This window comes from Streptomyces sp. NPDC048560, assembly GCF_040650955.1.
Taxonomy (GTDB): Bacteria; Actinomycetota; Actinomycetes; order Streptomycetales; family Streptomycetaceae; genus Streptomyces.
On the sequence record NZ_JBEZIJ010000008.1, the window covers coordinates 1 to 57,061 of the forward strand.

44 protein-coding genes, 9 tRNA genes, 2 pseudogenes and 1 riboswitch (1 of these 56 cut by a window edge) are annotated in these 57,061 nt (G+C 70.8%); of the genes and pseudogenes, 26 read left to right on the forward strand and 29 right to left on the reverse strand.

The features are described 5' to 3' along the window. Positions 1-421 precede the first annotated feature (421 nt). A complete protein-coding gene (locus tag AB0C82_RS21230; RefSeq protein ID WP_362844259.1) occupies positions 422-976 on the reverse strand; it encodes a MarR family transcriptional regulator in 555 nt (184 codons plus the stop codon). Positions 977-1,128: 152 nt separating this feature from the next. Between AB0C82_RS21230 and AB0C82_RS21235 the strand changes: the two genes are divergently transcribed. Next, on the forward strand, positions 1,129-2,436 hold the full coding sequence (locus AB0C82_RS21235; protein ID WP_362845163.1) for an MFS transporter: 1,308 nt from the start codon (positions 1,129-1,131) through the stop codon (positions 2,434-2,436). On the opposite strand, the gene AB0C82_RS21240 is transcribed toward AB0C82_RS21235, so the two are convergent. Continuing rightward, positions 2,430-4,094 carry a SpoIIE family protein phosphatase gene (locus tag AB0C82_RS21240; RefSeq protein ID WP_362844262.1) on the reverse strand — a complete coding sequence of 555 codons (1,665 nt, stop codon included), beginning with the start codon at positions 4,092-4,094 and terminating at the stop codon, positions 2,430-2,432. The genes AB0C82_RS21235 and AB0C82_RS21240 overlap by 7 nt on opposite strands. A gap of 398 nt (positions 4,095-4,492) precedes the next feature. Then, positions 4,493-5,941, reverse strand: coding sequence for an NAD(P)/FAD-dependent oxidoreductase (locus tag AB0C82_RS21245; protein WP_362844265.1), 1,449 nt, complete (start codon positions 5,939-5,941; stop codon positions 4,493-4,495). A 338-nt stretch (positions 5,942-6,279) separates the two neighbouring features. Between AB0C82_RS21245 and AB0C82_RS21250 the strand changes: the two genes are divergently transcribed. Continuing rightward, positions 6,280-7,113: a helix-turn-helix domain-containing protein gene (locus AB0C82_RS21250; RefSeq protein WP_362844268.1), complete on the forward strand. Its 834-nt coding sequence runs from the start codon at positions 6,280-6,282 to the stop codon at positions 7,111-7,113. A 233-nt stretch (positions 7,114-7,346) separates the two neighbouring features. Beyond that, positions 7,347-9,293 carry a sigma-70 family RNA polymerase sigma factor gene (locus AB0C82_RS21255; RefSeq protein WP_362844271.1) on the forward strand — a complete coding sequence of 649 codons (1,947 nt, stop codon included), beginning with the start codon at positions 7,347-7,349 and terminating at the stop codon, positions 9,291-9,293. A gap of 233 nt (positions 9,294-9,526) precedes the next feature. Here AB0C82_RS21255 and AB0C82_RS21260 read toward each other — a convergent pair whose 3' ends face one another. Continuing rightward, the gene (locus AB0C82_RS21260; protein WP_362844273.1) at positions 9,527-11,638 is read right to left on the reverse strand and encodes an asparagine synthase-related protein; all 2,112 of its coding nucleotides are present in this window, start codon (positions 11,636-11,638) and stop codon (positions 9,527-9,529) included. A gap of 960 nt (positions 11,639-12,598) precedes the next feature. On the opposite strand from AB0C82_RS21260, the gene AB0C82_RS21265 reads away from it, so the two are divergent. The 4 genes from AB0C82_RS21265 to AB0C82_RS21280 all read left to right on the forward strand — a co-directional run bounded on the left by AB0C82_RS21265 (position 12,599) and on the right by AB0C82_RS21280 (position 18,117). After that, positions 12,599-14,113 (forward strand): sporulation protein, encoded by a 1,515-nt coding sequence (locus tag AB0C82_RS21265; protein WP_362844275.1) that lies wholly within the window; start codon positions 12,599-12,601, stop codon positions 14,111-14,113. 154 nt (positions 14,114-14,267) lie between these two features. Next, on the forward strand, positions 14,268-15,524 hold the full coding sequence (lhgO, locus tag AB0C82_RS21270; protein WP_362844278.1) for an L-2-hydroxyglutarate oxidase: 1,257 nt from the start codon (positions 14,268-14,270) through the stop codon (positions 15,522-15,524). Next, positions 15,517-16,338 carry a tRNA (guanosine(46)-N7)-methyltransferase TrmB gene (trmB, locus tag AB0C82_RS21275; protein WP_362844281.1) on the forward strand — a complete coding sequence of 274 codons (822 nt, stop codon included), beginning with the start codon at positions 15,517-15,519 and terminating at the stop codon, positions 16,336-16,338. The genes lhgO and trmB overlap by 8 nt, the downstream gene beginning before the upstream one ends. A gap of 198 nt (positions 16,339-16,536) precedes the next feature. Then, positions 16,537-18,117, forward strand: coding sequence for a PrsW family glutamic-type intramembrane protease (locus tag AB0C82_RS21280; protein WP_362844284.1), 1,581 nt, complete (start codon positions 16,537-16,539; stop codon positions 18,115-18,117). A 5-nt stretch (positions 18,118-18,122) separates the two neighbouring features. On the opposite strand, the gene AB0C82_RS21285 is transcribed toward AB0C82_RS21280, so the two are convergent. The 5 genes from AB0C82_RS21285 to AB0C82_RS21305 form a co-directional block, all read right to left on the reverse strand. Next, complete coding sequence (locus AB0C82_RS21285; RefSeq protein WP_362844287.1) at positions 18,123-19,067, reverse strand: aldo/keto reductase; 945 nt, start codon at positions 19,065-19,067, stop codon at positions 18,123-18,125. A 164-nt stretch (positions 19,068-19,231) separates the two neighbouring features. After that, entirely contained in the window at positions 19,232-20,284 is a 1,053-nt protein-coding gene (locus tag AB0C82_RS21290) for a M23 family metallopeptidase (protein ID WP_362844290.1), read from the reverse strand. An 11-nt stretch (positions 20,285-20,295) separates the two neighbouring features. Beyond that, positions 20,296-20,449, reverse strand: a riboswitch (cyclic di-AMP (ydaO/yuaA leader). A gap of 268 nt (positions 20,450-20,717) precedes the next feature. Further along, positions 20,718-21,899, reverse strand: a complete 1,182-nt coding sequence (locus AB0C82_RS21295) for a PP2C family protein-serine/threonine phosphatase (protein WP_362844292.1) — start codon at positions 21,897-21,899, stop codon at positions 20,718-20,720. Between the two features lie 279 nt (positions 21,900-22,178). Beyond that, positions 22,179-22,252, reverse strand: a tRNA-Met gene (locus AB0C82_RS21300). 62 nt (positions 22,253-22,314) lie between these two features. Then, positions 22,315-23,454, reverse strand: coding sequence for a sulfite oxidase (locus tag AB0C82_RS21305; RefSeq protein ID WP_362844294.1), 1,140 nt, complete (start codon positions 23,452-23,454; stop codon positions 22,315-22,317). A 133-nt stretch (positions 23,455-23,587) separates the two neighbouring features. Here AB0C82_RS21305 and AB0C82_RS21310 point away from each other — a divergent pair, with 133 nt between their 5' ends. Further along, a complete protein-coding gene (locus tag AB0C82_RS21310) occupies positions 23,588-24,967 on the forward strand; it encodes an FAD-binding oxidoreductase (RefSeq protein ID WP_362844296.1) in 1,380 nt (459 codons plus the stop codon). 125 nt (positions 24,968-25,092) lie between these two features. Beyond that, on the forward strand, positions 25,093-25,317 hold the full coding sequence (locus tag AB0C82_RS21315; RefSeq protein ID WP_362844298.1) for a hypothetical protein: 225 nt from the start codon (positions 25,093-25,095) through the stop codon (positions 25,315-25,317). Between the two features lie 110 nt (positions 25,318-25,427). Here AB0C82_RS21315 and AB0C82_RS21320 read toward each other — a convergent pair whose 3' ends face one another. From AB0C82_RS21320 to AB0C82_RS21335, 4 genes and pseudogenes are all read right to left on the reverse strand, one after another. Further along, entirely contained in the window at positions 25,428-25,598 is a 171-nt protein-coding gene (locus AB0C82_RS21320) for a tectonin domain-containing protein (RefSeq protein WP_362844300.1), read from the reverse strand. A gap of 23 nt (positions 25,599-25,621) precedes the next feature. Further along, positions 25,622-25,951, reverse strand: a pseudogene (locus AB0C82_RS21325) (tectonin domain-containing protein); the annotation flags it as partial. Positions 25,952-26,387: 436 nt separating this feature from the next. Then, a tRNA-Lys gene (locus tag AB0C82_RS21330) sits at positions 26,388-26,461 on the reverse strand. Between the two features lie 432 nt (positions 26,462-26,893). Continuing rightward, entirely contained in the window at positions 26,894-29,374 is a 2,481-nt protein-coding gene (locus AB0C82_RS21335) for a DEAD/DEAH box helicase (RefSeq protein WP_362844303.1), read from the reverse strand. A 482-nt stretch (positions 29,375-29,856) separates the two neighbouring features. On the opposite strand from AB0C82_RS21335, the gene AB0C82_RS21340 reads away from it, so the two are divergent. Then, complete coding sequence (locus AB0C82_RS21340) at positions 29,857-30,213, forward strand: hypothetical protein (RefSeq protein WP_362844306.1); 357 nt, start codon at positions 29,857-29,859, stop codon at positions 30,211-30,213. Positions 30,214-30,283: 70 nt separating this feature from the next. Here AB0C82_RS21340 and AB0C82_RS21345 read toward each other — a convergent pair whose 3' ends face one another. The 3 genes from AB0C82_RS21345 to AB0C82_RS21355 form a co-directional block, all read right to left on the reverse strand. Further along, a complete protein-coding gene (locus AB0C82_RS21345; RefSeq protein ID WP_362844309.1) occupies positions 30,284-30,661 on the reverse strand; it encodes a CrcB family protein in 378 nt (125 codons plus the stop codon). Next, positions 30,658-31,107, reverse strand: coding sequence for a CrcB family protein (locus AB0C82_RS21350; RefSeq protein ID WP_362845165.1), 450 nt, complete (start codon positions 31,105-31,107; stop codon positions 30,658-30,660). Before AB0C82_RS21350 ends, AB0C82_RS21345 begins: the two co-directional genes overlap by 4 nt. 77 nt (positions 31,108-31,184) lie before the next feature. Continuing rightward, on the reverse strand, positions 31,185-31,535 hold the full coding sequence (locus tag AB0C82_RS21355; protein WP_362844312.1) for a metallopeptidase family protein: 351 nt from the start codon (positions 31,533-31,535) through the stop codon (positions 31,185-31,187). Between the two features lie 102 nt (positions 31,536-31,637). Between AB0C82_RS21355 and AB0C82_RS21360 the strand changes: the two genes are divergently transcribed. The 4 genes from AB0C82_RS21360 to AB0C82_RS21375 all read left to right on the forward strand — a co-directional run bounded on the left by AB0C82_RS21360 (position 31,638) and on the right by AB0C82_RS21375 (position 33,617). Continuing rightward, positions 31,638-33,164 (forward strand): metallophosphoesterase, encoded by a 1,527-nt coding sequence (locus tag AB0C82_RS21360; protein ID WP_362844314.1) that lies wholly within the window; start codon positions 31,638-31,640, stop codon positions 33,162-33,164. Between the two features lie 168 nt (positions 33,165-33,332). Further along, positions 33,333-33,405 (forward strand) — tRNA-Glu (locus AB0C82_RS21365). A gap of 38 nt (positions 33,406-33,443) precedes the next feature. Next, a tRNA-Asp gene (locus AB0C82_RS21370) sits at positions 33,444-33,518 on the forward strand. A 22-nt stretch (positions 33,519-33,540) separates the two neighbouring features. Continuing rightward, positions 33,541-33,617 (forward strand) — tRNA-Phe (locus tag AB0C82_RS21375). 38 nt (positions 33,618-33,655) lie between these two features. Here the strand turns inward: AB0C82_RS21375 and AB0C82_RS21380 are convergent. The 3 genes from AB0C82_RS21380 to AB0C82_RS21390 form a co-directional block, all read right to left on the reverse strand. Further along, complete coding sequence (locus AB0C82_RS21380) at positions 33,656-34,507, reverse strand: cytochrome c biogenesis CcdA family protein (RefSeq protein ID WP_362844317.1); 852 nt, start codon at positions 34,505-34,507, stop codon at positions 33,656-33,658. Next, positions 34,504-35,310, reverse strand: a complete 807-nt coding sequence (locus AB0C82_RS21385; protein WP_362844319.1) for a DsbA family protein — start codon at positions 35,308-35,310, stop codon at positions 34,504-34,506. Before AB0C82_RS21385 ends, AB0C82_RS21380 begins: the two co-directional genes overlap by 4 nt. 93 nt (positions 35,311-35,403) lie before the next feature. Further along, positions 35,404-35,757, reverse strand: coding sequence for a hypothetical protein (locus AB0C82_RS21390; protein ID WP_362844321.1), 354 nt, complete (start codon positions 35,755-35,757; stop codon positions 35,404-35,406). Between the two features lie 156 nt (positions 35,758-35,913). Here AB0C82_RS21390 and hrpA point away from each other — a divergent pair, with 156 nt between their 5' ends. The 3 genes from hrpA to AB0C82_RS21405 all read left to right on the forward strand — a co-directional run bounded on the left by hrpA (position 35,914) and on the right by AB0C82_RS21405 (position 40,475). Further along, positions 35,914-39,861 carry an ATP-dependent RNA helicase HrpA gene (hrpA, locus tag AB0C82_RS21395; RefSeq protein WP_362844323.1) on the forward strand — a complete coding sequence of 1,316 codons (3,948 nt, stop codon included), beginning with the start codon at positions 35,914-35,916 and terminating at the stop codon, positions 39,859-39,861. Positions 39,862-39,953: 92 nt separating this feature from the next. After that, positions 39,954-40,028 (forward strand) — tRNA-Asp (locus AB0C82_RS21400). A gap of 141 nt (positions 40,029-40,169) precedes the next feature. Beyond that, positions 40,170-40,475 carry a DUF6274 family protein gene (locus AB0C82_RS21405; RefSeq protein ID WP_362844326.1) on the forward strand — a complete coding sequence of 102 codons (306 nt, stop codon included), beginning with the start codon at positions 40,170-40,172 and terminating at the stop codon, positions 40,473-40,475. 467 nt (positions 40,476-40,942) lie between these two features. Here AB0C82_RS21405 and bldC read toward each other — a convergent pair whose 3' ends face one another. Together bldC and AB0C82_RS21415 are read right to left on the reverse strand one after the other, a co-directional pair. Further along, positions 40,943-41,149, reverse strand: a complete 207-nt coding sequence (gene bldC, locus AB0C82_RS21410) for a developmental transcriptional regulator BldC (protein WP_003949541.1) — start codon at positions 41,147-41,149, stop codon at positions 40,943-40,945. Between the two features lie 633 nt (positions 41,150-41,782). After that, positions 41,783-42,628 (reverse strand): hypothetical protein, encoded by an 846-nt coding sequence (locus AB0C82_RS21415; protein ID WP_362844328.1) that lies wholly within the window; start codon positions 42,626-42,628, stop codon positions 41,783-41,785. Positions 42,629-42,805: 177 nt separating this feature from the next. Between AB0C82_RS21415 and AB0C82_RS21420 the strand changes: the two genes are divergently transcribed. Continuing rightward, complete coding sequence (locus AB0C82_RS21420) at positions 42,806-43,888, forward strand: Glu/Leu/Phe/Val dehydrogenase dimerization domain-containing protein (RefSeq protein WP_362844331.1); 1,083 nt, start codon at positions 42,806-42,808, stop codon at positions 43,886-43,888. A gap of 303 nt (positions 43,889-44,191) precedes the next feature. After that, a complete protein-coding gene (locus tag AB0C82_RS21425; protein WP_136330166.1) occupies positions 44,192-44,449 on the forward strand; it encodes a DUF3073 domain-containing protein in 258 nt (85 codons plus the stop codon). A gap of 141 nt (positions 44,450-44,590) precedes the next feature. Here AB0C82_RS21425 and purM read toward each other — a convergent pair whose 3' ends face one another. Together purM and purF are read right to left on the reverse strand one after the other, a co-directional pair. Further along, positions 44,591-45,664 carry a phosphoribosylformylglycinamidine cyclo-ligase gene (gene purM / locus AB0C82_RS21430; protein WP_362844334.1) on the reverse strand — a complete coding sequence of 358 codons (1,074 nt, stop codon included), beginning with the start codon at positions 45,662-45,664 and terminating at the stop codon, positions 44,591-44,593. A 60-nt stretch (positions 45,665-45,724) separates the two neighbouring features. Further along, the gene (gene purF / locus AB0C82_RS21435) at positions 45,725-47,251 is read right to left on the reverse strand and encodes an amidophosphoribosyltransferase (RefSeq protein ID WP_362844336.1); all 1,527 of its coding nucleotides are present in this window, start codon (positions 47,249-47,251) and stop codon (positions 45,725-45,727) included. Positions 47,252-47,749: 498 nt separating this feature from the next. Here purF and AB0C82_RS21440 point away from each other — a divergent pair, with 498 nt between their 5' ends. Together AB0C82_RS21440 and AB0C82_RS21445 are read left to right on the forward strand one after the other, a co-directional pair. Beyond that, complete coding sequence (locus tag AB0C82_RS21440; protein ID WP_351527697.1) at positions 47,750-47,842, forward strand: putative leader peptide; 93 nt, start codon at positions 47,750-47,752, stop codon at positions 47,840-47,842. Positions 47,843-48,024: 182 nt separating this feature from the next. Continuing rightward, positions 48,025-49,482: a sulfatase-like hydrolase/transferase gene (locus AB0C82_RS21445; RefSeq protein ID WP_362844339.1), complete on the forward strand. Its 1,458-nt coding sequence runs from the start codon at positions 48,025-48,027 to the stop codon at positions 49,480-49,482. Between the two features lie 3 nt (positions 49,483-49,485). Here the strand turns inward: AB0C82_RS21445 and AB0C82_RS21450 are convergent, their stop codons facing one another. The 5 genes from AB0C82_RS21450 to purS all read right to left on the reverse strand — a co-directional run bounded on the left by AB0C82_RS21450 (position 49,486) and on the right by purS (position 54,550). After that, entirely contained in the window at positions 49,486-50,325 is an 840-nt protein-coding gene (locus AB0C82_RS21450; protein ID WP_362844341.1) for an META domain-containing protein, read from the reverse strand. A gap of 38 nt (positions 50,326-50,363) precedes the next feature. Beyond that, on the reverse strand, positions 50,364-51,164 hold the full coding sequence (locus AB0C82_RS21455) for a sterol carrier family protein (protein WP_362844343.1): 801 nt from the start codon (positions 51,162-51,164) through the stop codon (positions 50,364-50,366). Between the two features lie 211 nt (positions 51,165-51,375). After that, entirely contained in the window at positions 51,376-53,625 is a 2,250-nt protein-coding gene (purL, locus tag AB0C82_RS21460; protein WP_362844345.1) for a phosphoribosylformylglycinamidine synthase subunit PurL, read from the reverse strand. Continuing rightward, complete coding sequence (gene purQ / locus AB0C82_RS21465; protein WP_362844348.1) at positions 53,622-54,302, reverse strand: phosphoribosylformylglycinamidine synthase subunit PurQ; 681 nt, start codon at positions 54,300-54,302, stop codon at positions 53,622-53,624. The genes purL and purQ overlap by 4 nt, the downstream gene beginning before the upstream one ends. Further along, positions 54,299-54,550 carry a phosphoribosylformylglycinamidine synthase subunit PurS gene (gene purS, locus AB0C82_RS21470; RefSeq protein ID WP_003968034.1) on the reverse strand — a complete coding sequence of 84 codons (252 nt, stop codon included), beginning with the start codon at positions 54,548-54,550 and terminating at the stop codon, positions 54,299-54,301. The genes purQ and purS overlap by 4 nt, the downstream gene beginning before the upstream one ends. 374 nt (positions 54,551-54,924) lie before the next feature. Here purS and AB0C82_RS21475 point away from each other — a divergent pair, with 374 nt between their 5' ends. The 5 genes and pseudogenes from AB0C82_RS21475 (at position 54,925) to AB0C82_RS21495 (ending at position 56,460) form a co-directional block, all read left to right on the forward strand. Continuing rightward, positions 54,925-55,260, forward strand: a complete 336-nt coding sequence (locus tag AB0C82_RS21475; protein WP_362844352.1) for an Lsr2 family protein — start codon at positions 54,925-54,927, stop codon at positions 55,258-55,260. A 153-nt stretch (positions 55,261-55,413) separates the two neighbouring features. Further along, positions 55,414-55,485, forward strand: a tRNA-Gly gene (locus AB0C82_RS21480). A gap of 79 nt (positions 55,486-55,564) precedes the next feature. Then, a tRNA-Gly gene (locus AB0C82_RS21485) sits at positions 55,565-55,637 on the forward strand. A gap of 262 nt (positions 55,638-55,899) precedes the next feature. Then, a pseudogene (locus AB0C82_RS21490) lies at positions 55,900-56,361 on the forward strand (response regulator transcription factor); the annotation flags it as partial. A 23-nt stretch (positions 56,362-56,384) separates the two neighbouring features. Further along, positions 56,385-56,460: transfer RNA gene (locus tag AB0C82_RS21495), tRNA-Gly, on the forward strand. A gap of 49 nt (positions 56,461-56,509) precedes the next feature. Here the strand turns inward: AB0C82_RS21495 and AB0C82_RS21500 are convergent. Next, positions 56,510-57,061, reverse strand: the 3' portion of a protein-coding gene (locus AB0C82_RS21500) for a phosphoribosylaminoimidazolesuccinocarboxamide synthase (protein WP_362844354.1). It continues 363 nt past the right edge of the window; 552 of the gene's 915 nt are visible here — the last part of the coding sequence; the start codon falls outside the window, past its right edge — the gene reads right to left on this strand; the stop codon is at positions 56,510-56,512.

A 57,061-nucleotide genomic window follows, 5' to 3' on the forward strand; every position in this document is an offset into this window, starting at 1 on the left:
CCCTTCGTTCTTGCGTTTCCGACTCTATCAGACTCTTTCGTGTCCGATTCCCGGTCGAAGCGGGTTTCGCTTTCCAGTTCTTCGCTTTCGCGTTTCCCTTTCCGGCGAGTCCGACTCTATCAGATCCTTTCGGGCCTGATTCCCAGTCAGTGGGTTTTGTCTTCCCGGCCGTTGGGCCGTTCCGACGTCTCAAACTCTAGCGGATTCTCCCGGCGACTCATAATCGAGTCTTTCGAAATGAATTCCGGCATACCGAAATTCTCCCGGGTGGGAGATCGTGCTGGAGTTTGGTTGCCGCATGTGCGGCGGGATCGCTGTCGCAGAACCGTTCCGGCCCCGTGACAACTCGAAGAACCTTACGGATCAGGGAGGGGCGTGTCAACCCCTCCCCTGGGCGCCCCGAACTGCCGTCCCAGCTGCCTCAGTCGAGGTCGGTGAGGCGGCCGCCGGCGTCCGGCTGGGCGTGCTCCACGCGGCGCAGCAGGCGGATGAGCATGTCGCCCAGGCCTCCGCGTTCGTCGTCGGAGAGGTCCTGGAGCAGGTCTTCCTCGAAGGCGGTCGCCATGCGCATCGCCTCCAGCCACTTCGTGCGGCCCTCATCGGTCAGTTCGACGATGACGCGGACCCGGTTGTTCTCGTCCCTGTCGCGGGTGACCAGGCCCTCGCCCGCCATGCGGTCGATGCGGTGGGTCATCGCGGCCGGGGTGAGGCCGAGGCGCTTGGCCAGCTCGCCGGGGCCCAGCCGGTACGGAGCGCCGGCCAGGACCAGGTTCTTGAGGACCTCCCATTCGGCGTTGCTGATGCCGAGGGCACCGAGCTGCCTCCCGTACGCGACGTTCATACGGCGGTTCAGCCGGCCGAGGGCCGAGACGACCTGCTCGACCTGCGGGTCGAGATCGCGGAATTCGCGCTGATAGGCGGCGATCTGCTCGTCGAGGCTCGGCTCCTGCGGGCCGGGCTCGGTGGTGTCGGACATGGCGGGCAGTATGGCACGCCCTCCATCGCCGTCGAAGTCCTTCAACGTCAATTGTTAACTGTCTAACTTTAGTGCTAAAGTCTTCGAGTCTTGGTAGTTCGATGTTGTCTGATGTCTTCGAGATCTTGAGGTAGGTGAGCGTGACCAGGGAGATGGGCGCAGCGCTGCGGCGGATCCAGGTGGGGAGCGCGCTGAGCGCGTTCGGACTGGGATTCACCGTTCCGTATCTGTACGTCTACGTGGCGCAGGTGCGGGATCTTGGTGCCGGCACGGCGGGTGTCGTGCTGGCTGTCTTCGCCATGGCAGCTCTGGCCGTACTGCCGTTCACCGGTCGTGCCATCGACCGGCGCGGTCCGATGCCCGTGGTGATCCTCGCCGCGGCCGTGGCCGCCGTGGGCGCTGCCGCGCTCGGGGTGTCGAGCAATGTGACGACCGCCGTTCTGTCGGCCGCGGTGCTCGGCGCGGGCACCGCGGTGATGCAGCCGGCGCTCGCCACGATGCTCGTGTGGTGTTCCAGCCCCTCCACCCGTACCCGTGCCTTCGCCATGCAGTTCTTCCTGCAGAACCTGGGCCTCGGGATCGGCGGCCTCTTCGGTGGGCTGATCGTCGACACCGGCGACCCCGCGAGCTTCACCCTGCTGTTCCTGATCGAGGCGGCGATGTTCGTCGTGCTCGGCGTCGTGGCGGGGACGGTGCGCATGCCGCGTACCCCCTCCATCACCGACGCCCGGCCCACCGACGGCACGGCTCCCAAGGCAGGGCTGCGGGTGCTCATGTCGCACCGGGCGATGGTGCAGCTGTGCGTGCTGGGCTTCGTGCTGTTCTTCGCCTGCTACGGGCAGTTCGAGTCCGGCCTCGCGGCGTACGGCACCGAGGCCGCCGGGATCGAGCCCTCGACGCTCGGTATCGCGCTGGCCGCCAACACCGCCGTCATCGTCGTCGCCCAGTTCGTCGTACTGCGGCTGGTGGAGCGGCGCCGGCGCTCACGGGTCATCGCGTGGGTCGGCGTGATCTGGGCATTCGCCTGGATCGTGGCGGGGTACGCGGGTCTCGGGCACGGCAGCCAGACCATGGCGACGGCAGCGATGATCTCGACGTACGCGCTGTTCGGACTCGGTGAGTCGATGCTGTCGCCGACCGTTGCCCCGCTGGTGGCCGATCTCGCGCCGGAGTCGATGGTCGGGCAGTACAACTCGGCCTTCGCGCTCTGCAAGCAGCTGGCGCTGGCGGTCGGACCGGCCGTCGGCGGGCCCATGGGCGCGACGCTGCACGGGCCGTACATCGTGACGTTCGTACTGTTCTCGCTGGGCATCACGGTGCTGGCACTGCGGCTGGGCCGCCGGCTCACTCCCGTGCAGGACCAGCCTTCGCTCGCGGCCGTGCCGTCACGGGTGGTGGCCGTGTCACTGCCGACCGGCGAAACGGCCGCGGGCGCCGCGGCACCCGCAGCCGCTCACTGAGGCAGCGCGAACTCGCACCACACCGCCTTGCCGCCACCCGGGGTGCGACGGCTGCCCCAGGACGAGGCGATCGTCGCGACGATCGAGATGCCGCGTCCCGCCTCGTCCGCCGGTTCGGCGCGGCGGCGGCGCGGCAGGTGGTCGTCGCCGTCCGTCACCTCGATGATCAGCCGGCGGTCCGTGCGGCGCAGGGCGAGCCGCATCGGCGGGGTGCCGTGCTGGAGGGAGTTGGCGACGAGCTCGCTCGCCGCGAGGACACCCAGGTCGCACAGCTCCACGGGGAAGCGCCAGGACGTGAGCACCCCCGTGGCGAAGGCGCGGGCGCGCGGGGCGGCCTCGATGCCGCCGAGGAGTTCGAGCGAGGCGTTGTGGAACAGTTCCGCGTTCGCTCCCGTACGCGCGGGGTGCTGGACGACCAGGACGGCGACGTCGTCATCGTGTTCCGCGGTCACGCCGAGGGAGCGGATGAGACGGTCGCAGACCACCTGCGGTGATCCCTTGGCACCCTGGAGCGCTCGCTCCAGGGCCGCCACTCCTTCGTCGATGTCCTCGCTGCGGCGCTCGACCAGGCCGTCCGTATAGAGGACGGCCGTGGATCCCGGGGGCAGGGCGATCGTGCCCGAGGTGTGAATCCAGCCGCCCGTGCCGAGCGGAGGGCCGGTCGGCTCCTCGGCCCGGTGGATGACCCCGTCCTCGTCGCACACGAGGATCGGGAGGTGACCTGCCGACGAGTAGACCAGCCGGCCCTCGTTCGGATCGTGGACCGCGTAGACGCAGGTGGCGATCTGGCTGGCGTCGATCTCGGCGGCGAGACCGTCGAGGAGCTGGAGAACCTCGTGGGGCGGCAGATCGAGACGGGCGTACGCGCGGACCGCGGTGCGCAGCTGGCCCATGACCGCCGCGGCCCGCACACCGCGCCCCATCACGTCCCCGATGACGAGGGCCGTGCGGCCCGCGCCCAGGGTGATGACGTCGTACCAGTCGCCGCCGACCGCGGCGTCCGTGCCGCCCGGCTGGTACGTCGCGGCGATGCGCAGGTCGTCGGGCTGCTCCAGCTCCTGCGGGAGCAGGGAGCGCTGGAGGGTGACGGCCGTTTCGCGGTGGCGGCGCTCGCTGGTGCGGAGCCGCTCGGCGGCGTCGGCGTGGTCGGTGACGTCGGTGGCGTACACGAGGACACCCGCCTCGCTCTCCTCCTGTCCGGAGGCTGCCACGGGCGTGCAGGTGACCGTGTACGAGCCGCCGCCGAGGACCTTGCGGGACTTGACCGTGCGGGGTGTGCCGCTGCGCAGTACCTGGTCCAGGAGCGGCAGCAGGCTCAGCTCGACGAGCTCGGGCATGACGTCGGCAGCGGGGACGCCGGTGGGGCGGGGGCCGAACGCCGTCTCGTACGCCTCGTTCACGTACGTGACGCGGTGGTCGGGCCCGTGGAGCAGGGCGACCGGGGCGGGGAGCTGGCCGAGGATCTCGCGGGCGGAGAGTGCTTCCAGGCCGGGACCCGGTCCGGGCGCGGCGGCTTCCGCGTCGCCGTCCGGCAGGACGGTCACGGTCTCCGGCCTGGAGCACTCGGCGCGGGCGGCGGGGACGGAACTGCGGTCGTCCCGCGCGGCGGCTCGTCGCTGCGTTCCGGGAAGGCGGGCGCTCCAACGCGTGAAGTTCACGGAATTTCTGGCCTCGTGTGTCGGTCTGGTCCGCTCGGGCGGGCTGCTTCTTCTGCCGGTTCTGCTGCCGGTTCTTCTGCCGGGTCCACGCCCGGTTCCACGCACTGTCCGCGCCCGGTTCTGCTTGCCGGGGCCGGGCGCCGGGGGCAAGACCGGGAAGGCGCGGCCGGGCCTCGTCGTGCTGGTGGGGCGCCTTCGGCGGTCACTGTAGGTCACTGCCGACGGCGTCACTCTGTGCACGTGTGGGCCCACCTATGGTCACACGTCCAGTGTGATGGTAGGTACTGACAGTGGTCGTTCAGCAGTCGGTCGGCCGGGGGCCGGCCATGGGTCCGGAGGCTGAACGGATGAGGTCGGAACGGCGCCGGGGCCCCGGCTCGGGCCCCGGCGCCGCGGGCTCAGCCGGCCGTCTTCGGGGGGTCGCTGTCCTTCGGGGGACCGCTGTCCTTCGGCGTCGCCGCCGGCCTTCCGCCGCTTCCGGGGCCGCCGGCCGCGAGGGCGAATTCCGCGCGCGGGTGTTCCAGTGAACCGAGCGAGACGATTTCTCGCTTGAAGAGTCCGGCCAGGGTCCATTCGGCAAGGACGCGCGCCTTCCGGTTGAACGTGGGCACCCGGCTGAGGTGGTACATACGGTGCATCAGCCAGGCCGGGTAGCCCTTGAGCTTGCGACCGTAGACGTGCGCGACGCCTTTGTGGAGGCCGAGGGAGGCGACGGAGCCCACGTAGGCGTGCCGGTACTCCTTGAGCGGTCGGCCGTCGAGCGTCGCCAGGATGTTCTCCGCGAGGACCGTAGCCTGGCGCACCGCGTGCTGGGCGTTGGGGGCGGTCTCCTTGCCCGGTTCGGCGGCGGTCAGATCGGGAACGGCAGCGGCGTCGCCCGCGGCCCAGGCGTGCGGTGCGCCGACGACGGCGAGTGTGGCCGCGCAGCGGAGCCGTCCGCGATCGTTGAGGGGCAGGTCGGTCTCGGCCAGGAGCGGCGCGGGTTTGACGCCCGCTGTCCACACGAGCGTGCGTGTCGGGAAGCGGGAGCCGTCGCTGAGCACGGCGACCCGGTCCTCGCAGGAATCCAGGCGGGTGTCGAGGCGTACGTCGATGTTGCGGCCGCGCAGCTCGCGGATGGCGTACTTCCCCATCGCGTCACCGACCTCGGGGAGGATGCGCCCGGACGCCTCGACGAGGATCCACTTCAGGTCCGTGGCCTTGATGTTGTGGTAGTACCGCGCGGTGTACCGGGCCATGTCCTCGAGTTCGGCGAGTGCCTCGACGCCCGCGTAGCCGCCGCCCACGAAGACGAAGGTGAGCGCGGCGTCGCGGATCGCGGGATCGCGGGTGGCGGAGGCGATGTCCATCTGCTCGATGACGTGGTTGCGCAGGCCGATGGCCTCCTCGACGGTCTTGAAGCCGATGCCGACGTCGGCGAGGCCGGGGATCGGGAGGGTGCGCGAGACGGAGCCCGGTGCCATGACGATCTCGTCGTACTCGATCTCCACCGCGCCGGTGCCGTCCTCGCCCGAGGCGAGGGTGGTGACGGTGGCGGTGCGCTTGGCGTGGTCGACGCGCTCGGCCTCACCGATGACGATCGTGCAGTGCTTGAGGACCCGGCGGAGCGGCACGACCACATGGCGGGGTGAGATCGAACCCGCGGCCGCTTCCGGGAGGAACGGCTGGTACGTCATATAGGGCTCGGGAGTGACCACCACGATCTCGGCATCGCCGCTCTTGAGTCTCTGCTTCAGCTTCCGCTGGAGACGCAGCGCTGTGTACATCCCGACGTAGCCGCCACCGACTACGAGAATGCGTACATCCGGCCGGGTGCCGGGGGTCTTCCCCGGGAAATCTGAAGCCATCACCACCCCATGACGCAACGGAGTCCGTTGTTTGTCCACAGGCCCGGCAGATTGTGTGACCGGAGGTCAAGGACAGGCCGCCGGCACACGTGCGCCGGGGGAGGCGGCACCTGCGCAGGTCAGACGTTGCGGGAGGGGCCGCGGCAGGGGGTGGAATCAGTGACCAACCGGTCCTTGCTCCGATCGGGGGGCGCTCCGTGCGGAACTACCCCCTTCTGAATTGACGCGGGCTCAACTATGTTCGTATCCCGTCGGGGTGTCGGGTACGGACAATGATCCGTTCCTCGACGGATACGACGGGGAAGTCTCCGGGGGGAGACGTCATAACCGGGGGAAACATGCACATTCAGGATTCGCATTGGCAGGCCGCTGTCTCGTCCTCTTCCGAGGGCCACGGACGGCTGAGCGCAGTGGTGGCCGTCGGTAGTGCGGGGGTGGCTGCCGCAGCCGCCCGCCAGGCACCGCTCCGCGTGGACGCACAGCGCAATCTGGAACACGTACTGCGGGCCGCGCGCGAGGTGTTCGGCGAGCTGGGTTACGGGGCCCCGATGGAAGACGTGGCGCGTCGCGCCAGGGTCGGCGTCGGCACGGTCTACCGGCGGTTCCCGAGCAAGGACGTGCTGGTCAGGCGGATAGCCGAGGAGGAGACCTCCCGGCTGACCGAGCAGGCGCGTGCCGCGCTCGGGCAGGAGGAGGAGCCGTGGTCGGCGCTCTCGCGTTTCCTGCGGACGTCCGTGGCATCGGGTGCGGGCCGGCTGCTGCCGCCGCAGGTGCTGCGCGTGGGCGTCGAGGCCGACGAGACGAGCGCGCCGGCACGGGAGCAGGGCGCGGATTCCGCGGCCGGTGCGGCGCCGGGCGAGAGCCACGAGGCGACGCGCGTTCCGCACCAGCGGCAGGGCGCGGGACAGCCCGACCTCCGCGTGGTCTCCCAGCGCTCCGCCGAGGAGGTTCTCGACGAGGACACGGGTGCGGGTGAGCTGCTGGAGGTCGTGGGCAGGCTCGTCGACCGTGCGAGGGAGTCGGGCGAGCTCCGCGGCGATGTGACGGTGGCCGACGTGCTGCTGGTCATCGCGACGGCCGCGCCCGCGCTGCCCGACGCGGCCCAGCAGGCCGCGGCGTCGGCACGGCTGCTCGACATCCTGCTGGAGGGGCTCCGGTCCCGGACCGTGTGAGGTGTCCGGTGTCCGTCCCCGGGTGACAGCCCGGGGACGGCCCGTTCGGCCCCGGCCGTCAACTCTCCGCCTCACGGGGAGGTTTGCTTCACCCCGGACGAGTGATCTCTCATGCCCGAAAGCGGGAAATCCGCCTCGGATGAGTGGTTGACGGGGCCAACAGTCCGTGGTGATTGCGCTCTGTGGCACTCTTGCCCGGTTCGGGTCCGAAGGCGCATACGGGGGCTTCCGCGATGAGCGGTGACGGGCAACAGGAAGTACCGCTCGAAGGCGTCGCCGCCGCGGGCGGAAGCACGGAGACCGGCGGACAGGTGCCGGCTCAGGGCCGCCCGGCCGGTGACGCCGAGGGTGGCACCGTCCTGCCCGGACCCTGGCCCGCACCCGTCGAGGACGCCCCCGCGGTCCCGCCGCAGCGCGAGGGCGGCAGCCCCGTCGCGGACGACGTGGTGTCCGACGCCCAGCTGATCCGGGCCATGCGGGACGGCGACGACCGGGCGTACGACGAACTGTTCCGGCGGCACTCGGGTGCGGTGCGCCGGTACGCGCGCAGTTGCTGCCGCGACGCGCACACCGCCGACGACCTGACGGCCGAGGTGTTCGCGCGCACGCTCCAGGCGGTGCGCGGCGGCAAGGGGCCCGAGGAGGCCGTCCGTGCCTACCTCATGACCGCCGTACGGCATGTCGGCGCCGCCTGGACGAAGAGCGCCAGGCGCGAGCAGCTGGTCGACGACTTCGCGGTCTTCGCCGCGCAGTCGACCCGCACGTCCGAGCTCTCGGACGACGACACCCTGGAACTGGGCGCCGACGTGCTGGCGATGCACGAGGCCGAGCAGTCGATGGCCATGCAGGCGTTCCGCAGCCTGCCCGAGCGCTGGCAGGCGGTGCTCTGGCACACCACCGTGGAGGAGGAGTCGCCGAGCGAGATCGCGCCGCTGTTCGGACTGACCGCCAACGCCACGGCCGTACTGGCCAGCCGGGCCCGCGAGGGGCTCAAGCAGGCTTATCTGCAGGCGCATGTGAGCCAGGCACTGACGACGGGCGGCGACTGCGCGCAGTACGCCGACCGGCTCGGCGCGTACGCCCGGGGCGGGCTCCGTATGCGGGCCGAACGCGGGCTGCGCAAGCATCTGGACGAGTGCGCGAAGTGCCGGATCGCCGCGGGCGAGCTGACGCACGTCAACGCCGGTATCCCGGCCCTGCTGCCCGTCGCGGTCATCGGCTGGTTCGCCGCCGGTTACTCGCTCAAGGCCGCGGGGATCGTCGCGGGAGGCGTGGCAGGTGCGACCGGTGCGGGTGCCGCGGCTGCGGCTACGGGCGGTGGGTCGTCCGGGGCCACGGCCGGTGGCGCGGTGGCCGAGGGGCTCGGCGCGCCGGCGAAGGCCGGGATCGCCGCGGCGGTGGCCGTGGCGGCCGCCGCCGGGCTGGTGTGGGCCCTGGTCGGGGACGACCAGCCGAAACCGGAGCTCAAGCCGGTGGCCAAGCCGCCGGTGGCTGCTCCTGTCGTGCCCTCTCCCGAACCGCCGCCGGAGCCGCGCTCTCCTGCCCCACCGGCCCCCGCTCCGGCTCCCGAGCCGAAGCCGGCGCCGAAGCCGACGCCCAGCCCGACACCGCCGCCGAGTCCGAGCCCCGAGCCGCCAAGACCCACGCCGCCCCCGCCTCCTCCGTCTCCCGGTCCCACTCCCGAGCCGCCCGCGCCGGCCCCACCTCCCGCTCCCGCCCCGGCTCCCGAGGTGTACCAGGTCAGCGAGTTGAAGTACTCCGCGTTCGGCGACCACACCGAGCCGGAGGTGGTGATCGGCCGGAGCAGCTGGGTCTGGCAGCGTTCGGGCCTCTCGATCGGCGGCACGGTGTACGCGCACGGGGTGACCGTCCACGCGAACTCCTCGGTCCTGATCCAGCTGAACCGTCAGTGCTCCCGTTACGAGGCCATGGTCGGCGTCGACGACATGACGCTGGGCCTGGGCGCGGTGCGCTTCTCCGTGTTCGACGGCGACGGGGCGCGGCTGTGGCGGTCCCCGGTGATGAGCGGCGGCGACACGGCCGTCGCGGTGAGCGTCGCGATCGCCGGGCAGGAGCGGATCCGTCTCGTGGCGGAGGCGGATGAGGCCGGGAAGGGCGGAAAGCCCTTCAACTCGGTGGCCCTGGCCAACTGGGCGGAGTCACGGATCAGCTGCGTGTAGGATCGGCTCGGGCGGCACGCGACAGGCTGCGGTGAGCCCCGAACAAGGGCCCCTGGGAAGCGATAACTCCAAGGGCTGTCCCGTAACTCCTGGTGGATCAGCGCGCGGCGTCAGATGCGGTGCATCGCAAGGCGGAGGGACGTCCGCATACTGGATGTATTCGGGCGTTCCGACAACGCGGCGAGGTGCCGTAGCTGTCGTCGTGCGCCCGCCAGGGGTTACGGGACAGCCCTTTAGGACTGGAGCGTCCGCCTGGCCGGGACGACGCCGCCCGCAACCGCGCGCTGGCGCGGCGCGGCCGTGCCCGTCCAGCAGGTGCCGCGGCGGGCGAGGAGCCGCCGCAGCCAGAGCTCCGTGGAGGCCAGCTCGGCCAGACCGTCCAGCGGGAGCGGCTCGCCTTCGGACGCCGCGCGCAGGGCCTTGCGTACGACACGTGCCTCGACCAGGCCCGCGTCGGCCAGGAGCGGGGCGTCGAACAGGTTGAGCAGTTCGGGGAGCGCGGCGCGCAGTCCGACGCGGGTGGCCGCCGTCGAGGTGGCGTGGGACGGGGCGGCGCCCCAGCCCGGTGGCAGGTCCTGGATGCCCGCACCCGCCAGGACCCTGCGCAGGATCGCGGCGCGCGCCCCCGGCTGGACCCGGAGCGATTCGGGGAGGGCGCGGGCGGCCCGGACGACCTGGTTGTCCAGGAACGGGGCGTGGAGCCGCTGGCTGCGGATCTCGGCCGCCTGTTCCAGGATGCGGTGATCGTTGGCGTGCCGGGCGAGTGCGGCGCGGGCGCGGGCCTCGCCGGGGCGCTGCACGGAGGTCGGCCGGACGGCCGCCTGCTGGAGGCGAACCGATACTTCTGCGAGCGCCTCCCCCGTCAGCCAGCGGGCCGCGGGTCCCGGCCGCGACCACGTGAGGGCGGAGAGCGACGCGTCGGCGGGGGTGTCGAGGTCAGGGGCGAATCTGTTGGCGTCCGGCAGCCGCTCGGCCGCAGCTTCGAGCCCGGTGCGGTACGACGTACGGGCGAGTTTGCGTGCCGCCCGATAGACGGACAGCGGTACGAACAGGGAGTGCGCCGAGGGGCCTTCCGCCTTGGCGAGCGCGGCGACCGGGCGCAGCAGGTGGCGCCGGCGCCGGTCCAGCAGGAGGTCGGCCAGGCGGGCCGGGTGGGCGTCGAGGACCTGCCGGGCGCCGTGCCCCACGAAGTGGTCGGCGCTGCCTGCGGCGAGGCGGCGGCGGTGGCGAGCGGAGACGACGAGGGACGGGCCGGGCTCGTCGGTGAGCGGGCCTTCCAACTCGGCGTAGGGCAGCGCCTCTTCGCCGGCCGCGACGACCACGTGGTGCAGCCGGGGGTTGGCGGCGATCACGCGGGCCCGTTCCAGCTCGTCCTCGTGGTCGCGGGCGGTGAGATCGTTGAAGGTGACGGCGAGCAGCCGCTCACCCGCTCCCGCTCCGTGCCCGAGGAGCGTGCCGGGGAGTCCGGGGAGCCCGGCGGCCAGCAGCGCGAGTGTGCCGGACGCGCTGCCTCCGGAGAGGTCGGCGCCGATGCCGGGCACGGGTGCGCCACGGGCCGCGCGGCGTTCCGCGGGGCCCATGCCGGGTACGGGCCCGGGGTCGACCGGCAGAGCCTCGGGGGCGTGACGCGGCGCCAGGAGACGGGCGCGTACGGCTTCGACCAGCGCGTCCCGCACGCCTTCCACGGCTCGCACCGGGTCGGTCTGGGGAGCCGCCACGGCGAGGGAGGCGACTGCCTCGTACCCGGTGATCTCGCGGGAGCCCTCGCGCAGGATGAGCGCGTGGCCGGGAGGGATGCGTCTCACCCCCGCGTACGGAGTGCCGTCGCCCAGCGCCTCCGGGGTGTCGGGGCAGGCGAGCAGCGCGGCCAGATGTCCGATGTCGAGCTGGGCCTCGATGAGGTCGGCGAGCGGCAGGGCGGCGGTGGCGTACGCCGTGCCGTTGGCCCAGGGGGTGTGGAACACGGGGCGGGCCCCGGCCAGATCTCCGGCGACGGTGATCCGGCGGCCGATCTGGACCACGGTCGTGTAACTGCCGGGCCAGGCGGTGAGGTGGCGCAGCGCTCCGCCGCGTGCGGCCAGCAGCCCGACGCGCAGCTGCTCGTCGGTGGCCCCGCAGCAGCCGAGGACGGCGATCCGCGCGGTGGGGGCGCCCGGGGGCGTCGCGACGCTGACGATACGGATCTCGTCGGGCCGCCAGTCCCCGACGGCCCACAGCGGATCCGGGTCCCCCCACAGGAGTTGGGAGCCCACCGGATGAACCGTGCGCCCCTCGTCGCCCACGTCGACGGCGCCGACGGTGCCGAAGCTCGCGGCGATACTGCTCCAACCCACCAACCAACGCATCGCCGCCTCCACAGGCTGTGGACAAACCGGCGCACCTGGACCGAGGAGCGCCTGCTGCGGGACATGCTGCCACGACAACGGCCCAGCGGAGGGGGTACGGGCAGCGCACGCCGTAACGGGATGCGCCCCTGGCAAAGGCCCGACGGTCCCTCCTCGGGTACTCCATCAACGGAGGCCGGGCTTCCGGGCGTTGGGACGGCCGGGCACGGGGAGGAGGCACGGCGGACCCGCGCGCGAGGGAGACGTGATCCGGCCACCTCGGGCAGTTCCGTAGCGATCGCGCTCGATAGGCGTGATTCAGCCATTCTCAGACGGCGATGCCGCGGTATGTGCCCCTTTCGCGGCGCTCCGCGCCGGCCGGCCGGGCGCGCAGGTCCGGCGGCGGGCGCCCCCCACTCTCCGCACGGCCCGCCCCGGTCCCGCCCCGTGAGAACGCACAGTCCGGGAGGTGTGCCTCACCTCCCGGACCGGTTCCACCGCCCGCGGGGAATGGGGCGGCGGTATCCCCCAGCCCGCCGAGTCCAGTGCAGCGGGCCGACCCACGCAGCACCCATCGAAGCGCTTGCACCCCGCCCGTACGAGAGCGCACGGCCAGGCGCACGGCCACACACCAGGAGCACGTCATCTGCGGCCCGGCTCTCCGCCACGGCCTCCGCAGGGCACCCGTCACGACACCTCCGCGCGCCCCCGCCCCGCAGCCGGGACCCGATCCCCGGGCTCACGCCCCGCCGGCGGCGGCGGACAACATTCCCGCCATACGGACGTCTGCCCCTTAACGGTAGGGATGCGGCGAACTACGCTGTGTTTACTGACGTTCTCGCCAGAGAGGCATATTCCTCGGGGCTCGGCCAAATGCGTGTGCGGCCGGAGTGCCGGGGTTCGTCCCTGGGGAGGACACGGTACGAATGCCGCGCACCTCCCGGGTGACGCGGCGGCCGTCTGTGTGTCGAGGGGTGGCGCATGTCCAGGGAGCAACGCGGGCCGAACGAGAAGCTCGGCACGGTTCTCGCCCTCGCGGGAATCAGTAACGCCGGGCTCGCCCGGCGGGTCAACGACCTCGGAGCACAGCGCGGGCTGACACTTCGGTACGACAAGACCTCGGTGGCCCGGTGGGTCGCCAAGGGCATGGTGCCCCAGGGCGCCGCGCCCCATCTCATCGCTGCGGCGATCGGCGCCAAGCTCGGCCGGCCGGTCCCGCTCCACGAGATCGGGCTCGCGGACGCCGATCCGGCGCCCGAGGTCGGCCTGGCGTTCCCCAGGGACGTGGCCGAGGCAGTGCGGTCGGCGACCGATCTGTACCGGCTGGATCTCGCCGGACGGCGGGGTGGCGGCGGCATCTGGCAGTCCCTGGCCGGTTCGTTCTCCGTCAGCGCGTACGCGACACCCGCGTCCCGCTGGCTGATAACACCCGCCGACTCGTCGGTGGCGCGGGATTCCACGGCCGCCGAGGCCGCGATCCTGGGGACGCCCGGAACGCAGGGCGCGTTCAGTGCGCCCGGAGCGCACGCCGGTGTGCCCGTACAGCCGGGACCGGACTCGGTGTACGACGCCTCACCCCTGCGGGTCGGCCACAGTGATGTGACCAAGCTCCGGGAGGCGGCCCAGGACGCACGCCGCTGGGACTCCAAGTACGGCGGCGGGGACTGGCGCTCCTCGATGGTCCCGGAGTGCTTACGGGTCGACGCGGCACCCCTGCTCCTCGGTTCGTACAGCGACGAGGTGGGCCGCGCGCTCTTCGGCGCGTCGGCCGAACTGACCAGGCTCGCCGGATGGATGGCCTTCGACACCGGCCAGCAGGAGGCCGCGCAGCGCTACTACATCCAGGCGCTGAGGCTGGCCCGGGCCGCCGCGGATGTTCCGCTCGGCGGCTACGTGCTGGCGTCGATGTCCCTCCAGGCGACCTACCGCGGCTTCGCCGACGAGGGCGTGGACCTCGCGCAGGCGGCCGTCGAGCGCAACCGCGGCCTGGCCACCGCCCGCACCATGAGCTTCTTCCGGCTGGTGGAGGCGCGCGCCCACGCGAAGGCGGGCGACGCACCGGCAGCGGGGGCGGCGCTCAAGGCCGCCGAGAGCTGGCTGGAGCGCTCACGGACCGGTGACGCCGACCCTTCGTGGCTGGGCTTCTACTCGTACGACAGGTTCGCCGCCGACGCCGCCGAGTGCTACCGCGACCTCAAGGCCCCCCGGCAGGTGCGGCGCTTCACCGAGCAGGCGCTGTCCAAACCCACCGAGGAGTTCGTCCGCTCCCACGGTCTGCGGCTCGTCGTGTCGGCGGTCGCCGAACTGGAGTCGGGCAACCTCGACGCGGCGTGCGCCGCGGGGACGCGGGCGGTGGAGGTCGCGGGGCGGATCTCCTCGGCGCGCACCACGGAGTACGTACGGGATCTGCTGCACCGGCTCGAACCGTACGGGGACGAGCCGCGCGTCGCCGAGCTGCGGGAGCGGGCCCGGCCGCTGCTGGTGGCCCCGGCGTAGCCGCCGGGCCCACGGGTGGCCCGCGAGGCGGTATGTCCCGTACGCCCACATCGGCGCGCGCCACCCTGTGACAGATATGCGCCACGCCCTGTCCGCCCCTGGTTTGAGCCCGTTGTCAGTGGGTCAGTGCACTATCGGGGTGGGAGGTGGCGTGATGACGACGCGCGCGGCGTACGACTGCGAGGTGCTGGTGATCGGCGGCGGGATCGTCGGTCTGTCGACGGCGTATGCGATCACGCGTGCCGCGCCGGGCACCCGGGTCACGGTCCTGGAGAAGGAGTGGGGCCCCGGCCGCCATCAGACGGGGCGCAACAGCGGAGTGATCCACAGCGGCATCTACTACCGCCCCGGGTCCCTCAAGGCCCGCTTCGCGGTCCGGGGCGCCGCCGAGATGGTCGACTTCTGCGCGGAGCACGGCATCGCCCACGCGGTGACCGGCAAGCTGATCGTCGCGACCGAGCGGTCCGAGCTCCCCCGGCTGCACGGCCTGGTGCAGCGCGGCCGTGAGCACGGTCTGCCCGTCCGGGAGCTTGGACCGGCGCAGATCGCGGAGTACGAGCCGCATGTGCGGGGGCTCGCGGCGATCCGGGTCGGCTCGACGGGCGTCTGCGACTTCGGCGCCGTCGCGGCCCGCTTCGCCACGGAGGTGACCGAGGCCGGCGGCCGGATCCGATACGGGGCCGAGGTCACCGCGATCGACCGCCGCCCCTGGGGCACGGCGGTGCGGACGGCGGACGGCCACGTCGTCCGTGCGAGGGTCCTCGTCAACTGCGCGGGTCTGCACAGCGACCGGATCGCCCGGCTCGCGGGCGACGACCCGGGCGTGCGGATCGTCCCCTTCCGGGGGGAGTACTACGAGCTCGCCAGGGAACGCCTGGTGCGTGGACTCGTCTATCCGGTGCCGGACCCCGCCTTCCCCTTCCTCGGGGTGCATCTGACCCGGGGCTTCGACGGCTCCGTGCACGTCGGACCGAACGCCGTGCCCGCACTGGCCCGCGAGGGTTACAGCTGGCCCGTCGTCCGCCCTCGTGAGCTCGCCGAGACGCTGACCTGGCCGGGGTCCTGGCAGATCGCCCGCCGGCACTGGCGCTACGGGGCGGGCGAGCTGCACCGGTCACTGTCGAAGCGTGCCTTCACCCAGGCGGTGCGACGACTGCTGCCCGAGGTGACGGAAGACGATCTGCGCCCCTCCACCGCCGGGGTCAGAGCACAGGCGGTGCTACGGGACGGCACCCTGGTCGACGACTTCCTGATCCGTGAGGCCCCGCACACCGTCCATGTGCTGAACGCGCCCTCACCCGCCGCCACCGCCTCGCTGCCCATCGGGAGGGAGGTGGCGCGGCGGGCCCTGCAACGGGCTCGTGCCACGGGGTGGAAGCCACCCGCCGTAGAATCGGGGCATTGTGTCTGAGTCCCTGAACCCCACCCCCGAGACGCCCGGCGCCCCGGACGACGCGGCTGCCCTGCGTGCCGCCTCCTTCGAGCGGATGCGCCGGCTGCGCCAGGAGCCCCGCTTCCCCGGCGGCCCCGCCGCCGACCCCGCCGGCTCGCACCACGAGCGCAGGATCCGCAGCTTCCAGCCGCGCCGCAGCCGGGTCACCGCCGGCCAGGAGGACGCCCTCCAGCGGCTCTGGCCGAAGTGGGGCCTGGACATCGACGGACTGCGCGTCCTCGACCTGCCCGACATGTTCGACGGGCTGCCCGTGGTCCTGGAGATCGGTTTCGGGATGGGCGAGGCCACCGCGCAGATGGCGGCCGATGACCCGGGCACCGGCATCCTCGCCGTCGACGTGCACACCCCCGGCCAGGGCAATCTGCTCGGCCTCGCCGACGGGGCGGGGCTGACCAACGTCCGCGTCGCCAACGGTGACGCGATCATCCTGCTGCGCGAGATGCTCGCGCCCGAGGCGCTCGACGGCCTCCGGGTGTACTTCCCAGACCCCTGGCCGAAGAGCCGGCACCACAAGCGGCGGCTGATCCAGCCGGAGTTCCTCGATCTGGTGGCGCAGCGGATGAAGCCGGGCGCCGTGATCCACTGTGCGACCGACTGGGAGCCGTACGCGGAGCAGATGCTGGAGGTGCTCACCGCGCACCCCCGCTTCGAGAACGCCGTGGCCGACGGCGGTTACGCGCCACGGCCCGCGTTCCGGCCGCTGACCCGGTTCGAGGGTCAGGGCCTGGACAAGGGGCACGTCGTGCACGACCTGCTCTTCGCCCGCGTCTGAACCGTCGGCCGGTCAGCAGGTCGGCCGTGCGGCGGAGGCAAGCAGTAAAGGCGGGCGGCCGGCGGCCGTGTGCCCGACGAGCGCCTCCGTCCGACGGCCACCGTGTTCCGGCAGGTGCCCGTGCACGCCTCCGCGCTTCTCGGCCACGCGCCCCTCGCGCCATGGCCAGGTGTCAGTCCTCCTCGTTAGGGTCGTCGGGTGTCCGAGTGGTCCGCGCAGCACCAGCATCCGCAGCCAGCCGTCCCGGTTCTCGAGGAGCGACGGCTCGGAGAGATCCTGGGCGCCGTACCGGAGCGCGGCCAGTGGCGCTACCGGCCCCGCCGCGTCGGCATGGTGTGGCGCAGCAAGGCGTTCCGCGCGGGTGCGGTGATCTCCGTGCTCGCGCTCTGCGGGCTGCTCATCCTGTCCCTGGTCCGCGAGCAGACGGGTACGGAGGGCTTCCTCGTCGGGCTCGGGCTCGCCGTGCTGCCCGTGCCGCTGCTGATGGCTGCCTTCCGCTGGCTCGACCGGGTCGAGCCGGGCCCGTGGCGAAGTCTGCTGTTCTCCTTCGCCTGGGGCGCGTTCGCCGCCGCGCTGGTCGCGATCACCGCGAACACGTTCGCGGCACGCTGGATAGCCACGGCGACAGCGGATCCTTCGAGCGCCGACACGCTCGGAGCCACGGTGATAGCGCCGGTCGTCGAGGAGAGCGCAAAGGCCGCCGCCGTCCTGCTGATCTTCCTCTTCCGTAGAAGGGAGTTCAGTGGCGTCGTCGACGGGATCGTGGTCGCCGGATTCACCGCGACCGGTTTCGCGTTCACCGAGAACATCCTTTATCTGGGCAACGCCTTCGGCGAGGACCAGCAGCTGGGGAGCGCGGGCCTCGGCTCGGTGACGGCCGGGACGTTCTTCGTGCGTGTGGTGATGTCGCCGTTCGCGCATCCCCTGTTCACCGTGCTCACCGGCATCGGCTTCGGGATCGCCGCACTCAGCGCGCGTCGCCACCGGGTCCGCCGGATCGTGGTCCCGCTGCTGGGACTGGTCCTCGCCATGGGGATGCACGCCCTGTGGAACGGTTCGTCGACCTTCGGCACGTACGGATTCTTCGCGGTGTACGGGGCGTTCATGGTCCCGGCGTTCGCCCTGGTGACCTGGCTGGCGATCTGGTCGCGCCAGCGTGAGCTGCGCACCCTGGCCGCCGAGCTGCCCGCGTACGCGGCGGCCGGCTGGCTGTCGCCCGACGAACCGTCGGCGCTCTCCTCGATGCGGGCCCGCGGGATGGCCCGTGACGTGGCCCGGCACTGGAACAGCGGCGGTGGGCGGGCGGGCGGCAGGGCCGCGGCCAGGTCGGTGGCCGAGTACGAGTCGTTCGCGACATCGCTGGCCGTGCTGCGGCGAAGGGCCCGGCGTGGTGCGGTGGGCGCGGACTTCGCCGTACGGGAGCAGGAGCTGCTGCACCACCTCTGGGAGCGCAGGGAAGTGGCGGGACCGGCGCTGACGTACGCGGCCGGCCGGCTCGGATCACGCCCGCCGGCGCAACTGCCCGCTCCGCACCGGTGGTACGGCGGCTACAACCCGTACCTGCAGCGGGCGGCTCCACACGGCTGGCCCCCGCACCACCAACCGCCGTACCAGCACGGCCCGCAACAGCACGGCCGGCAACAGCCGTACCAGCAGCAGCACCCGAGCCACCAACAGCCGTACCAGGAAAGCCCGCAGCACCGACCGCCGTACCAGCACACCCCGTACCGGCCGCATCCGCACCGCCGGCCGCCCTACGAGCAGCCGCCGGTGCGTTGAGTGCGTCAGGCGGAGGCTGCCGTCAGCGCCGCCTGCTCCTGCTCGGTCAGGTCGAGTCCTGCGACCGCGACCAGGGCGGGTACCTGCTCGACCGTACGGGCCGACGCGATCGGCGCCACCACGGTGGGGCGGGCGGCCAGCCAGGCCAGGGCGACGGTGGCGATGTCGGCGCCCCTCTCCTTCGCGATCGCGTCGAGCGCGGCGAGGACCTTCCGCCCGCGCTCCGACTCCAGGTGCTGTCCCGCCTTGTCGGCCCGGGGGCTGTCGACCGTGGCACCCACGCGGTACTTGCCGGTCAGGAACCCGGAGGCCAGCGCGAAGTACGGGACGGCGGCCAGACCGGCGGCTGCGGCCGTGTCCTGGAGCGCGCCCTCGTAGGTGTCGCGTGAGACGAGGTTGTAGTGCGGCTGGAGCGCGACGTAACGGGCCAGCCCCTCGCGCTCGGAGAAGTCCAGCGAGGCACGCAGCCGCTCGGGGCTGATGTTGGAGGCGGCGATCTCGCGCACCTTGCCGTCCCTCACCAGCTGGTCGAGGGCGGTGACGATCTCCTCGACGGGGACGGTCTCGTCGTCGAAGTGCGTGTAGTAGAGGTCGATGTGGTCGGTGCCGAGCCGGCGCAGCGATTCCTCGGCCGCGCCCTTGATGGTGGTGGCGGAGAGCCCCTTGTACGAAGGGTGGGCACCGACCTTCGTGGCGACGACGATCTCGGAGCGGTTGCCGCGCGAGGCGAGCCACTTGCCGACGACGGTCTCCGATTCGCCGCCCTCGTTGCCCGGGGCCCAGGCCGAGTACGAGTCGGCGGTGTCGACGAAGTTGCCGCCGGCCGCGGCGTAGGCGTCGAGCACTGCGAAGGACTGCGCCTCGTCGGCCGTCCAGCCGAAGACGTTGCCGCCGAGGGCGAGGGGGAAGACCCGGAGGCCGGAGGAGCCGAGCGTACGGAGTGAGGTCATGGGTGGTTCAACCCCGCCGCCGAACCGCGCTATTCCTGTTACCGGCACGACAGCGCCCCGAAAAACGAAGAACCGGCAGCCCTGACGTCGGGGGGTGTGCGTCAGGGCTGCCGGGGTCCAGGTGCGTCCGGGGAAAGGGGACGCGTTACCTCAGGACGCGGGTCTCAGAGCGTGAGGCCCTTGCTGCGCAGCCAGCTCATCGGGTCGATGCCGGCGCCGCTCTCGGTGTGGACCTCCAGGTGGAGGTGCACGCCGCTGGAGTTACCGGTCGACCCGGCGCGGCCGATGATGTCGCCGGTGTTGACCTTCTGGCCCGCGGTGACGTTCATCGACGACTGGTGGCTGTAGGTGACTTCCATACCGTTGTCGAGCTCGATGACGGTGTGGTAGCCGTACGAGGTGTGCCAGCCGGCCGAGGTGACGGTCCCGCCGTGCACGGCCTTGATCGGTGCGCCCGCCTGCGTCGCGAAGTCGAGGCCGGTGTGCTGGCCGGAGGACCACATGGAGCCGGCCTGGCCGAACGTCGCGGTGATCGTATAGGAGGAGACCGGCAGGGTGTAGCTGGCGGCCAGCTTGGCGAGCCGCTCGGCCTCCGCCTTGCGCGCGGCCTCCTCTTCGGCCGCCTTCTTCTCGGCGGCGGCCTTTGCCTCGGCCTCGCTCTGCTGGGCCTGGGCCTCGGCGGCGGCCTTCTCGGCGGCCGCCTTCTCCTGGGCGGCCATGGCCTCGGCGTCGGCGCTGGCCTGCTGCTGCTCGGCCTGCTGGAGGATCCGGTTGCGCAGCGCCTCTCCGGCGTCCGTAGCGCCCTGCTCCGCCTCGGCGGTGGTGATGCCGGCGGTGGTGAGCGGGGAGGACGCGGACATCGTCGCGGTGTTCTTCGCGTCGGATCCGTCGGCGTCGTCGGACATAAGGGAGCCCACGCCGGGAAGGGACTTGGCGTCGGGGAGATTGTCCGCGATGGAATCGGGAATGGAGATGGAGACCGGCGGCTTGCCCTGAGCGGTGGCCATGCCACCCGCACCGACTGCCGCTATGACGCCGACCCCGAGGACGGTGGAGCTACGAGCGAGACCGCGCTGCTTGGCTACGCGGTGCCTGCCGCGAACGGGCCGGATGGACTCCTCGGTGGGATTCCATTCCTCCCAGGTCCTGTCCTGGGCACCGAGCGTTTCGGTACCGAAGGGTGACGGGGCCTCGGGGGCAGGCTTGTTGGACGCCACGTGGGCGCACTCCTTTCCTTCCTTCTCGCCTACCGGGTTAGCTGACGGGTTCGGAGCAGGAAGGTCTCCTACGGGCCGCTCTGTCTCTCGCGAGACACAGGTGGCTCGATTCACCCCATGTAGGTGGTTCCCCGGTTCCCTTGCGGAATTCGGCGCTCGCGCACGGTGTCGCCTCTTGCGACGACTGGGACGACCGCGCTGCGTTATCGAACGTTAATAGACAGACGGGTCCGATACCAAGCTGTTCCGAGTGATCGTTCGCGGCTTCGGCCCGGACTTACCGGGATACAACCGGGTGCAATCGGGCGAGTTGAACACCCCTCACCCGACACCTGATTTCTGACGTTGCGTCAAATGTTATGCGGAGGGGCACCCTTCGATCACGGTCCGTGGTGCCGCCGCGAACCGTCGGTGCGCCGGCTGCCGACGACTGTCAGTCAGTGGCCTGTTCCGGCCCCCCGGACTTCCCCCGGCCCACGATCTTCACGGTCCTGCGCCGCTCGGGCTGCCCCTCGGCCGGCCGGCCGACCGCGAGCAGCGCCATGTCGTCCGTGGACAGGCCGCCCGTGTGCAGACGTACGTCGTCGGTGAGCGCGGACAGCAGCTCCTCGGGCCCGGGGAAGATCCGGCCCCGGAGCCGGGCCGCCGGATCGTAGAAGGCCCCGGACGTGTCCCGCGCCTCGGAGAGGCCGTCCGTGAACATCAGCAGCGTCGTCCCCGCGGGCAGCGGCCACTCGTCCGACCGGTCGGGCCAGACACCAAGGTCCATCCCCAGCGGCAGGGCGGGCGATGCCGACGTGAGCACGTCCAGCCTCCCGTCCGCGTGCAGCAGGATCGGCTCGGGATGGCCCCTGTTGACGAGCCGCACCAGCCCCGCCCCGGGCGGGATCTCGGCGAGTGCGGCGGTGATGAAGCCTTCCATCGCGTCGAGCCCGCCACGCCGCGTGCCCTCCCGTGCCAGCGCCCGCTCCAGGCGCTGCGCGACGCCCTCCAGCGAGCGCTCCTGCTCGGCCGCCTCCCGGAACGCCCCGATGACCACCGCCACCGCGCCGACCGCGTCAAGCCCTTTGCCCCGTACATCCCCGACCACCAGCCGCACCCCGTACGGGGTGTCCGCGACCGCGAACAGGTCGCCGCCGACGAACTCGTCCGCCTGGGCGGCCTCGTAACGTGCCGCCACGTGGAGCCCGCCGATCCGGTCGGCCGGTGTCGGCAGCACCGCCCGCATGGCGGTCTCCGCGATGACCCGGGCCGACGCCAACTGCTCGTTGCTCCGCCGGACGACACCGTTGATGAACAGGGCGAGCAGCCCGGCGGTGACGACGGTGATCAGTTCGATGACGGGCTCGACCTGCCCGAGCGAGCGGGTGAACAGGTCCAGCAGCGCCATGACGACGACGGCGGCGATGCCCGTACGGACCGTGCTCGCCCGCGAGAAGAACGGCGCGGCGATCAGGGGAGCCGCCACGAAGAGCGGGACGGGCGTGAAGGTGGGCGGCGTGGTGAGGTCGAAGAGCGCCCCGCCCACGATCATCAGTGCGGGCAGCACGCGGACGAGCCGACGGGCCCGGACCTCTCGGGGAGCCCCGCCTCGCCCTGCGTCGCGCTTCCCCACCTGTGTTCTCCTGCCCGGGTCCGCCTACGGTTGCGGACGGTACCGCGCCCCACCCAGGCTGACCGGCGCCGCGCCGGGCGGCGACTCCTCATCGGCCAAAGGGGGGAGCACGCGGAAGTGCTTTCCGCATCCCGGTCACGCACTGTCCGCGAATGCGGGCGGGATCATCACACGGTGTCATCGGTGGCTGTCATCGGGCCGAGCGGGCCGTCGGCCCGCCGGACCAGGGAAACGACTCGGGCCCGGCACGCTGTGTGCGTGCCGGGCCCGGTCCTTCAGTAGCGGGGACAGGATTTGAACCTGCGACCTCTGGGTTATGAGCCCAGCGAGCTACCGAGCTGCTCCACCCCGCGTCGTGAGACCAACTCTACGGCATTCCCGGCGGACTCATGACCACTCCGCGCCACCGACGCCGTCAGCCGGACTCCGGTGCGCAGAGGACGGAGACCCGCTGCACGTGGTTGCTGCCGAAACCGCCACGGTTCCAGCGCTGGTCGAGGGGCTGGGTCCTGCCCGTGGCGTCGGTGGCGCGGACGCCGAGCTCGTGGCTGCCGGGTGCCGCCGTCCAGTGCGCCCGCCAGCTCCGCCACGCCCAGGCGTGCGCGGTGCCGTTCCCCACGGGACCGGTGAGCGCGGCGTCGCTCCACGTCCGGCAGCCGTCCGTGCTCACCTCGACGCGTTCGACGGGCGCGTGCCCGGACCACGCGCGGCCTTCGAGCAGCACCGCTCCGGGACGCACCACACGGGCCCGCGACATGAAGTCCGGGAAGCCCGGCGGGACCATCAGCGCCCTGGGAGCGATACGGGTGACGGGCTCGCCCTGCTCGTCGGCCTCCTGCCGGTAGCGGTACGCCTCCACCTGCTGGAACCCGGTGAACGGGGTCGCGGTCAGCGTGATCCCGTTCAGCCACTTCACGGACGCCATGCCGTACCAGCCGGGCACCACCAGCCGCAGCGGGAATCCGTGCTGCGGCGGCAGCGGCGCCCCGTTCATGCCGTACGCCACCAGGACCTCCGGGTCGCTCCCCCCGGCGACGGCCAGGGGCAGGCTCCGCCGGTAGTCCTGCTCGACTCCGCGTTCGATTCCGTGGTCCGCGCCGCCGAACACCGCCTCCACGGCGCCGTCCCCGACGCCGGCCTCGGCGAGCAGCAACCGCAGCGGCACGCCGGTCCACTCCGCCGTGCCGACCGCCTCGACCAGCCACGGCTGGCTCACCGGCCTCGGCGCGAGCCGTGCGCGACCGTTGCCCGCGCACTCCATCGTCACCCGGTGCGTGGCGGCCGGGAACGACCGCAGGGCCGCCAGGTCCAGGCTCAGCGGAGTCCTGACGCGGCCGTCGACGGTGAGCCGCCAGTCCTCGGCGCGGGCGGCGGGGATGTCGTAGTGGACGAGTACGTAGTGAAGACCGGGCGGGGTGACCTCGTACCGCAGGGCCTCCAGCGGCAGTCCGTGGTTGCGGGCCGCGAGCCCCAGCTCCTCCGCGGTGATGCTCTCGTCCGGCCCGGCGAGGCGTCCGGGGGCGCTGATGCCGTCGAGGTGTCCGAACCCGTCCATGTCCTCAGGGTGCTCCTGTGGCCGCTGGATTGCGCGGTCACCCGACCGGCGGGAGGCTTGAAGTATCCGCCTGGAGGTATCTGCCGGAGCCGGACCAGCGCGTGGGGGTCCGTGTGCCCGGCGAGGAGACGCCATGGACGACACCACACTCGAAGCGATGCGGACCGCTCTGCGCGGCCCGGTCATAGACCCGCGGGACCCGGAGTACGCACAGGCACGGACCCTCTACAACGCCATGATCGACAAACGGCCCGCCGCGATCGTGCGGTGCCGGGACGCGGCCGACGTCATGGCAGCGGTCGACTTCATCCGCGACAACGGGCTCGAACTCGCCGTCAGGGGCGGCGGACACAGCGGCCCCGGCCTGTGCCTCGTCGAGGACGGGGTGACGATCGACCTGTCCCCGATGCGCGGCGTACGGGTGGACCCGGCCGCGCGGACGGCCCGCGTCGCCGGCGGCTCGCAGCTCGGCGACCTGGATCACGCCGCGCACGGCTTCGGCCTGGCGACCCCGGCGGGCATCATGTCGACGACCGGGGTGGGGGGCCTCACGCTCGGTGGCGGGCACGGCTATCTGACCCGCAAGTACGGTCTGACGGTGGACAACCTGCTGTCCGCCGACGTGGTCCTCGCGGACGGCCGTTCCGTCACAGCCAGCGAGGACGAGCACGAGGACCTGTTCTGGGCGCTGCGCGGCGGCGGCGGGAACTTCGGCGTCGTCACGTCCTTCGAGTTCCGGCTGCATCCGGTGGACACCGTGGGCATGGGGATCACCGTGTGGCCGCTGGACATGATCGGTGAAGTGCTGCGCTGGTACCGCGAGTTCCTGCCCCAGGCCCCTGAAGACGTGTATGGCTTCTTCGCGTCGATGACCGTGCCTCCGGGACCGCCGTTCCCCGAGGAGCTGCACGGCCAGAAGGTGTGCGGGGTGGTGTGGTGCTTCACCGGCGATCCGGCCGAGGTGGAGGAGACCCTCTCCGTCGTCGACGAGGCCGGCCCGCCCGCCTTCCACTTCACCTCGCCGATGCCCTACCCGGGGCTCCAGAGCCTGTTCGACGAGCTGATCCCGAAAGGCCTCCAGTGGTACTGGCGCGGGGACTTCTTCGACGGGATCACGGACGAGGCCATCGACGTGCACGCCCGGTACGCGGAGAGCCTTCCCACCCCCCTGTCGACGATGCACCTCTACCCGGTCGACGCGGCCGCGGCCAGGGTCGGCCCGGACGACACCGCGTGGGCCTACCGGGACGCGGTCTGGTCGGGCGTCATCGCGGGCATCGACCCGGATCCCGCGAACGCGTGGGCGGTCACGCAGTGGAGCACCGACTACTGGGACGAGCTGCACCCGCACTCCATGGGCGGCGCGTACGTGAACTTCATCGGCGCGGGCGAGAGCCGGGAGCGCGTCAGGTCCACCTACCGCGGCCACTACGACAGGCTCGCCGCCGTCAAGAAGGCGTACGACCCCGACAACCTGTTCCATGCCAACCAGAACATCGAACCGCCCGCCTGACCGTCAGCACGGCCCGCCCGAGTGACCCGTCCGGGTGCACTCTGCGCCAACTGCCGGCCCGGAGCGCCCCTGTTGCCCAACAATGTCTCCCTTGTCGCGCAGTCACGCACCGCCCCGGGGAGACCATGAGGACCCGTACGACAGCCACCGCAGCCCTTGGAGCGGCACTCCTGCTCGCGGCGCTCACCGCCTGCACCCAGTCCGAAGCGGAGGTGCGCGCCACGTGCGAGAGGGCCCTGGACAACAATTCGACGCTCAGCAACCGCCCGAAGGCCTGCCAGGACGTACCCGCCGAGTCGTACCGCACGCTCCTGCTGGTCTACGACCTCAAGGCGGAGGGCCTCGACTAGGACCCGGGGCGGGAGGCCCGTACAACCACCTGGCGCCGGACGGTGCGCGCACGCACGAGGCCGGGAACAGCGAAGCGCCTCGACCGGCCGGAGCCGGTCGAGGCTCTCGGTCAGCTGGGCTGGTCTCCGGTGTAGCGGTAGATGCCGCCGGCGGAGTTGACGCACCACACGGTGCCGTCGGCGGCGGCCCCGATGTCCACCGCGGCACCGGGGATGCCGGTCCAGGGGTTGGAGTCGTGGTTGGTGTAGCGGTAGATCTGGTCGGAGGAGTTGACCCCCACACGGTGGTCCGGGATCCGGCGGTGACGCGGGTCAGCCCGCCGGCGACGCTCACCCAGTCCGTCGACCCCTGATCCCCGGTGTAGCGGAAGATGGCACCGGCGTCGTTGACGTGCCACACCGTGCCGTCGGCGGCCACCCCGATGTCGACCGCCTTGCCCGGGATACCGATCCACGGGTTCGCGTCGTGACCGGTGTACCGGTAGATCTGTCCCAGGGAGTTGATCCCCCACACATGGGTCCGCGACCCCACCGAGATCGTGGTGAGTCCGCCAGAGATGTTCTTCCAGTCAGCCATGTCTCTCCCCTTCGTGTCCGAGGGTGATGCTCGGTACGTGCCGAGCATCGGGGACATCCGTACGGAGTCATAGGCTGATGGGCCGTTAAAATGATCTAGAAATCGCCGTTTGTCTGCTTCTCCTTCCGGGGTGTACCGACAGAAGACCGTCCACCCCCACTCAGGAAGTCCGAAAAAGCCGTAACCCACAAGAAAAACCCCAGGCGCCAGATTGACAGCCGGCGCCGGCCCACGGGCTCTTCCCTATCGCCAACGGGCGCCACCGGAAACGCTGTTGCATGTCCTGGTACCGGGCGCGTCGTGGCCGGCCGGACTGTGCGCCGCCGTCAGCCCGGGCCCCGAGACGGTTTCATTGACGTTCCGGCGCATCCTCGCCACCACGGATCCGCCGCCGATCACCACGAGACCGGGAACGACTGAGCGCCCCGACCGGACGAAGCCGGTCGAGGCGCTCAGTAGCAGGTCAGAGGGGACTTCCCCTCCCTGCATCGCGTAGGCCGTGTGGGACTCGAACCCACAACCAACGGATTAAAAGTCCGCTGCTCTGACCAATTGAGCTAACGGCCCTCGCGGATCACCCCCCGAGCATAGCCCGCCCGGGCCCGGCAGCCGATCCGGTATCCGGTGCCGGGCCCGTCGCGGCGCCGACAGGGCGACGTCGTCAGAGGTACCGGCGTGTCAGCAGAGCCCCGAGCACCGCTGCCGTCAGGCGGCGATCAGCATCCCGCGTCCGAACGCGCCGGTGCCCCGGCCGTTGTCGCTGACCCGTCTGCCGGGCGTGTGCGGGCGATCGGGCCGCCTTGCCGTCACCGGTCAGCGGCGCCTGCGATCGTGGCCCTCTGCCCCTGCCCCTGCCCCAGCCCTCATGCAAGTCGCCGCGGCACAACAGTCGTTCCGGATACGACGTGACGTAATACGACGTGACGTACGACGAAAGCGGGCCCGTTCGTGAAGAACGGGCCCGCTTCAGCAGGTCACATGCTTACGCCGGGAAGGCGATCAGCCGTTGCGCTTCCAGCGCGGCTTGTCGTCGCGGCGGCCGAACGAGCCGGTGCTCGTACCGGTGCCGGTGGCACCCCGGTGGTCGTCGCGGCGGCCGGTCGGACGCTCGCTGGCGCCACCGGCGCGGAAGCCGCCCGCGGGGCGGTCGTCACGACGGTCACGGTTGAACGGACGGTCGCTGCCACCGGAGCGGAAGCCACCGGAGGGGCGCTCGTCACGACGGTCGCGGTTGAACGACGGGCGGTCGTTGTCGCGGTTGAAGGACGGGCGGTCGTTGTCACGACGCTCGAAGGAACGGCCACCGCGGTCGTCGCGGCGGTCGCCGCCACCGGTACCACCGGTGCCACCGGAGCGGAAGCCGCCCGACGGACGCTCGTCACGACGGTCACGGTTGAACGACGGGCGGTCGTTGTCCCGGTTGAACGCCGGACGGCCACCACGGTCGCCGCCACCGGTACCACCGGAGCGGAAGCCGCCCGACGGACGCTCGTCACGACGGTCACGGTTGAACGACGGGCGGTCGTTGTCCCGGTTGAACGCCGGACGGCCACCACGGTCGTCACGACGCTCGAAGGAACGGCCACCACGGTCGCCACCGCGGTCGTTGCCACCGCGGTACCCACCGCGGTCGCCGCCACGGTTGTCACGGCGCTCGAAGTTGCCACGCTCGTCGCGACGCTCCTCGCGGACGGCCGGCTGCTGCTCCGGAACCGCTGCGGCGGCTGCCTCGATGGCGGCCTCCGCCTCGGCGGCGGCCGCGGCCACTGCCTCCTCGGGGTCGTCTCCCCGCTCGCGGGCGGCGCGGGCGACCAGACGGTCGGCCTCCTCGCGCAGCTCGCCGGCGCGGCGCTGGACGCGCTCCAGCTGCTTCGTCAGGTCGGAGACCTCGCGCTCGGCCTGCTTGGCGGCGTTGTTCGCGGAGTCGGCCTGGACCTCGGTCAGCGAACGGGCGCCGGTGATCTCGGCAACCTCGGGCTCGAAGACGCCCGCGCCCTGCACGATGTGACGCGAGGCGTCGACGCCCGCGTCCTCCATGAGGCGGAAGATCTGGCGACGCTGGTGCGGAAGCGCCAGCGAGACGACGACACCGGACTTGCCGGCACGGGCGGTACGGCCCGAGCGGTGCAGGTAGTCCTTGTGGTCACCGGCCGGGTCCACGTTCAGGACCAGGTCGATGCCGTCGACGTGGATACCGCGGGCGGCGACGTCGGTCGCGACGAGCGCGTTGACGTAGCCCTTCTTGAAGTCCTCGAGCACGCGGGTACGGGCACCCTGCGTCATGCCGCCGTGCAGCGCGTCGGCCTTCACGCCGGACTCGATGAGCTGCTCGGCGATACGGTCGGCGCCCAGCTGGGTGCGGACGAAGATGATCGTGCGGCCCTTGCGGGCGGCGATCGCGGCCGTGACCGGCGCCTTGTCCTTCGGCTTCACGACGAGGACGTGGTGCGTCATGGTCGAGACGTTGCCCTGGGCGCTGTCCACCTCGTGGGTGACCGGGTTGCTCAGGTAGCGCTTGACCAGCGTGCCGATCTCGTTCTCCATGGTGGCGGAGAAGAGCATGCGCTGGCCGCCGCCGGGGATCTGGTCGAGCAGCTCGGTGACCTCGGGCAGGAAGCCCAGGTCCGACATCTGGTCGGCCTCGTCGAGCACGGCCACCTGGACGTTCGCCAGGGAGCAGGCACCGCGGTTGATGATGTCGCGCAGACGGCCCGGGGTGGCGACGAGGACGTCGACACCGCGCTCCAGCGCGTAGATCTGGTTGCTCATCGACGTACCGCCGCAGACGACCTTCATCTTCAGGCCGAGCACGTCGCCGTACGGCTGAAGCGCGTCCGCGACCTGCATCGCGAGCTCACGCGTCGGCGTGAGGATGATCGCGCGGGGCTTCTTCTTCTCGGTGTGACCGCCGGCCAGCGTGGCCAGGGTCGGGAGACCGAAGGAGAGGGTCTTGCCGGAGCCGGTACGGCCACGGCCGAGGATGTCCTTGCCGGCCAGGGCGTCCGGGATGGTCGCGGCCTGGATCGGGAAGGGCGCGGTGACGCCGTTCTGGGCGAGCTTGCGGACGATGCCCTCGGGCAGGCCCAGCGAACCGAAGGTGACGGTCGGCTCGGCGTCCTCGGCCTCGGTGCTGTCGTCCGCGGCGACGTCGGCGGTCTCCACGACGTCGGCGACGGTGGTCTTGGCGGGAGCGGTCTCGACGACCGGCTTCTCGGCGACCGGGGCCTCGACGACCTCGGCGGCGGCGGTCTCGACGACCTCCACGACCTCGACCTCGACGACCTTCACGACCTCGGGGTCGGCGGCTACGACGGCTGCGGTGCCGGCCTCGGCCACGACGGCCTCGGCGAGCTCCGCGAGCTCACTGTCCTCGATGGACTCGATGGACTCGACGCTCTCGATGGTGTCGAGGGTGATGAGCTCGTCGTTGTTGTCGACGTTCTCGGGCATGACGGTGTTTTCAGAACTGGAAATTGACATGCGAAATGCGAAACCTTCCGGAGTCTCGGCACGCGCCCGTAACTCCGTGATTCGCAATTTCGACCGCCTCAATGCGGTCCAGCCACGGCAAGGGAGAGTACGCGCCACACGGCGCTCTTCTGTGTCGGCGCCGGGCAATGGGATCAAACGATCTATAACCATACGCACCCTTGCCCACTTAGCGCAAACCGCCTGCCCCCGACCCCGTCCCGCCGAGCCCCGGGGACCACGTTCACGCAGGCCCGACCTGCGGCGATGCCTCGGGTGTGCGCTGCGTCTCAGGGCCCTTGGGAGCGCCCATCGCGTGGTTTCTGAGCTGCGCGGCGGGCGAGGCCGACGGCGGCTGCGAGGGGTCCGGCGACGGGGTGGGTTCCGGCTCGGGACCGGGGTCCGGAGGGGGCGGGCTGGACGGCTCGGGATCGGGTGCCGGAGGAGCCGGCGGTTCACCCGGCCCGGGCGCCGATGGCTGCGGAGCCGGCGGCTTGCCCGCTCCGGTCGGCACCGGTTCGCCGGCCTTCGGCGTGGGAAGCGTCCCGGCGGGCGCGGCCGACGGCTTCGCGCCGGAGGCACTCGGGTCCGGCTTCGCCCCGGGCCTGCGGTCGGACTGCGCCTCGGCGTGGCTGCCGCCGTACCCCGAACGGCCCGATCCGGGCACCGTGCCGCCGTCGGGCGCGTCCGACGCCCCCTTCGGGTCGGACGACGACCTGGCGGGCGCCCGTTTCCCGCCGTCCTCGCCGACGCTCATACAGCCGGTGGACGCGGCGATCGTCAGCGCGGTGACGGCTGCCCATCGGACAGGGGCGGACAACTGGCGCACGGGTGGCACCTCCGGGGCGTGAAGCGAGCGGGAAGGCGGGGGCTCCGTGCCCAACTCCCCCGACCCCGCCGGGGACACGCCCGCGAAGGGAGCTACCGCCCGAACCCGCCCGCGAGTTCCGCACCCAGGAACACCGCGCCGAGGCCCACCAGGAGGGACGCCACCACATTGGCCCCGGCGAGAAAGGCCCGGCCGCCCTCGGCCAGCCGCAGCGTCTCGTACGAGAACGTGGAGTACGTCGTCAGCGCCCCGCACAACCCCGTACCGACCAGGGCGTACACGGGTTCGGAGAGCGTCGCCCCGGTCAGGACGCCGAGCAGCAGGCTGCCCGCCGCGTTGACGGTGAAGGTCCCCCACGGGAACACGTACGGGAGGCCACCACCGCCGTGACTCGCCTGCACCGCGCGGTCCGTGAGATAGCGCAGCGGCGCCCCGAGAGCCCCGCCGACCGCCACCAGAAGCCAGTTCACGCGGGCCGCTCACCCCCGCGTACGCCCACCAGCGCCCTGGTCGCCACCGCGGCCGCCCACACCGCGCCGAGCGCTCCCACGAGCGTCGCCGCCGCATACGCCATGGCGGTCAGCGCCTCCTGCCGGTCCAGCAGCCTCGCCACATCGGCCGCGTACGTCGAGAACGTCGTGAACCCGCCGAGCACCCCGACCCCCAGGAACGGGCGCACCAGCGGATGGGCCTTCCCGTCCCGCTCGGCCACGAGCACCATCAGCACGCCGATCAGGGCGGAGCCCGTCACGTTGACGCCGAGGACCGCCCAGGGGAACGCGCCGTCGGCGGCCGGCCAGAGCACCAGGGCCGCGTAGCGCGCGAGCCCGCCCAGCGCCCCGCCCGCGGCGATGGCGCCGAGTACGTGCCACTTGGCGCGGCCCGCCGTCTCCGCCCGTTGAGCCGGGTCGGACAGATCGACGTCCGGGTCGACGACCGGAACCTCCCCGGCCCCGGGATCCTTGCCGGGATCCGGCTCGGGCCGGAGGGTGCTCACCCGTAGCCCAGGGCGTGCAGCCGCTCGTCGTCGATGCCGAAGTGGTGGGCGATCTCGTGGACCACGGTGATCTCGGTCTCCGCGACGACGTCGTCGCGCGACTCGCACATCCGCAGCGTCGGGCCCCGGTAGATGGTGATCCGGTCCGGCAGCACGCCCGCGTACCACTCACCGCGATCGGTGAGCGGCGTGCCCTCGTACAGTCCGAGCAGGTCGGTCTCGCCGGCCTCCGGTTCGTCCTCGACGAACACGGCGACGTTGTCCATCAGCCGCATCAACTCCGGCGGAATCCGGTCGAGCGCCTGGCTCACCAGCTCTTCGAACTCCTCGCGCGTCATCTCCAGCACCCCGCCATTGTCACGTACGAAGGGCCCGCCCCGCCCGCCCCGTCCGCACTCATCTGCCTCCCGGTCCGCATGTCCGGCGCGGAAGCAGGGCATACGGGCCCAATGGCCCGCGACCCGTTCCGCGCCGCAGTCGACCGTCTCCGGCACCGCACCCGCTCCACCGCCCCCTCAGGCACCCTCACCGACACCCCGCACCCCGTCACCCGCGCACTCGGCCTCGTCGCCGTCGTGGTGCTGGGAGCCTGGCTGGGGCTGCTGATCGTCGGCAGTGTGCGTACTCCGGTGGGGCCCATGGACACGGACATGACCCTGCGCCCGTCCCTCAGCGGCGGCACCAAGATCAACGTGTCGCCGCTCGGCGCCCTGGAGCTGGACTCCCACGTCGCCCCGATCCGCCTCGACGTCGATGTCGACCGGCTCGACCCGGTGCGCTCCCAGGCCCTGGTCAAACACCCCGAACGGCTCTCCGGCCTCCAGGACGAGGTCGCCTCCGACGTGGCGTCCGGCACCCGCGAGCTGGCCGTCCGCTCCTGCGTGGCCGTCGTCTCCGGCGCCACCGCCCTCGGCCTGGCCGTCTACCGGCGCCCCCGCCGCGCCCTCATGGCCGGCGGCCTGGCGCTGGCGCTCCTGGCTGCCTCCGGCGTCTCCGCGTATGCCACCTGGAACCCCAAGTCGGTCCTGGAGCCGAAGTTCTCCGGGCTGCTCTCCAGTGCTCCGTCCCTGGTCGGCGACGCGCGCTCGATCGTCACGGAGTTCGACGTCTACCAGCGGGAACTGGCCCGCCTCGTCACCAACGTCACCAAGCTGTACGACGCCACGTCCACGCTCCCCGTCTACCGCCCGGATCCCGCGACGATCCGGGTCCTGCACGTCTCCGACATCCACCTGAACCCGGCGGCCTGGCACATCATCGGCTCACTCGTCGAGCAGTACGAGATCGACGTGATCATCGATTCCGGCGACACCATGGACCACGGCACCGCCGCCGAGAACGGCTTCCTGGACCCGATCCGCGACCTCGGCGCGCCCTACGTGTGGGTCCGCGGGAACCACGACTCGAAGGTCACCCAGGCGTATCTGAAGGGCCTGCGCAACGCGCACGTCCTGGACGAGGGCAGCGCCCTGAACGTCGGCGGGCTGCGGGTGGCCGGTACCGGCGACCCGCAGTTCACCCCGGACCGCTCGATTCCCGCCCAGGGAAAGGCGGCCGAACGGATGGCGGGGCTCCGGCTGGCGTCCGCCCTGCGCGACCAGGAGCGAGCCGGTACGCCGGTGGACATCGCGGTCGCCCATGACCCGAACGCCGCACGCGAGACCGACGGCACCGTGCCCCTCGTCCTGGCGGGCCATGTCCACCATCGGGTGAACGAAGTGCTGAAACTCGGTACGCGGCTGAAGATCGAGGGCTCCACGGGCGGCGGTGGCCTGCGTGCCGTGCAGAACAAGAAGCCCGAGAAGGTGCACGCCTCGGTGCTGTACCTGGACCGCTCGACCCGCCGCCTCCAGGCCTGGGACGAGATCACCCTGGGCGGTCTCGGCCTGACGACGGCCGAGGTCAGCCGCCGTCTGCCGCAGGGCGTGCCGACGGACCGCTCCCCCTCCCCGACGGCTCCCACGCCCTCCGGCTGAGACCGACGGGCACACGGGGGTGGCCGACGACAGCGCCCGGATGCGCGTCCCCGGGCCCGCGGCGCGGCCCTCATTCGGCGGCCGGTCTAACCGTTTTGGCGTTCGCCCCCGGATCCCATATGCTTCTCACGTCCCCGACGCGCTGGAAAGCAAACCGGTGGGCCTTTAGCCCTCATCGTCTAGTGGCCCAGGACGCCGCCCTTTCAAGGCGGTAGCACGGGTTCGAATCCCGTTGGGGGCACGCTTTACCGTGTGCGAGACTTGTCTCGCACATAGCTTGGTCCTGTGGAGCAGTTTGGAGTGCTCGCCACCCTGTCAAGGTGGAGGCCGCGGGTTCAAATCCCGTCAGGACCGCTGCAGCCCGTATGAGCTGCGTGGCTGGGTAGCTCAGTTGGTACGAGCGATCGCCTGAAAAGCGATAGGTCGCCGGTTCGATCCCGGCCCCAGCCACCACCCGAAGGCCCCGTCCACTGGACGGGGCCTTCGTCGTGTCAGCTCCCGTCCTGCTCCTGGAGGCGCTGCCGGGCCGCGCGGCGCCACGCCCGCACCGCGAGCACCAGCGCAACCACCGCCACCACGGCTCCCAGCAGCACCGCGTCCGGAACGTTCTCGCCGAGGCGCTGGGCCCACTGCTCCACCGCGAACGAATCGTCCACGTCCAGCAGCCCGGGCAGCGCGGTCGTCCCGTCGTACGCGAGGAATAGCGTCCCGAGGCCGATGAAGAAGAGCCCGGACAGCAGGGTGGTGCTGTGCAGTTCGAAGCGGCCGAAGCGCAGGGGGCGGCCCCGGAGCCACGCCCGGCGCCCCAGCTCGTACCGCTCCCAGAGCAGGGCGAGCACGAACAGCGGTACGGCCATGCCCAGCGCGTACACGCCGAGCAGCAGTCCGCCGTAGACCGGGCTGCCGCTGACGGCCGCCACGGTGAGGACGCTGCCGAGGATCGGGCCCGCGCAGAAGCCGGCCAGTCCGTAGACCGCACCCAGGGCGTACACCGAGAACGCGGTCGTGGGACGGATGCGTCCGCCGAGTGCGGCGATCCGCCGTGAGGCGAAGCCCAGGCCGACGATCTGGGCGACGCCGAGCGCGATGATCAGCCAGCCCGCACCGAGGACCAGTGCGTCCCGGTGGCCGTAGAAGAGCCGTCCGGCGTACGAGCCCGCGGCGCCGAGCGGGACGAGGGTGGTGGCGAGTCCGGCGTAGAAGATGCCGGTGCGGGCGAGCAGGCGCGAGGCCGAGTCGATGGAGTACGCGAAGAAGGCCGGCAGGAGCAGCGCGCTGCACGGGCTGACGAGCGCCAGCAGCCCGCCGAGGAAGGCCGCGAAGTAGCCGATGCCGGCCGTCACTTCGCGGTGTCCTTCGCGCCTTCGGAGTCCTGCGTCCCCTCCGCGTCCTTGGCGTCCTTGGTGTCCTTGGTCTTCTCCGCCTCCGCCGCCGCCTCGATGGCCCGTGTGAAGGTCTCCATCGGCTGGGCTCCGGCGACGGGGCGGCCGTTGATCAGGAACGACGGGGTGGACGTGGCGCCGATGCCGTATCCCTGCTCCTGGTCGGCGCGGACCGCTTCCGCCGCTGCGGCGCCGTCCGTGTCGCGGACGAACCGGGCGAGGTCCTTCACACCGGCCTGCCCGGCCAGCTCCTTCAGCCGGTCCTTGCCGAAGCCCTTCTCCTTGGCGCCCTCGGCGTAGGCGGCACGGTGGAACTCCCAGAAGCGGTCCTGCTGACCGGCGGCCCAGGCGGCGCGGGCGGCGGCCTCCGACTCCTCGCCGAAGATCGGGAAGTTGCGCCATTCGATGCGCAGGGTGCCGTCCTGGACGTACTTCTTGATCAGCGCGGGCTCGGTGTCCCGGGCGAACACTCCGCAGTAGCCGCACTTGAAGTCGGCGTACTCGATGAGGACGACGGGGGCGTCGGTACGGCCCTGGGCCAGCTTGTCGCCCGCGTCGCGGCGGGCGAGGCCGGCCAGTCCGGCGTAGACGTCGGCGGACGGGTCGTCGCCGGCCTCGGCGACGGACGAAGAGGCGGCGGAGCCGGAGTCTTTCGGCCCGGTGGCGGCGTAGGAGGCGTATCCGAGGAGTCCGGCGGCGAGGGCGACGACCGCACCGTAGATCAGCGGCTTCTTCGAGGCGGACTTGGACGAGGGCGTGGACATGCGTCGCTCCGTGCGGTGGTGTGCCGGAAAAGGGGACCGGAAGGGGGGGCCGAAAGGGGGCCGGAAAGAGGAAGGGGGGTGGTGGCCCGGCGGCTACACCCTCAGCACGGAGAGTTCCACGGGGCCGGGCGTGGCGGGTTCGGGGCCGCGCACGGCGATCCGGGCGGGAGGCTGCGCGGGCCCGGCACCCGCGAGCCCGGCGGGAAGGCCCCAGCCGGCGAGACCGGGCGCCTGGTCGTGCACGGCGCGGCCCCGGACGGGTCCGGCGGGCTCGGTGCCGTCGTGGTCGCGGTCCCTGCCGCAGCCCGGCGCATCTTCACCGCCCGCCGCCGCCACGATCGGGTGACTGCCCACCGCCGGGGTGACGGACGCCGTGGCCGGGCCGCAGAACAGCCCCAGTACGACCGCGAGCGCCGCCGCCAGGCAGCACCACTGCGCACGGGACACGGCGACCGGCCTCTCGGGAACGGGTTACGGGTGATCAGTTGCCCGAAATGGTACGTGGTGTGATGCCACCCCACCCCGCCGTCACCGGGGGAGTGACGGAGACCGCGCGAAATGCGTTCGCCACTCCTGACACCCGGGTGCGATCCTGGGACCCGTATGTCTACTTCCTTCGCCGATCTCCAGTCACAGCTCGGACAGCTCTCACTCCGCGACGCGAACCGGCTCGGCCGGCGCCTCGAGGGTGCGCGCCGTATCCGTAAGCCCGAGGCCCGACAGTCCGTGCTGGACGAGATCGCCGCCGAGGCCGGGAAGGCGGCCGAGCGGCTCGCGGGGCGCGCCTCGCGGATGCCCGCCCTTTCGTACCCCGAGCAGCTTCCCGTCAGCCAGAAGAAGGACGAGATCCTGGAGGCGATACGCGACCACCAGGTCGTGATCGTCGCCGGTGAGACCGGCTCCGGCAAGACCACCCAGATCCCCAAGATCTGTATGGAGCTGGGGCGCGGCGTCCGGGGCATGATCGGGCACACCCAGCCCCGCCGGATCGCCGCCCGCACGGTCGCGGAGCGCATCGCCGAGGAGCTGGACACCCCGCTGGGCGAGGCGGTCGGCTGGAAGGTCCGGTTCACCGATCAGGTGAACCCCGACGCTACCTTCGTGAAGCTGATGACGGACGGCATCCTGCTGGCCGAGATCCAGACGGACCGCGAACTGCTGGCGTACGACACGATCATCATCGACGAGGCGCACGAGCGGTCGCTCAACATCGACTTCCTGCTCGGCTACCTGGCCAGGCTGCTGCCCAGGCGCCCGGACCTGAAGGTCGTCATCACCTCGGCGACCATCGACCCGGAACGCTTCGCGCGGCACTTCGGCGAGGCGCCGATCGTGGAGGTCTCGGGGCGTACGTACCCCGTCGAGGTCCGCTACCGGCCGCTCCTGGAGGAAGAGGGAGAGGACTCCGACCGCGACCAGATCACCGCGATCTGCGACGCCGTCGACGAGCTCCAGTCGGAGGCCCACGGGGACGTCCTGGTCTTCCTCTCCGGCGAGCGGGAGATCCGTGACACCGCGGACGCGCTGGGCAAGCGCAACCTCAGACACACCGAGGTGCTCCCCCTCTACGCCCGCCTGTCGCACGCCGAGCAGCACCGCGTGTTCCAGCGCCACACGGGCCGCAGGATCGTTCTGGCGACGAACGTCGCGGAGACCTCGCTGACGGTCCCCGGCATCAAGTACGTGATCGACCCGGGCAACGCCCGCATCTCCCGCTACAGCCACCGCACGAAGGTCCAGCGACTGCCGATCGAGCGGATCTCGCAGGCCAGCGCCAACCAGCGCAAGGGCCGCTGCGGCCGTACGTCGGACGGCATCTGCATCCGGCTGTACTCCGAGGACGACTTCCTGACCCGTCCGGAGTTCACGGACCCGGAGATCCTCCGTACGAACCTGGCGTCCGTCATCCTCCAGATGACCGCGGCCGGCCTCGGCGACATCGAGAAGTTCCCGTTCATCGACCCGCCGGACCACCGCAACATCCGTGACGGTGTGCAGCTGCTCCAGGAGCTCGGTGCGCTGGAGCAGGGCGAGAAGTCCACCCAGGAGGGGAAGAGGGGCCAACGGCTCACGCCCCTGGGGCGCAAGCTCGCGCAGCTGCCCGTCGACCCTCGGCTCGCCCGCATGGTCATCGAGGCCGAGCGCAACGGCTGTGTGCGCGAGGTCATGGTGATCGCCGCCGCGCTCTCGATCCAGGACCCGCGCGAGCGGCCCTCGGAGAAGCAGACGCAGGCCGATCAGCAGCACGCCAGGTTCAAGGACGAGACCTCGGACTTCCTGGCGTTCCTGAACCTGTGGCGCTACATCCGAGAGCAGCAGAAGGAGCGCGGCTCCTCCAGCTTCCGCCGGATGTGCAAGCAGGAGTACCTGAACTTCCTGCGGATCCGTGAGTGGCAGGACATCTACGCGCAACTGCGCACGGTGGCGAAGCAGATGGGCATCGAGGTGAAGGAGTCCCCGACGGGCGCCGACGCCCCCGAGCAGTCGGTGCACACCTCGCTCCTCGCGGGCCTGCTGTCGCACATCGGGCTCAAGGACACCGAGAAGAACGAGTACGTGGGCGCGCGCAACGCCAAGTTCGCGATCTTCCCCGGTTCGGCGCTGTTCAAGAAGCAGCCGCGGTTCGTGATGTCGGCCGAGCTGGTCGAGACGTCCCGGCTGTGGGCACGGGTCAACGCGAAGGTCGAGCCCGAGTGGATCGAACCGCTCGCCGGGCACCTGCTGAAGCGGACCTACAGCGAACCGCACTGGGAGAAGGACCAGGCGGCGGTCATGGCGTACGAGCGGGTCACCCTCTACGGGGTACCCATCGTCGCGCAGCGCAAGATCAATTTCGGCCGGATCGACCAGGAGGCCTCGCGCGAGCTGTTCATCCGCAGCGCACTGGTCGAGGGCGACTGGCGCACACACCACCAGTTCTTCCACGACAACCGCAAACTCCTGGGCGAGGTCGAGGAGTTGGAGCACCGCGCGCGGCGCCGCGACATCCTCGTGGACGACGAGACGCTCTTCGACTTCTACGATCAGCGCATCCCCGAGCACGTCGTCTCCGGCGCCCACTTCGACTCCTGGTGGAAGCACAAGCGGAAGGACGAGCCGGACGCGCTCGACTTCGAGCGCTCGATGCTCATCAACGAGAAGGCCGGGGCCGTCACCAAGGACGACTACCCGGACTCGTGGCGCCAGGGGAAGCTGAAGTTCCGGGTGACGTACCAGTTCGAGCCCGGTGCGGACGCCGACGGTGTGACCGTCCACATCCCGCTCCAGGTCCTCAACCAGGTCACCTCGGAGGGCTTCGACTGGCAGATCCCGGGCCTGCGCCAGGACGTGGTCACCGAGCTGATCCGCTCACTGCCCAAACCGGTCCGCAGGCACTACGTGCCCGCGCCGGACTACGCGGGCAAGTTCCTGGACCGGGCCGTCCCGCTGCAGGAGCCGCTGCCGTTCACGCTGGCCCGGGAGCTCCAGCGGATGGTCGGCGTCCCGGTGAAGGCCGACGACTTCGACCTGACCAGGGTCCCGGACCACCTGAAGATCACCTTCCGGGTCACCGACGAGCGGCGCCGCACGGTGGCCGAGGACAAGGACCTGGACGCGCTGAAGGTCCAGCTGCGCCCCAAGGCCCGCCAGGCCCTCTCCCAGGCCGCCGCGGCGACCGCGGGGCCCTCGGGCGAGTCCATCGAGCGTTCGGGCCTCACGGACTGGACGATCGGCACGCTGAACCGGGTCTTCGAGACCAGGCGCGCCGGCCAGCCCGTCAAGGCGTACCCGGCTCTCGTCGACCAGGGCGCGACCGTCGCCGTACGGCTCTTCGACACCGAGGCCGAGCAGCAGCAGGCGATGTGGCGGGGCACCCGGAGGCTGATCCTGCTCAACATCCCCGTCAATCCCGCCAAATTCGCCTCGGACAAGCTCACCAACCAGCAGAAGCTGGCCCTGTCCCGCAATCCGCACGGCTCCATCCAGGCCCTGTTCGACGACTGCGCCATGGCGGCGGCCGACCGGCTGATCGCCGCGCACGGCGGTCCCGCCTGGGACGAGGAGTCGTTCCGCAAGCTGTACGACAAGGTGCGCGCCGACCTCGTGGACCTGACGGTCCGCACGATCGGCCAGGTCCAGCAGATCCTGGCGGCCTGGCAGGCATGTGAGCGGCGGCTGAAGGCCACCAGCAGCCTGGTGCTGATCAACAACGTCACGGACGTACGGGAGCACCTCGCCCGTCTCGTGCCGCCGGGGTTCGTCACGGCGACCGGGCTGCGCAGGCTGCCCGACCTGATGCGCTATCTGGTCGCCGAGGACCGCAGGCTCCAGCAGATGCCGACGAACGTCCAGCGCGACACCACGCGCATGGAGAAGGTCCACGAGATGCAGGACGAGTACGCCTGGCTGCTGGAACAGCTGCCGCAGGGACGGCCGGTGCCCCAGGAGGTGCTGGACATCCGCTGGATGATCGAGGAGCTGCGGGTCAGCTACTTCGCCCATGCGCTGGGTACGGCGCAGCCCGTGTCGGACAAGCGGATCGTCAAGGCGATCGACGCCGCGGCCCCGTAACGGAGGCGCCACCCTGGGTGAGTTCGACCGCACCCTCCGACCTCCTGTACAGTCTGGTTTCGCAGCCAGCCGCAAGGCAGCCGCGAAAACCTGGTCCTGTGGAGCAGTTTGGAGTGCTCGCCACCCTGTCAAGGTGGAGGCCGCGGGTTCAAATCCCGTCAGGACCGCAAGAAACGAAAGCCCGGATCTTCTGATCCGGGCTTTCGTGCGTCTTGACTGCGGCATCCGGCCCGGGTAACCCGTAGAACAGAGGCTGCCCCTGTTTCCCTCGGCGAGGGGCCGCGCGGGCCCACCGGGAGGTGGCACGTATGTCTGCGTCCACGGCACGGCACGAAACCCGCGCGCTGCTGCGCGCCCACCTGGCAGCGGCCTCCGGCTACCGGCATCTCACCCGCCACTGCCCCATCTGTCACCGGCTGCTGCGCCTCGCCCTGGAGCCCGCCGCGGCGCCGGGGGCGTCCGGCGCCTTCCTGGGCCCCTCCGGCCCCTCCGAGAGCCCTGAGAGTCCCGAGAGCCCCGAAGCGCCCGACAGGGGCGCGGCAGCGGCCGACGGCCCCCCGGCGCCGCCGAGGGCCGGGGAGGGGAGCGAGGACGAAAGTCCTGCCACGACATGACCAACGGCCGCGCCGGCCGCTTCTCAGCAGTGGCACGCTGGGAGTTGGCAAGCCTCAGCCGGTGTGACGGGAGTCACCGAACGAGTTTCTGGAAGGGGTGGCTTTACCCCCTTCTTACAACTGGCGAATTTAATATGTGCAATTGCACCAGCCTTGGGGGGCGGCCGGGGCTCCTCGGCACAGGCTGGCCCGGAGCCTCCAGGAGGCCCTCACAGGCCCCCGCAGGGACCCGCACACGGCCGCCGAACCGACCCGGCCCAGCGGCCCGCGCACGCCCCCGCCCCCGGCCGTTCGGGCACAAAAAAATCGCGCTGGACCCGGCGGAGTCCAGCGCGATCAGGTGACGTACCCGTATTGCATAGGTATGACGCCCGTTGGGGCAGGCGTCCGTCATGTGGAGCTATGGGTGGGCGACAGCCGGCTGGGGGGCCAGCGGTGCCCGGTTATGGCGCGGCGACAGGGGTGTGTCAGGCCTCGCTGCGCTGCTGCGGAATACCCGCAAGCAGTGCGCGGACCTCTGCCTCGCGGTACCGGCGATGTCCACCGAGCGTGCGGATGGACGTGAGCTTGCCTGCCTTGGCCCAACGGGTGACCGTCTTCGGGTCCACGCGGAACATCGTGGCAACCTCAGCCGGGGTCAGCAGCGGCTCGGCATCAGGGGTGCGAGCGGTCATGAGCGGCCTCCTCGGGAGAACCGAACATTCTCGGTTCTTTCCTCTAAATTCTGCACCTTGACCCGCGTTGCCCATAAATGGCGGACGCGGGCCGAGTCGGTTATAGGACGAACGGCTTGTCCTCGGCACTACAACTACACCATCGCTCCAGCCGCGTCGGCCAAACCGATGGAATTGCCCTCCCAGGTGTTCATCAGCGACGGAAGCCGATGGACCATGCCATAGCGGACAGTCACGCCCCAGTGACGATCAGTCACAGAGCGATCAGGAGTCGTCAGACCCCCCATAGAGTGCAATACCGAGCTTTCCGCCCATAGTTAGACGGAAGGAGTCCTCCCCGGACTCCTTGTCCTATTTTGGCACGAGGAGTGGGGATGGGCGCAAGGGCGCCGTTAGTGCTATCCGTCACGCTTGAGGCAAAGGCCCGGTTCGGGACGTAGGTCCTGGCCTTCTTGACGTACTCCCCCGCCCCACTGGTCACACGGGTCACACAGGACGCACTTTCACGCATCGTCAGCTCACAGAAGCACTCCTCAGCGCACTACTGAAAAGTGTGGATGCGCTCCGGCTCGCACACCTCTGCGCCGGTTCGAGCGCCTCTGCGCCGATTGCCTGAGCATGGTGGGTTTCGGGTCAGTTGGCGAACTGGCGGTGCTGCACGGCCCGCCAGCGCTCGGCGAGTCGCGCGTACGCCGTGCTCGCCCCGTCGCTGTCCCCGGCCCGCAAAGCGGCGATGCCCTCGGTCACGTCCGCGGCCGAGTGGTCCGCCGCCAGCTGGTCCGCCGGCAGCGCGTGGACCAGACCTCCGTAGTCGAGCTCGACCAGCGCACGCGGATGGAACTCCTCCAGCCAGCGGCCGACGTCCACCAGGCCCTCGGTCAGAGGCCCTTCGTCGACCGTCTCGCGCAGGGTCTTGAGCGCCCGGGCCAGCCGGCGCCTCGCCTGCACCATCGGGGTGCGGTAGCGCAGCACCGGCGGCCCGCCGCCCTCTCCCGCCCCCTCGTACTCCCGCTCCTCGTCGGTGAAGAGCACGAACCAGCGCACCGGGACCTGCCACACGGCCGTTCTGATCCACGGCCGGGCATCCGGGTTCCGCTCCCGCCACCGCTCGTAGTCCGTGAGCGCCTGTCCCCGGACCACCGGAGGCAGCACCGCGTCGAACACCGTGGCCGGAAACATCCCCTCCTGCTCCTCCAGGGCCAGCCATCCGCGCAGCCGGGTGCGCCACGGGCAGACACACACCACCCCGTCCACCTCGGTGACGAACGCGTCCGCGCTCTCGTGCACGGGCACCCCGACCGGCGGCGTGGACGCCAAGTCGGCCAGCGATCTCCGCAGTTCGTCCTGGGCGGTGGGGAAGGAGGAACGCTCCGCGTATCTGGCCCAGTGAGCGCGTTCGGGCCCGGGAAAGGCGGCGAGCGGCTCGTACACCCTCAGGTAGGACGAGTAAGGGACGAGCACTGAAGACACCACCGACATGCGCCGAATCGTGTCACGCCGCTACTCCCCCAGGGGGTGATCCTCGGCACCGGCACGAATACCGGTGCGCGGAGGACTTACGCTCTTGCCCAGTCGGGCCGACCGTGCCGGTCGGCCCGGGGCCCTCCCCACCTTCAGGAGGGCTTTTCCGCCGCTTCGTACTTGGGAGTCACCACAGTGACCGATGTGACCGACGGCGTCCTGCACACCCTGTTCCACTCGGATCAGGGGGGCCACGAACAAGTCGTGCTCTGCCAGGACCGTGCCAGCGGCCTCAAGGCCGTCATCGCCATCCACTCCACCGCCCTGGGCCCCGCCCTCGGCGGCACCCGCTTCTATCCGTACGCCTCCGAGGAGGAGGCCGTCGCGGACGCGCTGAACCTCGCGCGGGGCATGTCGTACAAGAACGCCATGGCCGGCCTCGACCACGGCGGCGGCAAGGCCGTCATCATCGGGGACCCGGACAGCGTCAAGTCCGAAGAACTGCTGCTGGCCTACGGCCGGTTCGTCGCCTCGCTCGGCGGGCGCTACGTCACGGCCTGCGACGTCGGCACCTACGTCGCCGACATGGACGTCGTGGCCCGCGAGTGCCGCTGGACCACCGGCCGCTCCCCCGAGAACGGCGGCGCGGGCGACTCCTCCGTGCTCACCGCCTTCGGTGTCTTCCAGGGGATGCGCGCGTCGGCCCAGCACCTGTGGGGCGACCCCACCCTCCGCGGCCGCAAGGTCGGCGTCGCCGGTGTCGGCAAGGTCGGCCACCACCTGGTCGAGCACCTGCTCTCGGACGGCGCGGTGGTCGTCATCACTGACGTACGGGAGGAGTCGGTACGCCGGATCACCGACCTGCACCCCGAGGTCGCGGTGGCGGCGGACACCGACGCGCTGATCCGTACCGAGGGCCTGGACATCTACGCCCCGTGCGCGCTCGGCGGAGCACTCGACGACGACACCGTGCCGGTGCTGACCGCGAAGGTGGTGTGCGGCGCCGCCAACAACCAGCTCGCGCACCCGGGCGTCGAGAAGGACCTGGCCGACCGCTCGATCCTCTACGCACCCGACTACGTGGTGAACGCCGGTGGCGTGATCCAGGTCGCCGACGAGCTCCACGGCTTCGACTTCGACCGGTGCAAGGCGAAGGCGACGAAGATCTTCGACACCACGCTGGCCATATTCGCACGTGCGAAGGCGGATGGGATTCCGCCGGCCGCGGCGGCCGACCGGATCGCCGAACAGCGGATGGCGGACGCCCGCCGTCCCTGACCGGTGACGGGATCTTCGTGACCCTGTCACCGGAGGCGGCCCGCCGGTCGGCGAGACAAGACTCACGCCGGTCGGCGGGTCGCCTGCTCAGAAGAGGTTAAAATCGCAGTTGACCAGCACGGACAGGGCTCCGTGCCGGGTCGCTTACGGGGCACTTCATGCGGGCGGCGTACCGTATGGCCACGGAAGCAGGTACCGTTAAAGCCCTACAGGCGCGGTCTCTCAGCCGGGAGTCCGTCCTGAAACATGAACGCGTGTCAAGACTCTGGGGCCGTCGAGCCCCGTCACCGAGGGGGTCGAGCCATGGGGCGCGGCCGGGCAAAGGCCAAGCAGACCAAGGTCGCCCGTCAGCTGAAGTACAGCAGCGGCGGGACTGACCTGTCGCGTCTGGCCAATGAGCTGGGCGCATCACCTTCGAGTCAGCCACCGAACGCTGAGCCGTTCGAGGACGACGACGAGGAAGATGACCCGTACGCACAGTACGCGGATCAGTACAACGTCGATGATGACGACGACGAGGACGATCAGTCCGGTCCGTCGTCACAGCGCCGCGGCGCTTGACCTCGCGCTGACACGACAACCCGGTCCGGGCCTGCCCGGACCGGGTTTTGTGCTGTCCTGGCGACCTCGGGCACCTCATGGTGACGTCGGGCCGGGGAGCGGCGGGCCACCGGAGGATTCCGGCGACCCGCCCCCTACTGCCTACTTCGCGTAGTCGCCCACGAGCTCGGCGCCCGAGGTGTGTGCGCCCCGGTCGGTGATCTCACCGGCGACCCACGACTCGATGCCCCGGTCGGCCAGCGTGGTCAGCGCGGCGTCCACCGAGTCGGCGGGGACGATCGCGATCATGCCGACGCCCATGTTGAGCGTCTTCTCCAGCTCCAGCCGCTCGACCTGTCCGGCCTTGCCGACGAGGTCGAAGACCGCGCCCGGCGTCCACGTGGAGCGGTCCACGGTGGCGTGCAGGGCGTCCGGGACGACACGGGCCAGGTTGTTGGCCAGACCGCCGCCGGTGACGTGGCTGAAGGCGTGCACCTGGGTCGTACGGGTGAGTGCCAGGCAGTCCAGCGAGTAGATCTTGGTGGGCTCCAGGAGCTCCTCACCGAGCGTCCGGCCGAACTCCTCGACCTGACGGTCCAGCGTCCAGCCCGCGCGGTCGAAGACCACGTGCCGGACCAGCGAGTACCCGTTGGAGTGAAGGCCGGACGACGCCATCGCGATGACCGCGTCACCCTTACGGATACGGTCCGGGCCGAGCAGGTGCTCGGCCTCGACCACGCCCGTACCGGCGCCCGCCACGTCGAAGTCGTCGGGGCCCAGGAGGCCCGGGTGCTCGGCCGTCTCGCCGCCGACGAGGGCGCAGCCCGCGAGGACACAGCCTTCGGCGATGCCCTTCACGATGGCCGCGACACGCTCGGGATGCACCTTGCCGACGCAGATGTAGTCGGTCATGAACAGCGGTTCGGCACCACAGACGACCAGGTCGTCGACGACCATGCCGACGAGGTCGTGGCCGATGGTGTCGTACACGCCCATCTGGCGGGCGATGTCCACCTTCGTACCGACGCCGTCGGTGGCGGAGGCGAGCAGCGGACGCTCGTAACGCTTGAGCGCCGAGGCGTCGAAGAGGCCGGCGAATCCGCCGAGGCCACCGAGGCCTGCGACCTCCGCCCGCTGCGTCTTCTTCACCCACTCCTTCATCAGCTCGACGGCACGGTCACCGGCTTCGATGTCGACGCCCGCTGCCGCGTAGGAAGCACCTGTTGTCTCAGACATTGCCTGGGATCTTTCGTGTGGAAATACGGGGCTGGTGGGGGAGGCGCCGGTCGTACCGGATCACGGACGACGCAGCGCGTCGGCCGCCGCGGTCGCGGCAGGGCCGGCCGCCAGCTCGGTCTCCAGCAGCTGCTTGCCGAGCAGCTCCGGGTCCGGGAGCTCCATCGGGTATTCACCGTCGAAGCAGGCGCGGCAGAGATTCGGCTTGGCGATCGTCGTCGCCTCGACCATCGCGTCGAGCGAGATGTACGAGAGCGAGTCGGCACCCATCGAGGTGGCGATCTCGTCGACCGTCATGCCGTTGGCGATCAGCTCGGCGCGGGTCGCGAAGTCGATGCCGAAGAAGCAGGGCCACTTGACCGGCGGGGAGGAGATCCGGATGTGGATCTCGGCCGCGCCCGCCTCGCGGAGCATCCGGACGAGTGCGCGCTGGGTGTTGCCGCGGACGATCGAGTCGTCGACGACCACCAGGCGCTTGCCCTTGATGACTTCCTTGAGGGGGTTCAGCTTGAGCCGGATGCCCAGCTGGCGGATGGTCTGCGACGGCTGGATGAAGGTCCGGCCGACGTACGCGTTCTTGACCAGTCCGGCGCCGAACGGGATTCCGCTGGCCTCGGCGTATCCGATCGCGGCGGGAGTGCCGGATTCCGGAGTCGCTATGACCAGGTCCGCGTCGACCGGAGCTTCGGCGGCCAGCCTGCGGCCCATCTCCACACGGGAGAGGTAGACGTTCCGCCCGGCGATGTCGGTGTCGGGGCGGGCCAGGTACACGTACTCGAAGACACAGCCCTTGGGCTTCGCTTCCGCGAAGCGGGAGGTGCGCAGGCCGTTCTCGTCGATGGCGATCATCTCGCCGGGCTCGACCTCACGGACGTACGCGGCACCGCAGATGTCGAGGGCGGCGGACTCGGAGGCCACCACCCAGCCGCGCTCCAGACGCCCGAGGACCAGCGGGCGGATGCCCTGCGGGTCGCGGGCGGCGTACAGCGTGTGCTCGTCCATGAAGACGAGCGAGAACGCGCCCTTCACCTCGGGGAGCACCTTGGCGGCGGCTTCCTCGATGGTGAGCGGCTTGTCGTCGTCATCGGTCTGGCCGGCGAGCAGCGCGGTCACGAGATCGGTGTCGTTGGTCGCCGCGACCTGGGTGGCGCGGCCGTCCCGGCGAGGGAGGTCGGCGACCATCTCGGCGAGCTGAGCCGTGTTGACCAGGTTGCCGTTGTGACCGAGGGCGATCGAGCCGTGCGCGGTGGCACGGAACGTCGGCTGCGCGTTCTCCCACACCGAGGCACCGGTGGTGGAGTAGCGGGCATGACCGACCGCGATATGGCCCTGGAGCGATCCCAGAGACGTTTCGTCGAAGACCTGCGAGACCAGTCCCATGTCCTTGAAGACCAGGATCTGGGACCCGTTGCTCACTGCGATGCCCGCGGACTCCTGTCCACGGTGCTGCAGGGCATACAGTCCGAAATAGGTGAGCTTGGCGACCTCTTCGCCCGGAGCCCAGACACCGAAGACGCCACAAGCGTCCTGGGGGCCTTTCTCTCCGGGGAGCAGGTCGTGGTTGAGTCGTCCATCACCACGAGGCACGCCACCGAGTGTAGGCGAGATCGACCACCGGTCCGAATTCGGTGCCTGCCGCACCGGGGCTGCCGGGGCACTGCGGGCGTGCGTGACGGTGGTCCGGGACGAGCCCTCCGCGCACCCTCGGATGATCACTCCGCGTGAGGGCGGGGCGGTGGCCGGACAGGCCATCTGTGCGCTTTGGGCGGCAGGCGCCCGGATTACCGGCGGGTTACCGATCAGTTCAGGCCACCCGGCCGCATGAGGCCCTGACCCCGCGTCGTGGCACTCGGTGATGCGGGGCGCCGCCTGAGAAGCCGGTGGCCGAACGCTCGTTTCGTGGTGAGCCTCACACCGCGGGAGTCCGGGGAAGGGGCCCAGGACCTCTCGGAGCAGGCGAATTCGGAGGTGAGGGCGATGGGAATCGTCTGCCGTACCGGCTGCCGCGTCGCCTCCGCCGCACCGGAGTCCGGTGTTCGAGACCGGCATTGACAGGCGCACGACCGCTTGGCAGGCTCCTGGGCCATGCAGCCCCTCGGTGATCATTCGGTCACGCTCGTGGAGCGCCGCCACGTCGATCTGGGACGTGTGGCGAGCGCCATCTGTCGCTGCGCCTGAACCACTCCGCACCACTGCCGGGTCTTCCGCGACTCCGTGAGCGTGCGCCGAGTTCCTCCTGCTTGATCCCCTCACCCGTCTCCGGTCGGTGCGCAGATCCGTGCGCGCCGTGTGCCTGACGGGCCCCTCCGCCTGCCGCCCTGCCGTCATCCGCCGCCCGCGCGGCCCTGACAGGAGTCCTCATGCCCGCAGATCAGTCGAACATCAGTTCCCACGAAGAGTCCTCCCCTGCCCTGACCCGGCGCGCCTTCGGGACGGCCGTAGGCGTGACCGCGGCCACCGCCGCCGTCGGACTCCCGGCCGCCGGGCCCGCCGTCGCCGCGCCGGCGGCCACCCCGCAAGAGCGGCCCTTCCGCGCCGCCCGGGGCAAGCACTCCCGGCGGCCCAACATCCTCTTCATCCTCGGCGACGACCTGGGCTGGGCCGATCTCTCCTCGTACGGCGCCCCGGACATCCGTACGCCCCACCTGGACCGGCTGGGACGGCAGGGCGTGCGGTTCACGGACGCGTACTCCGGCTCCGCGACCTGCTCCCCCACCCGGTTCAGCCTCTACACGGGGCGCTATCCGGGACGTACGAGGGGCGGGCTCGCCGAGCCCATCGCGGACAGGTCGGTCGGACTGGAACCCACCCACCCGACCCTCGCCTCGCTGCTGCGCGGCGCGGGCTACTCCACCGCGCTCATCGGAAAGTGGCACTGCGGATACCTGCCGGACTACAGCCCCACGAAGTCCGGGTGGGACGAGTTCTTCGGAAACTTCGGCGGAGCGCTGGAGTACTACTCCAAGCTGGGTCTCGGGGGCGAGTACGACCTGTACGAGGGCGACGCCACGTACAAGGACCTGCGGTACTACACCCGCATCCTGACCGAGCGCGCCGGCGAGTACGTCCGCCGCGACCACGACAAGCCGTGGCTGCTCAACCTGAACTTCACGACGCCGCACTGGCCGTGGATCGCGGAGGGGGACACCGAGGAGAGCGCCGAGATCGTACGGCGGATCAAGGCCGGTGACCGGCGTGCGCTCCAGCACGGTGACGGCGGCTCGCTCCAGAAGTACAAGGAGATGGTCGAGGATCTCGACCGCTCGGTCGGCGAGGTGCTGAAGGCGCTCGACCGGTCCGGCAGTGCGCAGGACACGCTGGTCTTCTTCGCCAGCGACAACGGCGGTGAGCGGTTCTCGTACAACTGGCCGCTGGCCGGCAACAAGGGCTCGCTCCAGGAGGGCGGCATCAGGGTCCCCGCCGTGCTGCGCTGGCCCGCCCGGATCGACGGGGGCCAGGTCAGCGATCTGCCGGTGTTCTCGCCCGACTGGACGGCCACGCTCCTGGAGCTCGGCGGGGCGCGGCCCGACCCGGCCTACCCGCTCGACGGCACCAGCCTCGCCGGATATCTGCTGCGTGACGAGGCTCCCGCGGAACGGGACCTCTTCTGGCGGGTGCGGGGCGAACGGGCCCTGCGGCGCGGCGAGTGGAAGTACTACCGGGGCAAGGGCTGCACCGATCAGCTCTTCCGGCTCTCGCACGACCAGCGGGAGCAGGCCGACCGGGCCGCGGCCGAGCCTGAGCTGCTCGCCGGCCTCCGGGCGTCCTGGGAGCGGACGAACGCGCAGCTGCTGCCGTATCCGACGGGCGGTGCGTGACCGCTACTTCTTCTCCTCGGGAGCGGAGGCGCCGAGTCCCTTGCCGTTCTCCGCGGTGAGGGACAGGGCCTGGTCGTCGATCGCGTACGTCGTCTTCCCGCGGAGGACCGCGAGCATGGACCTCTCGACGTCCATCTCGGCCTCCCCGCACATCTTGCGGGTGGAGGCGAGCGGTCCGAAGGTGATCGTCGAGCCGGCCACCGTGGCCTTGCCGCGGAAGCTGTTGCAGCCGAGGTGGCCCTCGACGGTGCCGTCCTTGGCGAAGGTGAGGCGGGGTGCCTTGTCCCGGCTGCCGGCGGGCAGGGAGGTCGCGGTGTCGCCGTCGGTCAGGGTGGTGACGGTCCAGGCGGTGCCGGTGAGCGGGGCCGCGGGCCTTACGGGCTCGGACGTGAGGGTGATGGTGTCCCCTTTGCTCGTCGTCAGGGTGAGGGTCTTGTTGACCACGGCGGCCTTCAAGGTGCCGTCGAAAGCGCGGGCCAGGGCGTTCTCGAAGTCCTGGACGTCCTTCTCACAGGCCATCTCGGTGGTGGTGCCCGGCCCCAGGGTCACGGTGTCACCCTCGACGCGGACGTCGGCGGTGTAGTGGTTGCAGCCGAGGTTTCCGGTGGCTTGGCCCTTGGAACCGATCGTCACGTGGGCCTCGGCGGGTGCGGCGGACCTCTTCCCGTCGACGGTCATGGACTCGACGTTCCAGCGGGTGCCGGTGACGGGCAGGTCGGTACGCACCGTGCCGCTGCCGTCGCCGGTTTTCGCGCCGGAGCCGGCTCCGGAACCCGACTCCGTGCCGCAGGCGGCGAGGGCGAGGAGGGCCAGGACACTGACGGTCAAACGTTGTGTGCGCATGGCCCTGGGACGGATCGGGGTGGCGATCCGGTTCCCCTTCAGCTCATCAGTGGCAGCAGCGTGGAGAGATCGGCCCGCTCCCCGCTCGCGCCGACCTCCGCCGCGTCCAGCGCCCGGGCCCAGGGGGTGCGCCCGGTGGCGAGTCTCATCCAGACGAGCGGACCGGTCTCCACGACGTTGGGGGGCGTGCCCCGGGTGTGCCTGGGGCCGCCGATGCACTGGACCACGGCGAACGGCGGGATCCGCACCTCGACCGAACCTCCCGGCGCCTTGTCCGCCAGGGCGTCCGCGAGCAGCCGGGTGCAGGCGGCGAGCGCCTGGCGGTCGTACGGGATGTCCAGGCCGGCCGCCGCGTTCAGATCGTCGGTGTGCGCGACCAGCTCGACGGTACGGGTGACCAGGAAGTCCCCGAGCCGCATCGTCCCCGCCCGCGTCAGGACCAGCCGGTCCCCCGGGACCACGGGCACCTGCTCCTCGAAGGCGGCGGTCACCTCCGCGTACAGCGCGTCCAGGTCGGGGTGCGCGGCGGCCAGGGCCCGGGTGTCGTCGGCGATGCTCTCCGCCCGCCCCGCCGTGGAGAACGGCCACTCCAGCAGGGCGAGAGCGGGCTTGGAACCGGCCGGCCCGGGCTGCTCAAGACCGGTGGTGACACGGGAGAGCGCCATCGTGAGATGGGCGGCCAGCTCCCGGACGGTCCAGTCCCCGAGCCTGGTCGGCAGGGCCAGCTGCTCGGGCGTCAAGGCGCGGACGGCTTCTCGGACATGGGCGAACTGCGCCAGGACCGCTGCCCGGGTCTTCGTGGCGTCGTACGTGCGCAAGCGCTTCTTGGCCGGAGGCATACGGGCGAGACTAACCGGCGGCTCCGACATCCGGGATGCCCTTCGCGAGCGCAGGTCAGCGGTGCCCCGGGCATCGGTCGCGGCACAAAGGGCGTCGGTCCCGGCATCACCCCCGCTCAGGCGGCATCGCTCGGTGCGGACCCGTCGCGAACGACGGAGCCCCCACCCGGAGGACCGGGCAGGGGCTTCGGCGGAACGTGGAGCGGCCGGCTCAGCCGAACAGCGCCGGAATGATGGCCTCGTGAGCGGTGCGGAGCTCGCTCAGCGGAATGCTGAACTCGCCCTGGACCTCGATCTCCTCGCCGTCCACGACACCGATGCGGGTCACGGGCAGACCGCGGGCCCCGCACATGTCGTTGAAGCGGAGCTCCTCGCTGCGCGGGATCGAGACGATCGCACGCCCGGCCGACTCGGAGAAGAGGAAGGTGAACGCGTCGAGCCCGTCCGGCACGACGAGCCGTGCGCCCTTCCCGCCGCGCAGGCAGGACTCGGTGACCGCCTGGATCAGGCCGCCGTCCGAGAGGTCGTGCGCCGCGTCGATCATGCCGTCGCGGGACGCCGAGATCAGGATCTCGCCGAGCAGCTTCTCGCGGCCCAGGTCGACCTTGGGCGGCATACCGCCGAGGTGCTGGTGGATGACCTCGGACCAGGCCGAGCCGCCGAACTCCTCGTGCGTGTCACCCAGCAGGTAGAGGAGCTGGCCCTCTTCCGCGAAGGCGACCGGCGTACGCCGCGTGACGTCGTCGATCACACCGAGCACGGCCACGACCGGCGTCGGGTGGATCGCCGTCTCACCCGTCTGGTTGTACAGCGACACGTTGCCGCCGGTGACCGGGGTACCGAGCTCCAGGCAGCCGTCCGCGAGACCACGGGTGGCCTCGGCGAACTGCCACATGACGTCCGGGTCCTCGGGCGAACCGAAGTTCAGGCAGTCCGAGATCGCGAGCGGCTTGGCGCCGGAGGCGGCGACGTTGCGGTACGACTCCGCCAGCGCGAGCTGCGCACCCGTGTACGGGTCGAGCTTCGCGTACCGGCCGTTGCCGTCGGTCGCCATGGCCACGCCCAGGTTCGACTTCTCGTCGATCCGGACCATGCCCGCGTCCTCGGGCATCGCCAGGACGGTGTTGCCCTGCACGAAGCGGTCGTACTGGTCCGTGATCCAGGACTTGGAGGCCTGGTTCGGGGAAGCGACGAGCTTGAGGACCTGCTCGCGCAGCTCGGCACCGTCGGCCGGACGGGCGAGCTTGCCCGCGTCGTCGGCCTGGAGCGCGTCCTGCCAGGAGGGGCGTGCGTACGGACGGTGGTACGTCGGGCCCTCGTGGGCGACCGACCGCGGCGGTACGTCCACGATCTGCTCGCCGTGCCAGAAGATCTCCAGCTGCGAACCCTCGGTCACCTCACCGATGACGGTGGCGATGACGTCCCACTTCTCGCAGATCTCCATGAAGCGGTCGACGTGCTGCGGCTCGACGATCGCGCACATGCGCTCCTGCGACTCGCTCATGAGGATTTCCTCGGGCGAGAGGGAGGAGTCGCGCAGCGGCACGGTGTCCAGCTCGACGCGCATACCGCCGGAGCCCGCGGAGGCCAGCTCGCTCGTGGCGCAGGAGAGCCCGGCGCCGCCGAGGTCCTGGATGCCCGCGACGAGCTTCTCCTTGAAGATCTCCAGGGTGCACTCGATGAGGAGCTTCTCCTGGAACGGGTCGCCGACCTGGACGGCGGGCCGCTTGGTGGGCTTGGTGTCGTCGAAGGTCTCCGAGGCCAGCACGGAGACGCCGCCGATGCCGTCGCCGCCGGTGCGGGCGCCGTACAGGATCACCTTGTTGCCGGGGCCGGAGGCCTGGGCCAGGTGGATGTCCTCGTGCTTCATCACGCCGATGCAGCCGGCGTTGACGAGCGGGTTGCCCTGGTAGCAGGCGTCGAAGACGACCTCGCCGCCGATGTTCGGCAGGCCGAGACAGTTCCCGTATCCGCCGATGCCCGCGACGATGCCGGGCAGGACTCGCTTGGTGTCGGGGTGGTCGGCCGCGCCGAAGCGCAGCGGGTCGACGACCGCGATCGGACGGGCACCCATGGCGAGGATGTCGCGGACGATGCCGCCGACGCCGGTGGCCGCGCCCTGGTAGGGCTCGATGTACGAGGGGTGGTTGTGCGACTCGACCTTGAAGGTGACCGCGTAACCCTGGCCGACGTCGACGACACCGGCGTTCTCGCCGATTCCGACGAGCATCGCGTCGTTCTCGGGGACCTTCTCGCCGAACTGCTTGAGGTGGACCTTGCTGCTCTTGTAGGAGCAGTGCTCGGACCACATCACGGAGTACATGGCGAGCTCGGCGCCGGTGGGACGGCGGTCCAGGATCTCGCGGATCCTGGCGTACTCGTCCTCCTTGAGGCCGAGTTCCTTCCAGGGCTGCTCGGTGTCCGGGGTCTCGGCCGCGTGCTTGACCGTATCCAGGCTCATGCGTTGACCAGCTTCTTGATGATCGAGGTGAAGAACCCGAGACCGTCGGTGCGACCGGTCCCGATCAGCGGCTCGACGGCGTGCTCCGGGTGCGGCATCAGGCCGACGACGTTGCCCGCGGCGTTCGTGATGCCGGCGATGTCGCGCAGCGAGCCGTTGGGGTTCACGTCGAGGTAGCGGAACGCGACGCGGCCCTCGGCCTCCAGCTCGTCGAGCGTGCGCTCGTCGGCGGTGTACCGGCCGTCCACGTTCTTCAGGGGTACGGAGATCTCCTGGCCCTCGGTGTAGTCCGAGGTCCACGCGGTCTGCGCGTTCTCCACCTTCAGCTTCTGGTCACGGCAGATGAAGTGGAGGTGGTTGTTGCGCAGCATCGCGCCGGGCAGCAGGTGCGCCTCGGTGAGGATCTGGAAGCCGTTGCAGATGCCGAGGACCGGCATCCCCGCCTTCGCCTGCTCGATGATGGTCTCCATCACCGGCGAGAAACGGGAGATGGCTCCGGCCCGCAGATAGTCGCCGTAGGAGAAGCCGCCCGCCAGGACCACGGCGTCGACCTGGTGCAGGTCCTTGTCGCGGTGCCAGAGCGATACGGGTTCGGCGCCCGCGATCCGGACGGCCCGCAGGCTGTCCTGGTCGTCGAGGGTGCCGGGAAAAGTGACGACGCCGATACGAGCGGTCACTTCTCCTCCTCCACCTTCACGACGAAGTCTTCGATGACGGTGTTGGCGAGGAAGGTCTCCGCGAGCTCGTTAATGCGGGCGAGGGCGGCGTCGTCGACCGGCCCCTCGACCTCGAGCTCGAAACGCTTTCCCTGACGTACGTCCGCGATTCCTTCGAAGCCGAGACGAGGCAGTGCGCGCTGCACAGCCTGTCCCTGCGGGTCGAGGATCTCCGGCTTGAGCATGACGTCGACTACGACGCGTGCCACTGGCACTCCCGGTGGTGTGGTGCGGCTGTGTCTCCGGGGGGTTCCCCAGACCCCCGCGGGTCCACTCAGCGTACCTGCCCGGAAATTCTACGCGGGTAGATATCAGACGGCGCAGATCACGCCGAGATATCGGCGGTGACAACATGGAGGGAAAGTCCTGGAAAAAAATTCCTCACCGGATTGCAGGCGGACACGCTGAAGCAATTGACTGGGCTTCACAATGCGGTGCCCGTCGCTGTACAAATGATTACCCGGGGAAAGTGACATCATCTCCGGAACAGTCGACACCAGTCGATCCGCATCCGCCTGGCAGCCGGAAGGCCGGCATCACCGCATGTCAGACGCGACGATGCCGTAGGAAAGGACCGATATCCGTGGCTCAGCGCGTAGTGGTTACGCTCTCCGACGACATCGACGGGGGAACAGCGGCGGAAACGGTCACCTTCGCCCTGGACGGGAAGTCGTACGAGATCGACCTCAATCCCGCCAATGCAAAGAAACTGCGCAAGACCCTGGCGCCGTACATGGCGGCAGGGCGGAAGCAGACAAATGCCGGCAAGCACGGCAAGACTCCCGTCTCGTACCACCACACCTCGGTCGCCCCCGACCCGGCGGCGGTCCGCGCCTGGGCCCGGTCGCACCGGATGGAGGTGCCGGCCAGGGGCCGGATCCCCAAGAAGGTCTACGAGGCGTTCCACGCCGCCAGTTGACCGGACGCGACGCCGGAGCCCGCTGTCGGCGCCCGCTCCGGACCCCTTCGCGCGACACCCGCGGGGAGCCGACTTGCGAAACACCCCCGCAGGTCGGCTAGAGTCTGGAGCACGCCGAAGGGCAAGGCCGAAAGGCCCGGCCCCGAGCCGCGTGCGGGTGTAGTTCAGTAGTAGAACATCCCCCTTCCAGGGGGAAGGCGCAGTGTGCAATTCCTGTCACCCGCTCTACATCACGCTGTCTGACCACTTGGTGGATCAGGTAGAGTGGTGAGCGCACCACCGGTGAAAGCCGAGTGGCTGCAATGCGGACGTAGCTCAGTTGGTAGAGCGCAACCTTGCCAAGGTTGAGGTCGCCAGTTCGAACCTGGTCGTCCGCTCTTGATCAAAGGCCCCGGTCGGTAATCGACCGGGGCCTTTGTCGTATCCGCAGCGTTTCCGCGTCGCGTTCCCGGCCGTCTCACGTTCGCTCTTCCGACGCCGCTCCTGTCGCCTCCCTTATCGACGCATGACGTTCGTGTGGGCAGTGATGACAGCGCGCACCGCTCACGGTCGTCATCCGGCGGAAGCCTTGATTCATGACCGGTGACGACTTTCTCCACGCCGGCCCCTCGGTCGAGGCGAACTCGGTACGGCGGCGGTCCCGATCTCGCGGTCCTCGATCTGCGGATGCCGGGCGTCGGCGGTGTGAAGGTCGCCACATCGCCGCGGGCCGGACTGCCCGGCTGCAGGAGAATGATCGTGACGAGTCCAGGCAGGCCGGGGCGCCTGAAGCGCGCTCGCGGCGGGCGTCCGGGCCCTCGTGCCCCAGACGGTCAGCGCCCGGCCGCCGGCCGAGATCATCCGTACCGTGCGTCCGGAAAGCGCTATGTGGAAACGGAGTTGGCGCCCGACGCGATCTCCGCCGGGGATTCGCCGCTGACCGCCCGGGAGGCGGAGGTGCTCGAACTGGCGGTCGTCCAACCGCCCGTTGCGGAGATCGCGGAGCGGGAGGCTCTGTCGCAGGGGGCCGTGCGCCACCACCTGTCCGCGGCTGTGTCCGCACTCGATGCGGACAACCCTCATGCCGCAGTGCGTCTCACACGGCAGCGGGGATGGGTATAGTAGGCACCGCGCTTCGGCGCACTGCGAACGTAGCTCAGCTGGTAGAGCGCAACCTTGCCAAGGTTGAGGTCGCGAGTTCGAACCTCGTCGTTCGCTCCACGCAAGAAGGCCCCGGTCCTCGTGACCGGGGCCTTCTTCGTGTCCGCTGTTACGACCAGGAGGTTCCGGTCAGCAGCTCGTAGGCGTCGATGTACTTGGCGCGCGTCGCGTCCACGATCTGCTGCGGCAGCGCCGGCGGCGGCTGCTCGCTCCCGCGGTCCCAGCCGGAGGCCGGCGAGGTCAGCCAGTCACGCACGAACTGCTTGTCATACGAGGGCTGGGCGCGGCCCGGCTGCCAGGTCTCGGCGGGCCAGAAGCGCGAGGAGTCCGGCGTCAGCACCTCGTCCCCGATGATCAGTTCGTCCTCGCCCCGGCTGTCGGTGGCGAAGCCGAACTCGAACTTCGTGTCGGCGAGGATGATCCCGCGCTCGCGCGCGATGTCACGGGCCCGGCCGTAGACGTCGAGAGTCGTACGACGCAGCACGGCGGCCGTCTCGGCGCCGACCTCCCGGGCCACTTCCTCGTAACTGACGTTCTCGTCGTGGTCCCCGACGGCCGCCTTCGTGGCGGGCGTGAAGATCGGGGCCGGAAGCTCCGAGCCGTCGACGAGACCCTCGGGAAGGCCGAGACCGCAGACGGTGCGGGACGCCTCGTACTCGAC

What these genes read in the sequence shown, in the direction of transcription:
- AB0C82_RS21250 (WP_362844268.1), top strand. Translation starts at nt 6,280, where the DNA reads ATGCACATTCAGGATTCGCATTGGCAGGCCGCTGTCTCGTCCTCTTCC.
- AB0C82_RS21425 (WP_136330166.1), top strand. Translation starts at nt 44,192, where the DNA reads ATGGGGCGCGGCCGGGCAAAGGCCAAGCAGACCAAGGTCGCCCGTCAG.
- AB0C82_RS21415 (WP_362844328.1), bottom strand. Translation starts at nt 42,628, where the DNA reads ATGTCGGTGGTGTCTTCAGTGCTCGTCCCTTACTCGTCCTACCTGAGG.
- AB0C82_RS21450 (WP_362844341.1), bottom strand. Translation starts at nt 50,325, where the DNA reads ATGCGCACACAACGTTTGACCGTCAGTGTCCTGGCCCTCCTCGCCCTC.
- AB0C82_RS21305 (WP_362844294.1), bottom strand. Translation starts at nt 23,454, where the DNA reads ATGGACGGGTTCGGACACCTCGACGGCATCAGCGCCCCCGGACGCCTC.
- AB0C82_RS21455 (WP_362844343.1), bottom strand. Translation starts at nt 51,164, where the DNA reads ATGCCTCCGGCCAAGAAGCGCTTGCGCACGTACGACGCCACGAAGACC.
- AB0C82_RS21315 (WP_362844298.1), top strand. Translation starts at nt 25,093, where the DNA reads ATGAGGACCCGTACGACAGCCACCGCAGCCCTTGGAGCGGCACTCCTG.
- AB0C82_RS21265 (WP_362844275.1), top strand. Translation starts at nt 12,599, where the DNA reads ATGTCCAGGGAGCAACGCGGGCCGAACGAGAAGCTCGGCACGGTTCTC.
- AB0C82_RS21235 (WP_362845163.1), top strand. Translation starts at nt 1,129, where the DNA reads ATGGGCGCAGCGCTGCGGCGGATCCAGGTGGGGAGCGCGCTGAGCGCG.
- AB0C82_RS21360 (WP_362844314.1), top strand. Translation starts at nt 31,638, where the DNA reads ATGGCCCGCGACCCGTTCCGCGCCGCAGTCGACCGTCTCCGGCACCGC.
- purM (WP_362844334.1), bottom strand. Translation starts at nt 45,664, where the DNA reads ATGTCTGAGACAACAGGTGCTTCCTACGCGGCAGCGGGCGTCGACATC.
- hrpA (WP_362844323.1), top strand. Translation starts at nt 35,914, where the DNA reads ATGTCTACTTCCTTCGCCGATCTCCAGTCACAGCTCGGACAGCTCTCA.
- AB0C82_RS21335 (WP_362844303.1), bottom strand. Translation starts at nt 29,374, where the DNA reads ATGTCAATTTCCAGTTCTGAAAACACCGTCATGCCCGAGAACGTCGAC.
- AB0C82_RS21405 (WP_362844326.1), top strand. Translation starts at nt 40,170, where the DNA reads ATGTCTGCGTCCACGGCACGGCACGAAACCCGCGCGCTGCTGCGCGCC.
- bldC (WP_003949541.1), bottom strand. Translation starts at nt 41,149, where the DNA reads ATGACCGCTCGCACCCCTGATGCCGAGCCGCTGCTGACCCCGGCTGAG.
- purL (WP_362844345.1), bottom strand. Translation starts at nt 53,625, where the DNA reads ATGAGCCTGGATACGGTCAAGCACGCGGCCGAGACCCCGGACACCGAG.
- AB0C82_RS21285 (WP_362844287.1), bottom strand. Translation starts at nt 19,067, where the DNA reads ATGACCTCACTCCGTACGCTCGGCTCCTCCGGCCTCCGGGTCTTCCCC.
- AB0C82_RS21310 (WP_362844296.1), top strand. Translation starts at nt 23,588, where the DNA reads ATGGACGACACCACACTCGAAGCGATGCGGACCGCTCTGCGCGGCCCG.
- AB0C82_RS21255 (WP_362844271.1), top strand. Translation starts at nt 7,347, where the DNA reads ATGAGCGGTGACGGGCAACAGGAAGTACCGCTCGAAGGCGTCGCCGCC.
- AB0C82_RS21245 (WP_362844265.1), bottom strand. Translation starts at nt 5,941, where the DNA reads ATGGCTTCAGATTTCCCGGGGAAGACCCCCGGCACCCGGCCGGATGTA.
- AB0C82_RS21260 (WP_362844273.1), bottom strand. Translation starts at nt 11,638, where the DNA reads ATGCGTTGGTTGGTGGGTTGGAGCAGTATCGCCGCGAGCTTCGGCACC.
- AB0C82_RS21385 (WP_362844319.1), bottom strand. Translation starts at nt 35,310, where the DNA reads ATGTCCACGCCCTCGTCCAAGTCCGCCTCGAAGAAGCCGCTGATCTAC.
- AB0C82_RS21230 (WP_362844259.1), bottom strand. Translation starts at nt 976, where the DNA reads ATGTCCGACACCACCGAGCCCGGCCCGCAGGAGCCGAGCCTCGACGAG.
- AB0C82_RS21440 (WP_351527697.1), top strand. Translation starts at nt 47,750, where the DNA reads ATGCAGCCCCTCGGTGATCATTCGGTCACGCTCGTGGAGCGCCGCCAC.
- lhgO (WP_362844278.1), top strand. Translation starts at nt 14,268, where the DNA reads ATGACGACGCGCGCGGCGTACGACTGCGAGGTGCTGGTGATCGGCGGC.
- AB0C82_RS21445 (WP_362844339.1), top strand. Translation starts at nt 48,025, where the DNA reads ATGCCCGCAGATCAGTCGAACATCAGTTCCCACGAAGAGTCCTCCCCT.